The organism is Paenibacillus sp. Soil522 (assembly GCF_001428245.1).
In the GTDB taxonomy this organism is placed as follows: Bacteria; Bacillota; Bacilli; order Paenibacillales; family Paenibacillaceae; genus Pristimantibacillus.
The window spans coordinates 1-52,267 of the sequence record NZ_LMRV01000050.1; the positions used below are offsets into that span (position 1 = coordinate 1).

Here is a 52,267-nt window from a genome sequence, read left to right on the forward strand (position 1 = left end):
CCCAACCCAACCCAACCCAACCCAACCCAACCCAACCCAACCCAACCCAACCCAACCCAACCCAACCCAACCCAACAACCCAACCCAACCCAACCCAACCCAACCCAACCCAACCCAACCCAACCCAACCCAACCCAACCCAATCCAACCCAACCCGTACAACTCTCACTGTTAAGTATCCGTTCGCTGGCATTTGTCTACCGTCCAGCAAGTAATGCAACACTTTTCCTTCATCTCCGTTTCTCGCGCAAGAGGAGCGGTATCGTCCTGTTAAGGCTTATAATAATGGCGAAGATATGAGGTAGGCGCTTCGCCAAGCACTTTTTTAAACACTCTGCTAAAATAATACGGATTTTTATAGCCGAGCCGCTCGCTGATTTCCGATATGTTCAAGGAAGTGTTTCTCATGATGTCGATCGCTTTGTTCATTCGCAGTTTCGTATGGGCTTCGATGATGCTTTGTCCGGTCTGCTTCTTGAACGAGGCCGATAAGTAGCTGTAATTGAGGCTAAGCTCCCCGCTTAGCTTTGCCGAATCGAACTCGCCGTTCGAATGCTGGGCCAAATAGCTCATCACTCTGCCCGCAATCGTATGCGCTTTACCGCCATTTGATTCCGGGCTTTCCTGCGTTAAGGAAGCCTCATGCAAATCCAAAAACAATTGAAAGACGAGAATGCTGGACCTGGTCATGCCATGCATCTTAAGCTGGCGGTAATCGCCCAGCAGCGTTAGCAGCCGCTGCGCCAATCCTTGATGCAAGGGTGAGGTTCCGTATTTGGCCAGCGTAAAGCGGTACTCATAATGATGGGGGTAGAAATATCCGAGCTCGGGCATCGGGAGATGCTCGCTATAGGAAACCCGTTCGTCAAGGGCGGTAATGAAATGAATCCAGTACCAGGAGGTTCCAGGCTCGGTCTTCGGCAGCCCCCAGTGGTGAAGCCCCTTTTTCAAAAACAAATGCTCCTGTTCGCGGACGATATATTCCGTTCCTTCCTCAATGACCTGCATGCTTCCCTTCGTCACGAACAGAAACACATCATAATCCAATAAACGATCGGGATGCGTATAGACATTTGCGATCTGATTCCAGCCCATATCCCTTACGAGCGGCAGCCGGTCGGCAGTGAGACTGATGTTCGTATCGATGCGGAGAACCTCCCCTGCTTTATTATTCATTTCGTTCATTGTATTACCTAAAAAAAGTATATGCAATTATAGGTTTCGTGCATTTATCCCTATTTTTATTGCGTTTAAAATGAGTATAAGGAACAAAAATAGGGAGGGCGTTTAAGATGTTTAAGGTGTTGTCCGAATACCCGGCTGGTCATATCCAATTAGCGGAAGGGCCGTTGAAAGCGCGATTTGAGCTAAACAAACAATATGTGATGAGCCTTACGAATCAAAATCTGCTCCGCAGCTTTTATTTGGAAGCGGGGCTATGGAGCTATAGCGGCAACGGCGGAACGACGACGGCGTCCACGACGAGCATGGACGGACCGGAGCATTGGCATTGGGGCTGGGAATCGCCGACCTGCGAGCTGCGCGGTCATATGATGGGACATTGGCTCTCGGCTGCGGCTCGTATTTTTGCGCAAACGAAGGATATGCTGGTCAAAGCAAAGGCGGATCATATTGTTTCGGAGCTGGCAAAATGCCAGGAAGCGAGCGGCGGAGAATGGCTGGCAGCGTTTCCTGAAACGTTTATGCATCGGCTCGTTAGCGGCAAGTGGGTATGGGCGCCTCATTATACCGTTCATAAGCTGCTAATGGGCTTATACGAAATGTATGCCGTTGCGGGAAATGAGCAGGCGCTCGTCATTATGAGAGGGATGGCGTCATGGTTTGACCGCTGGACCAGCAGCTTCCCTCAGGAGCAAATGGATGAGCTGCTCGATATGGAAACCGGCGGCATGCTGGAAGTATGGGCCGATTTATACGGGGCGACAGAGGATGAGAAGCATTTTAAACTCCTGTACCGGTATGATCGCAGACGTTTTTTTGATGCGCTGCTGGCTGGACAAGATGTGCTCACCAACAAGCATGCGAATACGCAAATTCCGGAAATTTTGGGCGCCGCCAGAGCCTATGAAGTGACTGGCGATGAAAGGTTCCGCATGGTGACTGAAGCGTTCTGGAAGTGCGCGGTAACGGATCGCGGCTTCTTGTGTACCGGTGCAGGAGATAATGCCGAGCTATGGATGCCGGCGGAAGAGATGGCTGCCCGGCTTGGCGTCGGCCAGGAGCATTGCTGCAATTATAATATGATGCGCCTGTCTCAGTATTTGCTTCGATGGACGGGAAACGCGGCCTATGCGGATTATTGGGAGCGCAGATTCGTCAATGGCGTTCTCGCTCATCAACACGGAGAAACGGGCATGATCTCGTATTTCTTAGGGCTTGGCGCGGGCAGCCGCAAAACATGGGGCTCGGAAACGCAGCATTTCTGGTGCTGTCACGGTACGCTTGTTCAAGCAAACGCATCCTATGAGACGCAAATTTTTATGGAAGATGAACATGGCGTAACCGTCTCGCAGTGGATCCCTTCGAGCGTGCGGTTTGAGCGGGAGGGCCGTGAGATTGGACTTCGAATCGAGCAGGACGGGCAAAATGGCATATATCCGCTTAACGGTTGGTCGGTTACAGGAATGACGGCGATTACGAAGGTAGATAGTAAGCCGATACCGGTTCATCGGCCGGATCGTTTCATTTACCGGTTGACGGTTGCCTGCAGCAGGGAATCGGAATTCAACTTGAAGCTAAGGCTCCCTTGGTGGCTGAACGGGGCTGCGGAAATTTCGGTAAATGGGGCGGCCGAGGCCGGTCCATTCCACAGCTCCTCCTATTATGAGCTAAAGCGCGTATGGTGTGACGGAGATATCATTACAGTTGAGCTTCCGAAGAAGCTAACGACCGAGCAGCTTCCCGGCGAGCCTGATACGGCTGCCTTTATGGACGGGCCTATCGTGCTTGCGGGCTTGGCAGACGAAGAACGCCGTTTGTACGGCGATCCGGAACTGCCGGAGTCGCTGCTCGTGCCGGATCGAGAGAGGCATCATGGCTGGTGGAATCCCGGCTATTACCGGACTGCAGGCCAAGACCGCGGCATCCGCTTTATTCCGCTTTATGAGATAAAGGACGAAGCCTATACGGTGTATTTTCCGATAAAGAACGCTTTGCAATAAAAGAAATAAGCATTGCAGAGAAAAACGGCTCATTTGTAACCTCAATGAGCCGTTTTAACAGAACTTTAGCATCTTTCGCCGTTTTGGATTTTTATTGAAATAGATGTATCAAAACTCAACTCATAGGGAATAATAAAACTAAAACTGGATCGGGAAGAGTTGATTATCCCATGTTCTTTAAAAAATTCGTTGATGGCGAAATGAACGATTTCATTTTTGTTCAAAATAAAAATGATGAGCTTATTGAAATATCGCCTGAAGATGTCCTAATCATTAGCAGTCAAAATGGTAAAGAAGATGGGCTGGCTGTATTCCAAACCACGACAGGTACTTACTACGCCATTCACACAGAGGAAGCAACTAGAAAGTTGGCGGAATATGTTGGCGTTCCATTTGAATTAGTAAGATAATGCCCGAATTTAAACAATTCTCTTTTTTGAAAAAAGAAAGAACCGTTCTTAATAGAGCCGGTTCTATTTTGTGTTTTATTAAGTTATATTTTGAGTTTTACTGAAACAGCCCTCCATACTCATAAGAGTATGGAGGGCTGTTCTTAGTTAACGTGCTTACAATTAAGCTTCCGTATTTTTGTCGATGATAATGGCGCTGGAAGTTTCTGTATCCCATGTTACATTGGTGTTTAGTGCTTCGCTAAGAAAACGTAATGGGACTAGAACTCTGTTGCTTTTGACCTTACCGGCAACGTCAAGCGTAACCGACTTCCCGTTTATCGTCGCGGTTTTGCTGCCAAGCGTCAGTTTGACTTCAACACCGTCACGTGTAACGGTCACCGTTTTCGAAACATTATCATAGGTGACTACGGCGTTTAGCGACTCGGAGATCGCGCGGAACGGGATAAGCGTGCGGCCGCTCTCCACAACCGGGGATACTTCAAAGCCAAGCGTTTTGCCATTTACATAAACTTTAACTTTTTTGTCGCCAAGCTTCACTTTTAGCTTGCTAAGAATCTTATATTCTTCGATATTGGCAGGATCCTGCGAGACAACCTCGGCTTGCACATCCGCTGCAGCTTCTAGTTCTCCATCCTTCTCCAATGCAGTGACCAGTGTAGCTAAACTAGCGTCAGCATTCACGTCAATGTTATATTTTGTTTTAAGCAGCTCGGCAATCCGAGCGCCTGCTGGTTTATCTTTAACGTTCTCATAGGCGTTTTGAAGACCTTTCGAGCCATCGTTCTTCTCGTCACCAGAAACGGAGCCGCTCACAGTACCGTCTTCTATTTCCGCTTGAATAGTTGTGTCGTTTGTTCCTTGATTTTGAGGAGCGGCAAATGCAGTGGACGCCATAAGACTGAGTGAAATGACACCAGCCCAAATTACGGATTTTTTCATTTTATTACCTCCATGAGTATGTATTGTGTGCAACACATACAAGTATTCGGCCGCGATAATGGTTTTTTGTGGGTATATAAATAAATTTATTGACCACTCATGTCGTATATTGCTTACGAAACTTCGTCGGCGGCATACCGATTTGACGAGTGAAGCAATTGGAGAAATAAGGGACGTTCTCGAAACCGACGTATCCGGCGATTTCAGCAACGGGCCACTCTGTCTTGAGCAGCAGGAGCTTGGCCTGTTCAAGCCGGTATTTGGACAAATAGTCGACCGGTGTCATGCCGTATACCTGCTTCATGCACCTTGTAATGTAGTTGTAATGAAAATTGAGCGCTTCGGCCATCGTTTTGCTCGTCATTTCAGTGCGGTAATTGTTTTTAATAAAGGCCTCGGCCTTCTCCGCAAGTGTGACGGATGGGCTCGTATAGCTGTCGTTTTGACGTAAATCCATCATGCGCAGCAGCTCCTCGAAAGTTTGCTGCTGCGTCCAGAAGGCGCTCGATTGACGCTCCCCGCCCGCTTTGTTCAGCGTCCGCATTAAGCGGTACGCTTGCTCGGGATATGGGAGCGTCCATGCTTTTTGGAGATGAAGCGAATAGGGCGACGTTAGAAAACGATTATAATGCGCGTCGTGGTTGATGCTGGCATGATCAAGACCAGACTGCTGCCATTCCCCTACCGCCAGAAAATGAACCCAATAGAAGACAGTCTTGTCCTCCGACGGCTTCACCGAATAATGATAACGGTCGGGAAGCAGCAGAAGAGACTGCCCTTCCGTCAATTGCCATGTGCGATCCTCTTCGCCAATGAATAAACAGCCGGATTCTACAATGATCAGGTCAAATAAGCCAAGCTGCTTCCGGTTCGGATGCTGATCGCCCCGCTTTTGAACGGTAACGCCGCTTTCTAAGTAATAGGGAAGCGGCGGCGCTGTGAAATAGACATGCTCTGATGCTTCTGTCATTCTTTTCCACTCTCCAGGCCAGTGTGAAATTTTATAAGAAATAGGTTATTTACGTTCGTATTTATGTTTTATTCTAACGCATAAAATAGAAATCAGCAGTATGAAATTTAATAGATGTTGGAGAGGTGCGGGTGCGAATGGGACAAGCAGTTAGCAAGGGTAACGCGAAGCCGGTATCACTTAAGCAAGTGAATATTACGGATCAATTCTGGAATTATTATATTAACCTGGTCAGGGATGTTGTTGTTCCTTATCAATGGGATGCCATAAACGACCGAGTTGAAGGAGCAGAGCGAAGCGGGGCGGTCAGCAACTTTAAAATTGCGGCCGGTTTAGAAAAAGGCGACTTTTACGGTTATGTATTTCAAGATACCGACGTAGCCAAATGGCTGGAGGCGGTATCCTATTTGCTTGAAACGAAGCGTGATGCGGCCCTTGAGCAGGTTGCCGATGAGATGATCGACATTATCGGCAAGGCTCAGCAGCCGGACGGTTATTTGAATACGTTCTATACGATCAAGGAGCCCGGCAAAAAGTGGACGAATTTAACCGAGTGCCATGAGCTTTACTCTGCCGGACATATGATTGAAGCCGGCGTTGCTTACTTTAAAGCGACCGGCAAGCGGAAGCTGCTTGATATCGTATGCCGCATCGCGGACGATATCGCGGTCGTATTCGGCGACGGACCCGGACAAATTGCCGGCTATGACGGTCATCAGGAGGTCGAGCTTGCGCTGGTGAAGCTCTATGAAACGACCGGCAACCGCAAATATTTGGAGCTCAGCAGCTACTTCATCGATAAGCGCGGACAGCAGCCGAGCTTCTTCGAGGCGGAGGCTGACCGCAGGGGCAGAACGACGCATTGGAATAATAACAAAATCCATATCGACCCCGAATATTTTCAAACCCATCTGCCTGTCCGCGAGCAGGAAGCGGCTGTCGGTCACGCGGTACGTGTCGTATACATGCTGGCAGGCATGGCGGACGTTGCGCGTGAGACCGGCGACGAGTCTTTGCTGGAGGCATGCCGCAGGCTGTGGGATAATATTGCCGCGAAGCAGATGTACATTACGGGCGGCATCGGTTCGATGGCTCATGGCGAGGCGTTTTCCTTTGACTATGATTTGCCTAACGATACCGTTTATTCGGAGACATGCGCATCGATCGGTCTGATTTTCTTCGCGCATAGGATGCTGCAGCTTGAGCCTAATAGCCGCTACGCGGACGTCATGGAGCGCGCTTTGTTCAATACGGTCATCGCAGGAATGTCACGCGACGGCAGACATTTCTTTTATGTGAACCCGCTGGAGGTATCGCCGGACGTATGCGAGGGAAAAAATAAAAACTATAACCATGTGAAGCCGGTTCGCCAAGAATGGTTCGGCTGCGCATGCTGTCCGCCGAATATTGCCCGGTTGCTAGCCTCCCTTGGCGAGTATTTGTACTCAACGAAAGGGAATACCATTTATTCGCATCTATATATCGGCGGCGACATGGAGCTCTCATTAGGAGATACAAAAATTAAGCTAAATCAGCAATCCGGCATGCCTTGGGATGGAGCTGCGCGCTTCGAGATCACGCTTGATCAGCCGGCTGCGTTTTCATTGGCGCTGCGCATTCCGGATTGGTCCACGAATGCAACCGTACTCATTAACGGTGAGGCTTACAGCATCACAGATAAAATCGTAGACGGCTATGCACGTATCGAACGGCTTTGGATATCAGGCGACAACGTCGAGCTTACGCTCGAAATGCCGATTATGCGCGTAAGAAGCCATCCGCTCGTTAAGCAAAACGCCGGTAAAGTTGCGCTGCAGCGCGGACCGCTCGTTTATTGCGTAGAGGAAGCCGATAACGGCCCGCAGCTGCAGCAGCTGCTGCTGCCGCAGGACGCCAAACTCGAGGCATCATTTGATGAACAGCTGGTAGGGGGAATTGAAGTTATTAAGGCGCAAGGACTGAAGCTTCAATACGAGCAGTGGGGCACGCAGCTGTACCGCTCGAATGCTGAAGCCGCACTTGAGCCGACGAGTCTTACCTTTATTCCTTATTACGCATGGGCGAACCGCGGCAAAGGCGAAATGGCTGTTTGGGTGAAGGAACGGTTATAAGGAGCATGTAATTCCTGCATGCTCTGAACTAAGAAGATACGAGGCGATCGCCTTCCGGATTATACCGGGAGGCGATCGCCTATTTGTATTGAAAATTATATCGTTTATAGGCTTGACACTATACTTTTTACATTGTGCGGATTTTTTATTGAAATTACAATTTAATTAATTGAGATTTAGCCGGCTTATTTTCATACTAAAATGGCCACTATAACGTTTATGGCAGAAATTGTGTTTAATAATTAAACCTATAAGGGTGGACACAAACGATGATCACAATACAGAATGTAATGGATGAGCGGTATCACGGCTATTGGATGCTGAGGCAGATTTGAATAGGAGGCAAAGATGATGTATTTACATCGTGCAATTCTGATTGATGATGAATCATTTACCCGCAAAGGCCTGATGAAGCTAATCGATTGGGAAGCGTGCGGTTTCCGTATTGTAGGGGAAGCTGATAATGGCGAGGATGCGCTTGAGCTGATCAAGCGTGTTCAGCCCGATCTGGTCATAACGGACATTCGTATGCCCGTCATTGACGGTCTTGAGCTGATTCGATGCGTCACGTCGGAAAATATCGCTAAGCCCTATTTTATTATTATAAGCGGCTATAACGATTTCAACTATGCTCAGCAAGCGATGCGTTATGGCGTTCATGATTTCGTCGTAAAGCCTATCGATGAGATTGAATTTAGCCACACCCTAAATAAATTGAACGATAAGCTTAGGCTAGAACAAGAGGAACAAGCAAGAAATGAGCGGTTGATGGGCGGCGAAATGATTAAATCCCTCATTCTCGGAGAAGCAAGCGAAGCTTCCATTGCAGAATGGGAGAAACGTTTGAATCTAAGGAAAGCCGATCGCTTATACTATTTGTTCGCTGAGCTGAATGATAACCATAGCTGGCAGTCTCCTGAGGATCACATTTCCGATGCCCGTTTCAAGGAGCTTGTGCAGCAGGAGCTTATTCGGATAACCGCAGCCGAACAACCTATCTGTCTGCATGAGCATCGTAATCGTATTGGCATTCTGCTGCCCAGCTTCCTGCTGGCGCCATTCAACGGGGAGCTCGAGCGATTTTTGATCAAGCTTAGGGCAGCGCTGGATGTTCATTTGGGAAAAGGCGTTTTTCTTTATGCGGGGACTCCTGTTTCCTGTCTGTCAGATATTCGAGAATCCTACAAGTCCGCTAAGGAAGCGATATTGTATAAATATATAAATGAGGACGATCGTATCGTTATCTCTGAACAGATCCAGTCCGAGAAGTTAAATTACATCGGATTAGATTCAGCTGAGCTCAATCAATTTATAGTGCAAATGGAAGAGCTGCAGCTGGAAGCGGTGAAAGCGACTGTCGACAAATGGTTTCATGATTTTCGCGAGAAACGGTATGCCCCAGAAGCTGTGAAGATGAATATTCAACAATGCTTGATGGCAATTCTAAAGACCATCCGCAGCATGGAGGGGGACGAGCAATCCTTGCTGTCGTTCCAGCAGATGCTCGGCTGGCAGGATATTAATTTATCGCTCGGTGAATTGAAGAAGCTGTTTACTGCTTTTATCGTAGAGAGCCAGCAGAGCATTGCGGAGCTAAGAAAAGAACAGCAGAAGGGCGGTATACAAAAAATCAAGAGCTATATCGAGATCAACTTTTCGCAAAATATTAGCCTGAAGAGCATCGCTGCGCTATTTTACGTTAATCCCGTCTATTTAGGACAATTATTTAAGAAGACATACGGCGTCTATTTTAATGAGTTTCTGCTTCAGCTTAGGGTGAACGAAGCCAAAAAGCTGCTGCGGCAATCGTGCAGCATGCGCATATATGAGATCGCGGAGAAGGTCGGTTTCAGCAATTCAGATTATTTTGTCACGCAATTCGAGAAGATCGAGCATATGACGCCAACCGAATACCGCAATAAGCTCATGTAAGCCTGCATGCCAAAATCATCCTGTTGTAGAGGAAAAGGGGGATATCCGCGTGAAGCTGCGCCTCAGTCTCAACAATGTCCGCCTGCGGAATAAGATGCTCATTCTTTATATTTTATCGGTGTTTCTCCCGATCGTCTTAACGAACGTTATTTTCTATCATGTGACGACCGGAAATGTGAAAAATCAACGAATGAAGGATATCTCGCGAGCAGTAGAACAGATCAATAATGAATTTCGTTCGGAAGTCGAGGATGCCGTTACGATCTCGTCAGTATTTTATACGGATTATAATTTAAATCAAATTTTAAAAACCGATTACAAAGAGCCTGCTGATTATATTGAAGCTTATGATACCTATTTCCGAAGAATTTTAAACAGCTACACGCCCGTATATACCTCGATTCAAAGCATCAAAATCTATGTTGAGAATCCAACGATGCTGCATTCAGGCGGCGTTGGTTATTTATCGGATGAGGTGAAACAGACGGATTGGTTCAGGCTGCTGAAAAAAAGAAACAACGCTCACCCTATTTTCATCCGGACACAACAAGAGGATTTATATCTGAAAAGCGAAGAAAATGTCATTCGGGATACGTTCAGCATCATTCGCGAGATGAATTACTTTGAATCCAAAAATAATTGGCAAAAGTTTTTGAAAATCGATTTGAAAACGAGCACGATCGATCAGGTTTTCCAAAATCAAAACCTGCAAGGCAACATTTATTTAGTCAATGATAAAGGACAAATTGAATATTCGACGGACCCGGCGGTGGATTGGAGAAGAGAAACGGTTGCTTATGATTCGCTAGAGTTTCCACCCGATGCGATCTCATTTCATGCCGAAAATGCCTATGTGAGTTATTTGGAAAACTGGCGCATTATAGGGACGGTTTCGGAGGAGGAGGTCCTCAAGGACGTACGGCAATCCCGGGAATTCGTCATCGTTTTGGCTTGCCTCAATATCGTCATTCCGACGCTGATTATATTATGGATTACACGATCCCTGCATGAACGTTTAGTTCGAATATTGAGACATATGAAAAAAGTGAAAAACCAGCACTTTGATACGATCAAGCAAGGTGAATCTTTGGATGAAATCGGACAATTAACGAGCGAATTCAATCGGATGACGATCCAGGTGAAAAGTTTGATCGATGATGTGTATATCGCGGATATCCAGACAAAATCGCTGGAGCTCGAACGAAGGAAAGCACAGCTGAATGCGCTGCAAAGCCAGATCAACCCGCATTTCCTATTCAATGCGCTGGAAACGATTCGAATGCGCAGCTTAATTAAGGATGAGACGGAGACGGCAAAGATCATTCACAATATGGCGAAAATATTCAGAACCTCGCTTACTTGGGGCAAGGACCGCGTCATGGTCAGCGAGGAGGTCGAATTTATCGTTTGCTTCCTGGAAATTCAGAAGTACCGGTTCGAGGACCGCATGAATTACCGCATTCATATTGATCCATCCGCTAGGGACTGTATGGTGCCGAAGATGATGTTTCTGCCTTTTGTAGAAAATGCGAGCATCCACGGTATTGAGCCGCTCAGGCACGGCGGCAAAATAGAGGTGCAGGTCGAACGTGAAGCGGATAAGATCATCTTCTCGATCAGCGATAACGGGATCGGAATGGATGATGAGAAAGTGAAGCAATTTTATGGATATTTGGAGAGCGACGAAGAGCTGGGCGAGAGAATTGGCGTTCAAAACGTTATTTACCGCTTGAAGCTCATCTATGGCGACCGTTTTCAGCTATTAATCAAGAGCATGCCCGGACAAGGCACCTTTATTCGGGTAGTCGTTCCGGTTGATCATGAAGCCAATCGTTAAAGCAGCTAACGTATATGCTTTTTTAAGCATGAACTATAGTTTATCGGGTAAACAATGTATGTCATTTTTCTTATAATGAAAGTGCTTACAAATTACGATTGAACTTGAAAGGGGCTAGAAAAAAGTGACAAAGAAAATATTATTTGTTTGTATGGCTGCCTTTATGATCTTCACAACTGCATGCTCGAATAGCAACAATGGCGGAGAAGCAACGCCGTCTAACGGCACCGGCAGTCCAAACGCAACCGCGGAGGGTGAAGCGGATAAGCCGGCTGATAAAGTGACGTTTAGTTATTTTAACGGCGTTGCGGCAGCAAAGGATACGAATTCAAACGAAACGACGATCGGAAAAATGCTCGAGGATCAAACGGGCGTTAACTTTAAAATCGAGCACTTGGTTGGCGATCTGAATACGAAGATCGGAACGATGATCGCATCAAACGCCTATCCGGACGTGATGATCCCGGATGCTGCAATCGACAAGATCCTTGATGCAGGCGCGTTCATAGCGCTCGACGAGCTCATTGAACAATATGGACCGAATATCAAACGCGTGTACGGTCCTTATTTCAACCAAATGAAAGCCGCGGACGGCAAAATTTACTTCCTGCCGTTCTCGAACACGGTAGGCGAATATAAACCGGACCCAAACATCAACCAAGGCGCTTTCTGGATTCAACGCCGCGTGTTGAAGGAAGCGGGCTATCCGAAAATTACCACGCTTGATGCTTATATGGACTTAATCAAAAACTTCGTAGAAAAGCATAAGGATGAGGATTTAACCGGTATCGTCACTTTAACGCATGACTGGAGATTTTTCGCGACCTCCAACCCGCCAAATCATTTGGCAGGCTATCCGAACGACGGCAATGTCATCGTCGACATGACTTCTTTTGAAGCCAAAACGTATGCAGCGGACGACAACACGAAGCGTTGGCTGCAAAAGCTGAATGAAATGAATGCGGAAGGCTTGTTCGATAAAGCATCCTTCGTAGACAATTATGATCAATATTTGGCGAAACTCACGTCCCATAAGGTAGTCGGCTTCTTCGATTACGGCTGGCAATTCGGCAATGCGCAAAGTGCGCTTAAAGATGCCGCCAAGCAGGACCCAGCGCAGGATGACTTCGTTTATTTCCCGCTGCCGGTTACGTTTGACGGACAGAAGGATCAATATCTGGATCCTCCAGGCTTCGTAAAGAACCGCGGGATGGGCATTACCGTCAGCGCAAAGGACCCGGTCCGCATTATTCAATACTTGGATAATCTCCTCACAGACGAGAACCAAATTCTTCAAAAGTGGGGCATTAAGGGTGAAACCTACGAAGTAGACGACAAAGGCCGGATGTATCGCACAGCTGAACAAATCGCGAAGATCGATGAAGCGTTTAATGAAAAGTTCGGCTTCAAATATTATTCATGGAACTGGCCGCTGTACGGTAACGGCTCCACGCTTCCGGACGGCAATTCAGCAGCGCCTGGCTTGCAGCCTGAAGTATTCCAAATGAGCCTGACCGATGCGGATAAAGAAATTCTTGGCAAATATGGCGTAAAAACGTATTCCGAAATGTTCGCAGCGCCAGATAACCGCCCTTGGTACCCTGCATGGGGCATTCCGAAGGAGCAAGGCTCGGCGCAGCAAATATGGGAAACACAAAAAGACGAGCTTACGAAGAAATACTTCCCGAAACTTGTTCTTGCGAAACCTGCTGATTTTGAAAAGGTGTGGACAGAGTATACGGGTGCTTTCGGCAAGCTCGATACGGCTGCCTACGAGAAATGGACAACGGACGAAGTGAAGAAGCTGATCGAAGCAGCCAAATAATAACGGCTTAAGCAGCGGTGAAAGGCCGGACTTATGCAAGTGTAAGCCGGTCTTTCTTCCTGCACAGCCGGGTTCAGTCCGGAAGGAGAGATAAAGGATGGACAGTAAACCAACAATGTCAACGTCAAATGTGCCGTTGCCAAAGAAGCCGGCAGGACTGAAGTATTTTGCCATAAAACTGATCGAGCAGCGCGTGCTTGTTCTTATGTCCGTGCCGTTTCTAGCGTGGCTGTTTATATTTAAATACATGCCTCTGTGGGGGTGGACGATCGCCTTCCAAGACTACAAGCCAGCTAAGCATTTTAGTGATCAGAAGTGGGTCGGGTTTGACCATTTTCAATTTTTGTTTCAGGATGAACGGTTTATACGCGTCTTAAGAAATACGCTTGCGATGAGCGGAATCAATTTGATTCTCGGCTTCGTTACGGCTATTACATTGGCATTGCTTTTGAACGAGGTGCGAAAGGTCGCTTTTAAGCGGATTGTTCAAACGGTAAGCTATTTGCCGCATTTCATTTCGTGGGTCGTTGCGGCCAGCATCATTCAGACAACGTTATCGCCGGACGGCATTATTAATCAATTGCTGCTTTGGCTTGGTTTCGTAGAGAAGGGCGAGGAAATATTATTTCTTGGCATTCCGGAATATTTCTGGGGAATTTTCGGAGCAGGCTCCGTATGGAAGGACGTAGGCTGGAATACGATCGTTTATTTGGCGGCAATGACGATGATTGACCCTGCACAATATGAAGCGGCGGAGATGGACGGAGCAGGGCGCATTAAACGGATGTGGTACGTTACGCTGCCGGGTATCAAGCCGGTTATTATCGTATTGCTTATTATGAATATCGGGTATTTGCTGGAATCGGGTTTCGAGCCGCAGTATTTGCTGGGTAACGGCATGAACGTCGACTTTTCCGAAAACCTTGACATATTTGTTCTGAAATACGGGATTGCGCAAGGCAACTACTCGCTCTCGATTGCGGCGGGCATGTTTAAAACGATTATTAGCTTTATCCTGTTGTTCGCAGCGAACAATCTTGCGAAGCGTATGGGCGAGTCCAGACTGTTTTAGAAGGAGGGTACAGCATGAATCATCCGGTATCAAAAGCGGTGTCAAAAAAGGCCAGCCGCATCCGCACGTCGCGCGGCGATCGACTATTCGATATTTGCAATTATATCTTTCTTACCTTACTCATGGTCGTAACCTTATATCCCTTCTTGAATACGGCTGCCGTATCGCTTAACAACGCGACCGATTCGATTAAGGGCGGCATTTATTTATTGCCAAGGATATGGACACTGGACAACTATGAATATGTGCTGAAGGAATCAACGATATTCCATGCGACGCTGGTCTCTATTTTTCGTACCGTCATCGGCACGATATCGACCGTTTTTTGTTCGGCGATGGTAGCGTACACCATTTCCAGGCAGGAGTATGTTCTCCGGAAATTCGTGACGATTGCGTTCATTTTGACGATGTACTTTAACGGCGGCCTCATTCCCAACTTTCTATTAATCCGTGATTTGGGGCTGCTCGACAATTTCTGGGTATATATCTTCCCGGGCTTGATCGGTGTATTTAACCTCATCATTATTCGCTCCTTTATCGAAGGACTGCCGGAAAGCATTCTAGAGTCGGCAAGAATAGACGGAGCCGGAGACTTTAAGATGTTTTACAGCATCGTCCTGCCGCTCTGCGTTCCCGTGCTTGCAACCGTGGCTCTGTTCTCGGCCGTGTATCAGTGGAACCAATGGTTTGACGTATTTCTGTACAATTCATCGAATATCGATCTCAGCACGCTGCAATATGAGCTTCAGAAAATTCTCCAAAACTCAAACGCTTCTTTGACGACGAAGACGGCCGGCGATGCGTTCGCTAATGCCAGCAACTCGGGAGCAAATACGGTGACGCCGTTCGCGATCCGCGCAACAATGACCATTGTGGCATCCTTGCCGATCATAATGGTGTACCCGTTCCTGCAAAAATATTTTGTAAAAGGAATGACGGTAGGCGGCGTGAAAGGTTAACCGAATAGGGGGAAATGGTATGAGCAGCAGCAAGGCCGATAACGTTCCTAAGCTGTACGAAGCATTTAGAGGTTCATTCGATATTGGGGCAGCGGTTAATCCGCGCACCATTATCCGGGCTGGCGATCTCATCGCCAAGCATTATAACAGCCTGACCGCCGAGAATGAAATGAAATTCGTAAGCCTGCATCCAGCTGAAGACACGTATACGTTCGAAGGGGCAGACCAAATCGCGGCTTTCGCAAGGGAACATGGCAAGAAAATGAGAGGGCATACGCTTGTTTGGCATAATCAGACGACGGATTGGCTGTTTCAAGAAGCGGATGGCAGTCCCGTCAGCCGGGACAAGCTGTTTGAACGTTTGAAATCGCATATTGATACGGTCGTGAAGCGTTACAAAGAGGATATCTATGCATGGGATGTGGTCAATGAAGTCATTGCTGACGAAGGCCCGGACCTGCTGCGTCCATCGAAGTGGCTGGATATCGCCGGACCGGGCTTTATTGCCAAAGCGTTTGAATATGCCCATGAAGCAGATCCTAAAGCCCAGCTTTTTTACAATGATTATAACGAGTCCAATCCGCTCAAGCGCGATAAGATATTTAACCTGGTAAAATCGCTGCTCGAACAGGACGTACCTGTGCATGGGATCGGACTTCAAGCGCATTGGAACCTGTACAGTCCCGGTTTGGACGAAATCCGGGCTGCAATCGAGAAGTATGCTTCGCTTGGTCTAAGACTGCAATTAACAGAGCTTGATGTATCCGTGTTCCGTCACGACGATTTGCGTACGGATTTAGTTCGCCCTACCGGAGTAATGCTGGAGCAGCAGGAGAAGCGGTATGAGGAGCTGTTCAATCTGCTGGCGGAATACCGGAATCACATTGACGCCGTCACCTTCTGGGGAGCGGCGGATGATTACACGTGGCTGAGCGACTTTCCCGTCCGGGGGCGGAAAAACTGGCCGCTGCTGTTTGATGGGAGCCATGAGCCTAAAGGCTCGTTCTGGCGTGTTATCAAGCAGACCTCGCAGACCTCGCAGACCTAGCATAGCTAAGCGAGCTTATAAGGAGGCGCATTATTGAATGAATAGCAATACGTATAAAGCTTGGCTTAATGTTCCGCCGCTTGAGGATATGCAGTTGAAAAAAGAATATTCAGCTATTCTTGGACAGCTAATCTTTGACGGCGAACCGTCCGGCGTTTTGGCAACCGCAATCAAGGAGCTCCAGAACGGCGTCCAGGCTTTAATCGGCATAACTCCGCCCCTCAAGAAAATGTCTGATGCTGGCGGCTGCATTCAAATAATGGTTTACACTGAAGAAGCAGGCTTGGAGGACTGGAAGCTGGGGAGAGAGGGATTTGCGCTTCGGTACAGGCAAGGAGCTGAGCATAGCAATTTATTCCTTACCGGAGGCTCGGAAGCGGGTGTGTTGTATGGCGTTTTCCATTTGCTTCGACTGCTGGGCGCAGGTAAGCCTTTAGCGGAGCTGGATGTGGAAGAATCTCCAAGAAACCTGCTGCGAATGATTAATCAGTGGGATAACGCGGACGGATCGATCGAGCGGGGGTATGCGGGACGTTCCATTTTTTATCATAATGGGAGCATGACCGCCGATCGGCAGAGAATAAAGGATTATGCGCGATTGTTAGCCTCTGTCGGTCTGAACGCCATTTCTATTAACAATGTGAATGTCCATGAGATGGAGACGAGGTTTATCACCGAAGAACAGCTTCCGTCTGTAGCGGTCATTGCGGACATTTTCCGTGATTACGGGATTACTCTGTTCCTGAGCGTTAATTTTGCAGCGCCTTTACAGATCGGAGGCTTGTTGACAGCAGACCCGCTGGATGCCGGAGTGCAGCGATGGTGGAAGGAAACGGCTGAGCGGATCTATACGTTCATTCCTGATTTCGGAGGTTTTGTCGTGAAGGCAGACTCTGAGCATCGGCCGGGCCCATTCGCTTACGGGCGGGATCATGCGGATGGGGCGAACATGCTTGCCGACGCGCTTGCAGTCCATGATGGAATCGTTATCTGGCGCTGCTTCGTGTATGACTGCATGCAGGATTGGCGTGATCGGAAGACCGATCGCGCCCGTGCGGCATTTGATCATTTCAAGCCGTTAGATGGCCGGTTTCGGAGCAATGTGCTTCTACAAATCAAGAATGGACCCATGGACTTCCAGGTCCGGGAGCCCGTATCCCCTTTGTTCGGCGCAATGAAAAAAACGAACCAGATGATGGAGTTTCAAATTACCCAAGAGTATACCGGACAGCAGCAGCATCTGTGCTATCTGGTGCCGCAATGGAAGCAGGTACTGGATTTCGATACTTATGCGGAAGGCTCAGGAACTGAAGTAAAACGAATCGTGGATGGTTCGGCATACGGTATGAAGGTTAGCGGGGTTGCGGCGGTATCCAATATCGGAAATGAGGAAAGCTGGACGGGACATATACTTGCACAGGCAAATCTTTACGGATATGGCCGGCTCATCTGGAATCCGGATCTGACCGCCGAGGAGATTTCCATCGAATGGACAATCGCAACGTTTGGCCGCGATCCTGAGGCGGCAGCTGCGATCAGCCGGATGCTGATGAAATCTTGGTCCATTTACGAAGGATACACCGCACCGCTCGGAGTCGGCTGGATGGTTGCACCTAACCATCATTATGGCCCGGATGTGGACGGCTACGAGTATTCAAGGTGGGGAACTTATCATTTTGCGGATCGCTATGGCATAGGCGTTGACCGGACGCAGGCGACGGGAACGGGATATACGTCGCAGTATGAAGAACCGAATGTTTCGCTGTATGAGAGCACGGAAACCTGTCCGGACGAATTGCTTCTCTTTTTTCACCATGTGCCTTATACCCATAAGCTTCGTTCCGGAAAAACGGTCATTCAACATATATATGACACTCATTTCCGGGGCGCGGAGGAAGCTGAATGGTTACAGCAGGAATGGGCCGGTTTAGCCGGTAAGATCGACGAAGCAAGGTTTGCTCATATCGCTGACCGGTTGTCGGTTCAGGCCGATCACGCCAAGCATTGGCGCGATGTCATTAATACGTATTTTTACCGGAAATCAGGTATCGCTGATGCTTTTGGCCGAAAAATCTATTAACTTTTCTACCTATGCTGTAGATTTCATATGCGATACCGCTGAGCTGCAAGAGGTTCTCTTAAGGAAAGAGAGCCTCTTGCTTTTTTTATGCCCAAGCTATTAATTTTGATTTAAAATGTTCTTTTTATGTTCGTAAATGTGTGATATTATAAAAACGAACAATAACAAACCTGAGCGAAGGCTTGCGAAGCAAGCTTTGCGCTATAAAAAATTTAGGAGGCTTTTATCCAATGGAAGTACGCCACACAACAAACCCTACCGATGTGAAGCAATATGATACGGAACGTCTGCGCAGCGAGTTTTTGATCGAAAGCCTGTTCGAGCAGGATCAAATTAAGATGACATATACGCATTATGACCGCATGGTTGTCGGCGGAGCGGTGCCTGTGAACGAGACTCTTGAGCTGGAGGATGCAGCTACGCTAAAAACCGAATATTTCTTGGAGCGCCGTGAGGTTGGCTTCTTGAACATTGGCGGACCGGCTTCGATTTCCGTTGATGGAGAAATATACGAGCTGAACAAGCTGGACGTGCTTTACGTCGGCAAAGGAAAACGCCAAGTACTGCTGTCCAGCGTGGACAAAGCGAACCCTGCGAAGCTTTATTTCTGTTCCGCGCTTGCGCATGCTGAAATCGCAACACGCAGGATGACGATGGAGGAAGCGAATCCAACTCATCTTGGCTCGCAGGAGACCTCCAACGAACGCGTTCTTTATAAGTATATCCATGCAGACGGCATACAAAGCTGCCAGCTGATGCTGGGCGTAACAAGCTTGAAAACCGGAAGCGTCTGGAACACAATGCCTTCGCATGTGCATGACCGCCGTATGGAAGCATACTTGTACTTCGACATGAATGCCGATGCCCGCGTATTCCATATGATGGGCGAGCCTTCGCAGACGAGACATCTTGTCGTAGCGAATGAGCAAGCGATCATTTCGCCGCCTTGGTCGATCCATTCCGGCGTTGGAACGAGCAACTATACGTTCTGCTGGTCGATGGCCGGTGAGAACTATACATTTACAGACATGGACGCGGTACCTGCAAGCGAGCTAAAATAGAAGCATTCGCTACAGGAGGTGCACCATGCTTGCTGCTGAACGGCATCGTAAAATCATTGAAAAATTAGAGCAGCTTGGCGCGGTCAAGGTTTCCGAGCTAAGCGAGCTGTTTCAAGTTACCGAGAAGACGGTTCGCGAGGACCTCGAAAAGCTGGAAGAGAAGGGGCTGTTGAAGCGGACCCATGGCGGAGCTGTGCCTGCGCAGGAAGGCGAGGATAGCCTGAATCCGCTGCATTTTCCGAACAGCAAGCATCAGAGGGAGAAGACGGCAATCGCCGCGCTAGCCCTTTCATGCATTGAGCCAAACGATATTATAGCGCTGGACGCCGGCAGCACGACGCTGGAGATGGCGAAGCTGATGCCGAATATTCCTGTAACGGTGCTGACGAATGATCTGCTTATTATCCGTGAGCTGACCGTTAAGGATCAGGTAAGGCTCGTTATTCCCGGCGGCTATCGGCATAATAATCTGCTCATTGGCGCGGAATCGCAGGAATGGATTAAACGCTTGAATGTCCATAAGCTGTTTCTTTCCACGACGGGCATTCATTTGGAATACGGGCTTACGATATTTACAGAAGAATTGACAAAGCTGAAGAAGCTGTATATGGAGAATGCTAAGATGGTCTACTGTCTGGCCGATCATAGCAAATTCGACAAGGGCGCCTTAATTACGTTTGCCGGGCTTAGCGAGATCGATTGCATCATTACGGATGCCGGAATTTCTTCAGAAGTGGCGGCGAAATACGAGGCGCTTGATATACGGATGATGAGGGCGGAGCTTCCGGAGAACGGGAAGCGAACGAAAGGGAGGACATGATTCGATGAGTTTGTTTGATTTGACGGGGAAAACAGCTGTCGTTACAGGTGCGGGACGCGGACTTGGAGAAGCGATCGCGCTTGGACTTGCCCAGGCGGGCGCAGATGTGGCGCTTGTCACGAACCGTACGCCAGCCGAGAAAACGGCGGATGCGGTGCGTGCGCTGGGACGAAAGGCCATTACGATCCAAGCGGATATTGCCGACCGCACCAAGCTTGCGGGTATCATTGAGCGTACGGTCGATGAGCTGGGACGCATCGACGTACTCGTCAATAACGCGGGCATTATCCGCCGGACCCCTGCCGCAGAGCATAGCTACGAGGATTGGCAGGATGTACTTGACGTTAACTTAAATTCGGTATTTCTCCTTTCGCAGCTGGCAGGCAAGCATATGATTGAGCAGGGCTCCGGCAAAATTATTAATATCGCTTCTATGCTCTCCTATCAAGGAGGCATTAACGTTCCTGGCTATACATCCAGCAAGCATGCGGTTGCCGGGCTTACCAAAGCGCTTGCGAGCGAGTGGGCTGGCAAGGGCTTGCAAGTAAACGCGATTGCGCCTGGCTATATGAGCACGGATAATACGGAAGCGCTTCGTGAGGATCCGGTTCGCAGCACGCAAATTTTGCAGCGCATTCCGGCAGGACGCTGGGGAACGTCTGAGGATTTGATCGGACCGGCCGTATTTTTGGCTTCCGCAGCCTCCGATTATATGAATGGCCATATATTGGCCGTTGACGGCGGTTGGTTAGTCAGGTAAATGCAAGAAGCCCGCGCCTCCATAGTAGAGTGCGGGCTTTTTCTTTCGAAATAGAGGCGTATATGGTTACAAATATTTTTGCTAACTTGACCGGGATGCAGAGACGATAACAGTAAGACAGCCCAGAACCGTGGTTACCTGTTCTGGACTGTCTTTTTTTGTTATGAAGACCGTTAATCCAAAGAGATGTAGGAGACAGCACGTTGACGCAAAACAGATTCTTCAAGATCGCTTTTGAACGGTGATAAATCGGATGCATGTGCCAGGACATGATTGACGGCTGAGGCGAATAGGTTGAGTATGCGTCCGTCCCGATCCGTCTTGTCATACTGAAAATGGTTTAGAGGCGGGAGAGGGACGCTGCCGATAAAGCTTTGAAGCAGGTCGCTCCATCGTTCCAAGTCAATCGCATCTTCAGTATCGCAGGCGAATAGCTCGCTCCAGCCGAAGCCTTGATTGCTTGTTAAACGCAGACATATGCGATGGCCTGCCGAGTCGACGGCGATAGCTGGAATGACGAATAGTTCGATTCGTGTGACGGATAAATAGGGAGATTGTTCGGTGAAAAAATACTGCTGTTTTGCACAATTTGTCAACATAAAAAAATCTCTCCTTTGTTCGCTTACGAGGTTAGCTGCCGGATTCGGGCTAGAGAGAATGCCCTACCAGGGTTACAAATCCCTGGATTCACCCCTTGCGAAACGTTATCGAACGTACGCGTTGGTTCCCCCGCTTTTTCATTCGAAAAATTCAGCGTTAATAATGTACTCTTTATTATAACCCTCAATCGCTTCGCTGTAAATCTTATGAAAAATTCAGCGATAATGGTTGGCGGTAATCGGCTTGCTATCTATAGTAAACCCGAATGGGGCGCTTGTAAAACAGTGGCTGAAAAACGGCTGAGGAAGAGCTAGGGTTATTTTCATAAATGTGAGTAAAACAAAGAAATAGTGAGATATATTGAGATTGATATGACTGTAAGCGTTGCGAAACGTTCTGCGGGTCTTAATTTAGCTAAATTAGCCAGCGGGTATCCTTTACAGCACTTATAGCAAGGAGTAAGATTCGATACAGGATTCATAAATAAGTTTCGATTTACTGATCGCTGAGTTTCCGCGAAGGCGGAAAGCGGGGGAACTAATAGATACGCTGTGCGCATATCCGATGTGAGAGTCGGACGTACGCAGAGCAGGGGTGAATCCTTGACAGGTACCATGGATACCGGTCAAGGTAGGGCGACTCTCACCGCCCGAATCCGACAGCTAACCTCGTAAGCGTGGATCTGGAGAGGAATGATGAAGCTTGTGATCGATTAACGTCGACCGCAGAGTGTCATAGGCCTCTGCGGTTTTTGCTGCCCGAAAACGGAGCGGCTAGTATGGAAAGCATGTAACACGCTGAGTCCTGCAGCAGCAGGAACGGGGGAACCAACGAAACGAAGCGCGCGTAAGCACGCTTTCGCTTCATGGGGTGAATCGCTTGGCAGCAGCCAAGCGTAGGGCAGCTCTCTAGGTCCGAATCCGGCAGCTAACCTCGTAAGCGCACTCGAGAGAGGCAACAACCATCGCGCTTCCTGCGGCTTTTTCAGCTGCGGGCAATAAGAAGCTGCGGGATTGGTTCCTCTGATCCCAAGGCTTCTTTTTTGTTGTCTTTTTTCATCATATGAAGGAGAAGCAGGTTGGCGGAAGAACGTTCGCAATCCGGTGAAGCCGGTTTTCTTTTTAAGCAATAAATAATGCAGGAGGGAATGCAATGCTGGATGTTTATATGATCGTCGCTTTATTGGCAAGCTTCGGTTTATTTTACGGGTTTTTGACTTGGTGCGGCAGCGTCATCGACCAAACGGGGGGCGAAAGCTAATGATTATCGTGATGGTAATGGCCTTATTTGTTTTCGTTTATCTCATATATGCCTTAATTCATCCGGAAAAGTTTTAGTGGAGGAGGATTACCTGCGATGGATATTTTACAAATGCTTATAGTCATTGCGATTCTGGTGCTGCTAGTCAAGCCGCTGGGCACTTATGTCTATCATGTGTTCTCGAATGAACACAACCGATTAGACAAGGTGTTCGGAGGCCCGGAGAGGCTAATTTATAAGCTTATTGGTCTAAAACGGAGAGAGGGCATGAGCTGGAAAATATACGCGCTCAGCTTTATCACAACGAATATCATTCTGGCAGCTTTCAGCTATTTGATTTTGCGCTTGCAAAACGTGCTTCCGTTTAATCCGAACGGGATGGGGAGCATGGAGCCAACGCTTACCTTTAATACGGTCATCAGCTTTATAACGAATACGAACCTGCAGCATTACAGCGGGGAAAGCGCCTTATCGTATTTCTCGCAAATGGCGGTCATTATGATGATGATGTTCACGTCAGCGGCCACGGGCTTCTCGGTTGCGATTGCATTCGTCCGCGGGATTACGAGCAAAGGGCAAACGATCGGGAACTTCTTCGAGGACTTTGTCAAAGCGCACACGAGAATCTTTCTTCCGGTCTCCTTTATTCTTATGCTTGTGCTCGTTGCTCTTCAGGTACCGCAAACGCTCGATCCGACTTTGACGGTTAAAACACTGGAGGGTGCCATGCAGCAAATTGCGATTGGTCCTGTCGCTTCGCTTGAATCGATTAAGCATTTGGGGACGAATGGCGGCGGATTTTTTGGAGTTAACTCGGCGCACCCCTTTGAGAATCCGAATCCGTTAACGAACGTGATTCAGATTTTATCGATGTGGGCGCTTCCGGCCGCACTGCCTTATACATTTGGATTATTCGCCAAAAACAAAAAACAAGGCTGGGTTGTGTTCACAGCCATGATGTGCCTGTTCCTCGTGTTCCTTAGCGCAGCCTACACATCGGAGAAAATGGGCAATCCGGCATTGAGCGCGCTAGGCATCGATGCTTCGCAAGGCAGCATGGAAGGCAAGGAAGTGAGGTTCGGGATCGCGCAATCCGCATTGTTCACAACGGTGACGGCCGCAGCGACGACCGGAACCGTTAACAATATGCACGATACGCTAACGCCTCTCGGCGGCTTGGTGCCGCTTGGAGAAATGATGCTGAATGTCGTATTCGGCGGCAAGGGAGCCGGACTCATCAATATGCTCATGTATGCGATATTGGCCGTGTTTATATGCGGGCTGATGGTCGGACGAACGCCGGAGTTTCTGGGGCGAAAAATCGAACCGCGTGAAATGAAGCTCATTGCGGTCGCCATACTTGCTCATCCCTTCATAATATTAGTGCCCACGGCTATCGCCTTTATGACGGATTTGGGCCATGGGGCGATAACGAATCCGGGCTATCATGGCATAAGCCAGGTACTGTATGAATTTACATCCTCGGCGGCGAACAATGGCTCCGGCTTTGAGGGATTAGGCGACAATACGCCATTCTGGAATATAAGCACTGGGCTTGTCATGCTGCTGGGCCGCTATATTTCGATGATTGCGATGCTGGCCGTTGCAGGGTCGCTTGTTCGCAAGCAGCCTGTCCCTGAGACGATCGGCACGTTCCGCACGGATAATGGGCTATTTACGGGATTATTAATCGGTACCGTGCTGTTAATCGGTGCCCTAACCTTTTTGCCGGTCATCGTACTTGGGCCGGTCGCAGAATATTTGACACTCCGCTAACGGATGAGGTGAACGATTTTGAGTAGACATAAGAAAAATAAGCTGCTGTCGGCAGATGCGGTAAAGCGCGCTGTGATCGATAGTTTTATTAAATTAAATCCGGCTGTCATGATGAAAAATCCGGTTATGTTCGTCGTTGAGGCGGGCACGGTTATCGTGCTGCTGATGGCTGTTTTTCCAGGATACTTTGATTCGCGGGAGCGGATCGGCTTTAATATTACCGTGTTTTTAATTTTATTGTTTACGCTGCTGTTCGCTAATTTTGCCGAAGCGATCGCGGAGGGAAGGGGCAAGGCTCAAGCGAATTCACTCAAAAAATCAAAGCAGGAAATGAGCGCGAATAAGCTGATAGGGGGCTCCATTACGGTCGTATCGTCAACTGAGCTCCGTAAAGGCGATATCGTTATCGTCTCGCAAGGCGAGATGATACCCGGTGACGGCGAAATCATTGAAGGATTGGCCTCGGTTGACGAATCGGCCATTACGGGGGAATCGGCTCCCGTCGTTAAAGAAGCGGGGGGCGACTTTAGCTCCGTAACGGGCGGAACAAGAGTTGTGAGCGACCAAATAAAGGTGCGAATGACGAGCGAGCCCGGCGAATCGTTCATTGACCGCATGATTACGCTCGTTGAAGGTGCCAAGCGTCAAAAGACGCCTAACGAAATTGCGCTGAATACACTGTTAACAAGCTTAACGATTATTTTCTTGATCGTCGTCGTAACTTTAGCACCTATCGCTAATTATTTGAACATCAAATTAGAAATACCGGTAATAATAGCGCTGCTTGTTTGTCTTATTCCGACGACGATCGGCGGTTTATTATCGGCAATCGGCATCGCGGGCATGGACCGGGTTACACAGTTTAACGTGCTGGCGATGTCCGGAAAGGCCGTTGAGGCGGCAGGCGACATTAATACGATGATTTTGGATAAAACAGGTACGATTACATTCGGCAACCGGATGGCAAGCGAGCTTGTTCCGGTTGAAGGCAGTAACATTCAGACGCTAGCGGGATGGGCGGCCATTAGCTCGCTTAAGGATGAAACGCCTGAAGGCAGATCCGTGCTCGAATGGATGAAGAAGCAAGGCATGAGCTACGACGCGGGGCTTGCCGAAGGCGGCGAATTCGTAGAGTTTAAGGCGGAGACGCGGATGAGCGGCATTGATCTGGCGGATGGCCGCCTTGTACGCAAGGGCTCGGTCGATGCAGTGCGGAAATGGGTAGCGGCGCAGGGCGGAGCAATTCCGTCCGATTTAGAGCAAATTTCGAATAAGATCGCTACACTGGGCGGAACGCCGCTCGCCGTAGCCGTTGATAACCAATTGTTTGGTGTCATCTATTTGAAGGATACCGTGAAGCCTGGCATGAAGGAAAGGTTCGAGCAGCTGCGCGGGATGGGAATCAAAACGATTATGTGCACGGGGGATAATCCGCTCACGGCAGCAACGATAGCGCGCGAAGCGGGCGTCGACGATTTTATTGCCGAGAGCAAGCCCGAGGATAAAATCGCCGTCATACGGCGCGAGCAGGCGGACGGGAAGATGGTTGCGATGACGGGAGACGGTACAAACGATGCGCCTGCGCTTGCGCAAGCGGACGTTGGTCTTGCGATGAACAGCGGGACGATTGCCGCCAAGGAAGCAGCCAACATGGTGGACCTCGACTCCGATCCGTCCAAAATCATTGAAGTCGTTGCCATCGGCAAGCAATTGCTTATGACGAGAGGCGCTCTGACTACCTTTAGTATCGCGAATGATATTGCCAAATATTTTGCCATCATTCCCGCTATGTTTATGCTCGCGATTCCGGAGATGGGCGTGCTCAATATTATGAAGCTGGGCTCTCCGCTCTCGGCTATTTTGTCGGCGCTTATTTTTAACGCCATCATTATACCGCTGCTCATCCCGCTTGCAATTAAAGGTGTGGCATACAAGCCGATGAGCGGTGCGAGGCTGCTTAGCCGCAACGTATTCATTTATGGACTAGGCGGCGTCCTCGTTCCTTTCATAGGGATCAAGCTTATCGATTTCGCCGTGCATTTATGGATTTAATAAGACGAATGATGAAAGAAGGCATGAGAAAATGAACGAGCAAATGAAAAGCAGTTCGCGCTTCCGGCTTTCAGCCCTATTGGTACCTTTACGCATAAGTATATTATTTATGATCCTCTGCGGCATTATTTATCCGCTGGCAAGCACGGGAGCAGCTCAGCTGCTGTTCCCTAAGCAAGCCAGTGGAAGCCTGCTTAAGGACAGCTCGGGAAAAGTGATAGGTTCAGAGCTAATCGGTCAAAGCTTCAGTGATCAAAAGTGGTTTCAAGGACGTGTATCCAGTATTGCATATCATGCTGCCAGCTCCGGCTCGAACAACTATGGGCCATCTAATCCGGCATTAATGGAGAGGACGGCAGCATCAATCGAGGCTTGGAAGACGAGTAATCCCGATGTTCCGGTTAATCAGCTGCCGATTGCATTGATTACGAACTCGGGCTCAGGGCTTGATCCGCACATCACTCCTCAATCGGCCGTTGTACAAATCGCCAGAATAAGCAAGCTTACCGGCGTGTCGGCTTCAGAGCTTGAGCAGCTGGTCAAAGCGCATACGGAAGGTCGTGACTTAGGGTTATTTGGCGACGAACGGGTAAATGTGCTGAAGCTGAACCTCGCTTTGTCCGCGATGCTGGGGGAATAGCCGAATGGCTCCGCTGAAAAGGAAAACGCCAGAGGAGCTGCTGCTCTCCATAGCTAAGCTGCATCAGGGTAGATTAAAAATATTAATCGGCGCGGTGAGCGGCTCCGGCAAAACCTATCATATGCTGCGAGAAGGATTGCAGCTGAAGCGTGATGGCATCGACGTTGTCCTCTGCGCGTTATCTACGCTCCAGAGCGCGGAAACGCTCGAGCAGGTCGAACCATTCGAGCGGGTGCCCAGCATCCATTGGTGGAAAGAGGGAGCCGAGCAGAAGGACCTGGATCCGGATGCTCTAGTGGAGCGAAACGCCGAGGTGGTTCTCATAGACGGGCTCGCCCATCGCAATCGCGAGGGCGCTCGGTTCAAGACGCGGCTTGAGGATGTGCAGTATCTTCTTGGCAAGGGCATAAGCGTCATTACGACGATTAACGTGTACGAGCTGGAGGGAGTGGATGAGGCTGCTTTCAAATGGACCGGCATTCGCCCCGCTTGCACCGTGCCTGCTAATACGCTTGAGCTTGCCGATGAGGTGAGGCTGATCGATGTTTCGCCCGAAACGATGCTAAAGCGGTTTAAAGAAGGGCAGCTCGGCGCACAGCCAGGTCCAGCCAGCGCGCTGCGCGGAAATCTGGCTGTGCTGCGGGAGCTGTCGCTGCGCCTTGTCGCCGAGGGTGTTAACGAATCGCTGGAGAAGCACCGGGAGGAGCTTGGACTTACCGGACCTTCCGGCGCGTCGGAGCGAATTCTTGTTACGGCACAGTATCATTGGAACGGGTCTTTATATGTTCGAAGAGGAGAGCAAATTGCGAGAAGACTTAATGGGGATATCGTAGTCGTCTCCTTCATTCATCCTCAAAAACAGTTGTCCAAGGAGGAGCTTGCCTTCAAAGCTTCCATTAAAAAGCTCACGATGAAGGTGGGAGGCACCTTCGAGGAGCTGCCGCTGCTTCGGCGCCGGAGATTGCCGCCCGCTCTTGTTCGTTATGCAGAGGAGCATCAGGTCACGCGCATTGTGATGGGACACTCCAAGCAGAGCAGATGGCAGCAGCTATGGCAAGGCTCGATTGCCGATAGCGTGCTACGCAAGCTCAAGCAGATCGATTTATTCCTTATGGCGGACCGTGCAGAGCATGAGGGCGAGCGGATTTTGCCGGTCAAGCAAAGAAGCGATTCGCAGAAGGCGTTGTTCCGCAGGTTCAGTCAAGCAGAGCGCGAGCAGCAAATGGAGTCGATTCGCAGAGGACATTTCAACCTTTACATCGGTGCAGCTCCCGGCGTTGGGAAAACATATACGATGCTGTCCGAAGCGAATATAATGCTCCGTAAAGGGATAGATGTCGTCATCGGATTAGTGGAAACGCATGGACGCCAGGATACAGAAAAGCAGATTGGCGAGCTGCCGATTATCGAGCGGCTTGCGATTCAGTATCACGGCGCAGCGCTGGAGGAAATGGATGTTGAAGCGATTATTCGAAGAAATCCGGATGTCGTGCTGGTCGATGAGCTGGCCCATACAAATGTGCCCGGGAGTATTAGAAAGAAGCGCTTTGAGGATGTCATTCATTTGCTTGAGAAGGGCATATCTGTCATTTCAACGATGAATGTGCAGCATATTGAAAGCTTGAACGACGCGATTGAGCAGGTAACCGGCGTTCGGGTAAGAGAAACGGTGCCGGATGCCATTATACGGCTAGCCGATCAGGTGGAGCTGATCGATGTGACGCCGCAAATGCTGCAGCAGCGCATGAGGGAGGGGAAAATTTATGCCAAGGACAAGGTGGAGCAAGCGCTTGGCGCCTTTTTTACGACCGGTAATTTAATTGCTTTGCGTGAGCTCGCCCTGCGCGAGCTTGCCGATGACGTTGATGAGCGGCTTGAGGCCTGGGATCGCAATCAGACGCTGCGCGGGCCTCTCCGCAGAAGAGAAGTCATCTTCGTCGGCGTCGATATTCACGCCGATGCAGAGCGGCTCATACGCCGCGGCTTCCGCATCGCGTACCGGCTGAAGGCTCAGTGGCATGTGCATTATGTGCAGCACGCAGCTTCTTGGACTGACGAATCAATAAACAAACGAGACGCATTAATGAAGCTGACGGAGAGGCTTGGCGGCGTGTTTGAAATGTCAAAAACGGAGAGCAGGAATCATATTGCAGGTACGCTGCTGACTGCTGCGGGCCGGGCAAAGGCAACGCAGCTGATCGTCGGGCAGTCGGGCCGCAAAGCGTGGCATTCCATGCTTCGAGGAAATATCGTACGCGAGCTGCTTCAAGCAGGCCGCCATATGGATGTGCTTATCGTAGCAAACCGGTTGACGGATAAGTGACATCCAGCTTTTGAGCGCAGAGACTAATAAAAGGGAATATCCCGCAAGCAGCTTTACATGCTTGCGGGATATTCCCTTTTGTTCGAGTCGGTCCGGTCCGGTCTGGTCATTCTTCTGTTATTGGCTCTACCTCTACCCAGTCCTGCGACCAGATTTGTATTTCCCTGATGATCGGCTCAAGTGCGCGGCCCTTCTCCGTCAATGAATATTCTATGCGAACAGGTATTTCGGGGTAAACATGCCTGTCGACAATACCTTCATTTTCTAAATCCTTGAATCTCTCAGACAGCAGTCTGCCGCTGATGGGGAGAGCGGACTGTACGGCGCAGAATCGCTGCGGGCCGGTCAAAAGCTGATATATGATTAGGCCGGTCCAACGTCTGCTAATGATGTCCATTCCCTTCTGGAAACGGGGACAAAGGTTAGATTGCTCCATGCGTATCACCTCTTTTTACTTCTATTAAGTATAACCTTAATATCTTATTTATACAAGCGAACCTGGATATTGTTAATTACTTGACTATCTTTAGTTATAAAATTATAATTAGTTACAAATAGTAAGTGATTTGAAGGAGGCACAACAATGAAGCCCTTATTTCTGGCACACGGATCACCGATGCTCGCCATCGAGCAAAATGAATATAGCAGGTTTCTTGAGCAAACAGGAGCGGGTTTGAAGCCGGATGCCATCGTTATCTTCACCGCGCACTGGGAGACCGAGGTCGTTACGATCTCGTCCAAGGATGACGAATACGAGACGATTTACGATTTTTACGGCTTCCCCGATGAACTGTACCAGGTTAAATATCCAGCCAAAGGTTCTACTAAGGCAGCTGCACTTGTCGGCCGGTTGCTGAAGGAGAGCGGCATACCGGCAGCCTATGATACGAACCGCGGACTCGATCACGGCTCATGGACGATGCTGAAGCATATGTTTCCAAAGGCGGACATTCCGGTTGTGCAGGTTTCCGTTAATCCTTACCGCTCTGCAGAGGAGCAGTACCGGATTGGCGAAGCGCTGCGCAGCCTAAGCTCGCTAAATATTTTGCTGATCGGCAGCGGCGTAACCGTCCATAATCTGAGGGCGGTAAAATGGGGACAACAGGAGCCGGAAAGCTGGGCCGTCGAATTTGATGAGTGGCTAATCGAAAAAATGAATAAGCAGGATTTAAATTCTCTATTTCAGTATGAACAGCTTGCTCCGCATGCTAAAATGGCAGTACCCCGCGCAGAGCACTTTGTTCCTTTATATATCGCGCTTGGAAGCGGCCAGGCAGAAGCGGCGCCTGAGGTCATTTATCGAAGCTACCAGTTCGGCACACTGAGCTATTTATCCTTGCAGTTTTAATCTTATAAACGTTAGAGAAGGTGAATAAGCATGATCAAACCAAATATCGCAGCCATTATTAAAGATAAATTAAAACGTACGCAAAGCGGAAGCGACGATATTTATGTCATCGGGCCGGTCAGGCTTCCTGTGGAGCTCGACGGCGAAACGAAGATGTTTCATTGGTATAGCTGGCTTAGCAAGGAGGCAGGCGAGGAGAAGTCTCCCGAGCAGCTGGTTGACGATTTGAATCGCTTCTCCTATGCGGATCTCCAGCAATCCAGCGTTCTCGTATACGGCGATTTCGAAAATAACGACGATGCGCTCATTCGGATGCACAGCATCTGCCATACGGGAGATATATTCGGAAGCGCAAGATGCGATTGCGGCTTCCAGCTGAAGCAATCGATGCGGATTATTACCGAGCACGGCTCGGGAGCATTATTTTATTTGGCGAACCATGAGGGCCGGGGTATCGGCTTGTTCAGTAAAGCGATCGCTTATTTGCTGCAGGAGGACGGCCTTGATACGGTTGACGCGAATACGGAGCTGGGCTTTGCGGATGATGCGCGCGATTACAGCGATGCCATCGCCGTGCTTAAGCTGCTGCGCGTTTTACCGGTGTCGATTATTACGAATAATCCGCGTAAAGTGGACGCGCTGCGCAAATCGGGCATGAATGTTGCCGGCAGAGTGCCGTTATGGGGCAACTCCTCCGTCTACAACGAGAAATACATTCAAACGAAAATGAATCGGTCAGGTCATTTCGGACAAGAGCCGCATATACTAGTTCAATAAAGGCGCGGCAGCCATTTATTCAGCGGAAACCGTTTCTTACGTGAATGCGTAGAAACGGTTTTTTTTGTCAAATCGACACTCTGCTTACGTATCGTCTGAATATTTATCCGATCACAATCCATTAGTAAGGAAAGGATGGATGATCGGTGCAAAACATTGGTTATAATAAACGACGAATCGAGAACCGGACGTAGATGCGAAAAAGCATCTAAATCAGCTATAAAACGACAAAATTATTTTGCGTTCCTCTTCTTTTTCAAGTATGATGAGAAAAAATGAACTCATGTTCACATTAAAGGAGTAACAACGCATGCAATCAAAAACAAGCCATTGTAAAATTGTTGACTGCACGATCCGCGATGGCGGACTCGTAAATAATTGGGATTTCAGTGTCGAATTCGTTCAGCATTTGTACCAAAGCTTGAACGAAGCCGGCGTCGATTATATGGAAATCGGCTACAAAAACTCGCCAAAGCTGCTTAAAGGCGCTGACAGTGCAGGCCCTTGGCGTTTCCTGAACGATGATTTCTTGAAAAAAGTCATTCCGAACAAAGGAAACACGAAGCTTTCCGCGCTTGTTGATATCGGCCGCGTCGATGAGAACGATATTTTGCCGCGCAGCGAGAGCCTTCTTGACCTGATCCGCGTTGCTTGCTACATCCAAGACGTAGACAAAGCGCTAGAGCTCGTTAAAGTATTCCACGATCGCGGCTACGAGACGACGCTGAACATTATGGCTCTTTCGAACGTGATGGAAAATCAGCTTATCGAAGCATTCGAGCTAATCAATGAAAGCGTAGTTGACGTTGTGTATATCGTTGACTCCTACGGCAGCTTGAAGCCAAGTGACGTAAGCTACCTGGTTGATAAGTTCCGTCACCACCTGCCGAACAAACGCCTTGGCGTTCACGCGCACAACAACCTGCAACTTGCTTTCGCTAACACATTGCTTGCGGCAGAAAACGGCGTTGAGCTGCTTGATGCTTCTGTATACGGTATGGGCCGCGCTGCCGGCAACTGCAACACGGAGTTGCTTGTATCTGAGCTTAAAAATTCGAAATACAGCATCCGTCCTGTTCTCGACATGATCGAGAAATTCATGATTCCGCTTCGCGAGAAGGAAGAATGGGGCTACATTATCCCTTACATGATTACGGGCATACTGGACGAGCACCCCCGCTCCGCGATGGCGCTGCGTGATTCCGCAGACAAAGACAAAGGCGTGGAGTTCTACGACCGCCTTACAACACCTGAGATCGCTCACAGCAAATAATAATACGATTAAAAAGCAGCTCCGATAAGTCGTGAAAATGACTTGTCGGAGCTGCTTTTTCTTTTGCTACGGACTATTGCTCAAACAGCTCGCCATCGCCTCGAACGGCGGCCGCTTGATGCGGCTCGTTTGGGTGGAAATACCCTTTCCCGCGAAAGGTTTGGCCGCTGCTTGCGATCGCAATAAGCTCAATCCCAATATCCTCGCTTCTGCCAAACCATGCGAGAAGCTCCCGGTCGCCTACGCCGTTTATATCGACGTACCACAGGCGATCTCCATATTCGGTGATTCGGACGAGCTCGGCGGATGTGAAGGATAGCTGTATCGTCTTCTGCTGATAGGTCATTTCAAAAGCGATGATTTCGAATGTTTCCAAGGGTGAAGTCCTCCTGTATACAAAGCTTAATGCAGCCGATTTTAGGACTCGCCGCATGTCTGTAAACGATTGTAATGGTACTGGCCTATTTATGCAACATTCACAAGCCTATATTCGTCAGATTAGGAAATACAAAGATGAGGGGCTGAAGGGATGAAAGTGGGTCATTCGTTAAAAAGGGCTACGAAACAAAGAAAAGGCCGGAGCTGGCTTGCAGCCGTTTGTCTTGCGATGCTGCTAATGCTAAGCGCGTGCTCTTCTTCAGAGAACGAAGCATCGAACAGCGGAAACCGGGATGCTGCAGACAGAGGAGACACGACTAGCGAAGCGGCAGAAAATAAAGAAATAAGCTCGGGCAGCGATGATCATGCTCCTATAAGTGAGGAGCCCGTAAAAGAGAAAGAAGGAGGCAAACGCAGCTATCAAAATCCGGACAAGGATGTACAAGCGGGACAATTGACGGCTGGCGAATGGGATGATCTTGCGGCTTGGGAGCGGTTTGGCAATTTGCTGAATACTGGGGAGGGCGACATCAGCAAGCGGGCCTGGCAGTTTTGGAATTTTCACAGGCTGGAGGTTGTCGTAACGGCTAACGGGAAAGCGGTGTCGGATGCGGGCGTAGAGCTGCTCGCCGGCAAGCAATCGATTTGGAAGGCGCGCACAAACACGGAGGGAAGAGCCTACGTTTATGCGGGGCTATTTGAAAGGGATACGGCAAATTTAGGCCAGTATACGGTTAAAGTACAGTCGGCGCAGGAAAGTAAAACGACTCAGCACCTGGAAATTCCGCAGCAGGGCAGCATCAAGGTCGATTTGGGCACAGGCGCTAAGCTTTCGGATCAGGTAGACATCATGTTTGTCGTCGATACGACCGGTTCCATGGAGGATGAGCTGAACTATTTGGAGGCAGAGCTGAAGGATGTTGTGAACCGGGTGTCCGATGAGCATGCGAATCAGCTTGGCATACGCATCAGCGCAAACTTTTACCGCGATAAGCATGACGATTACATCGTAAAGCCGTATCCGTTTACGACGGATATCAATAAAGTGACCGATCAGTTCAGTAAGCAAGAGGCGGAGGGTGGAGGCGACTTCCCGGAGGCAGTCGATCAAGCGCTGCGCAATGCTCTTCATGAGCATAAGTGGAGCAAGGAAGCGCGCGCGCGAATGCTGTTCCTCGTCCTGGATGCGCCGCCGCATGATGATAAGCAAATTATTGACGAGATGAAGCAGCTCACGGAGGATGCGGCGGAGCAGGGGATACGGATTATTCCGGTAGCTTCGAGCGGCGTCAGCGTGGAAACGGAATATTTGATGCGCTTTATGGCGATGGCGACAGGCGGCACTTATTTATTTCTGACCGACGATAGCGGCATCGGAAGCGGTCACTTAGAGCCGGCTGTTGGCGAGTACGAGGTTAAGCTGCTGAATGATTTGCTCGTTGAGGTCATCAATCGTTACGTGCAGGAGTAGACCGGCCAATTACGAAAGGGCAATCCCCCGGCAGCCGAAGCTGCTGGAAGGATTGCCCTTTATTTTGGCTATATAGCGAGTCTTGGCCTTTGCCGACCTGACGGCATCAGCCGTCTGCGCTTGTCAATAAAGCTTGCCTTGACGGTACAGCACGGTGGATAGCTTCATAACCGCGTGATTATAGCAATTATGGCGGAGCGGGAACGGATTTTCGAAGAAAGCTGGAAGGATGCTGATTAACGTTTTTTGCATTTTATCATACAGCATCTTATATACCTGCTCCTCGCTGAAAAATTGCGTTTCCCGTCCTTGCAGCCATTCGAAATAGGAGACGATCACGCCGCCTGCATTCGCCAGGATATCGGGTATGATGATCGTTCCCTTAGCGGTCAGCGCTTCGTCCGCTCCACCGGTGACAGGCGCGTTGGCGCCTTCGACAATGATGCGGGCTATTACACGCCCGGCATTGTCTTGGCGGATTTGCTCCTCAAGCGCGGCAAGGATCAGCACATCGACATCCAAATACAAGACATCCTCGCGGCCGAGAATTTGCGCCTTCAGCCCGAGCGCGGATAGAGCCGCTTCATCAGAGGGCAAATCCCCCTGATGCTGAGCGGCATATTCAAGCAAAGACGGAACCGATAGGCCGTCCGGATTGTAGAGCGTCACGTTCCGGTCGCTTACGGCGACCACTTTATTTTGTAAATAAGTGCATTTATAAGCTTCCATCGCAGCGACTGAGCCTACGTTGCCGAAGCCCTGCACCGCGATCGACAGCGGCTTGCCCGCATGCGCAAGCGCCGTTTGTACGAACGGATTCGTGCTGCCTGCAAGCCGGCTGCTTTGCGCTTTAAGGAAATCATGCAGCATATAGCGGAAGGTGAAATAGACGCCCTTGCCGGTTGCTTCCCTGCGGCCCAGCGAACCGCCGTTGATGACGCTTTTGCCCGTGAAGCTACCGAGGTAAGGCTGACCGGGATGAATGCTCTTGTATTCTGCCATCATCCAGTCCATCTCGCGTTCGCCGGTTCCCATATCGGGAGCGGGAATGTCCTTGTCCGGACCGAGCACGTCGCTGAAGTATTGCACGTATTTTTTGCAAATGAGGTAGAGCTCTTTCGTTGAATAGGAGCGCGGGTTAATGACGACACCGCCTTTGCCGCCGCCAAACGGAACCTCGTGCAGGGCGTTTTTGAGTGTCATTAGCGCTGCAAGATTCGTTACTTCGTCCTCGCTTACCGATTCGTGGAAACGGATGCCGCCTTTGTAAGGCCCCAGCGTATCGTTGTGCTGGATACGATAGGCCGGAATACGCACGACGTTGCCGTTATCAACCGTTATACGCAAAAAGGCTTTATGTACTTTGTTAGGTGTGGATAAAATAGCGGCAAGCGAAAGAAAGGCTTGCTCGCGTGACTGGTTTTGCAAATTCGGTAAAAAAGCGGGGTCACCCATTAAAGCATTTAAGGACTGCTGCACGATAGCTCCTGTTTGGCTTGCCATAACTAAACGACCTCCTTTGAGTCTTGAAATGAGATGCTTTCAAAGCGAAACGTTATTGCGTAAATAGCTAACGCGTGAAATGCTTGCAATAGAACCTAACTGTAACTGTAACATATTGGAACGTGTAAGCCAAAATAAGCGGTTATGTTGCTCTATGGGGTTGAAAGAGCTCGTTGGCTGGTGGTTGGAGGGGAGGGGGATAGAGTAAGAAATTTTCTCAATTTCTGCTGTTTGGGTTAGCTGGAGGCAAATAGAGAATATAATTTTCTCTAATTCATCAGAAACGGCTCGTTAAAGGGCTTAGATTTAATTTTGAGAGATATAGAGAAATAAACTTTCTCTATTGTTGCTGTATGGGGTTATTAGGAGAATATAGAGAAAAAATTTTCCTCTATTTCGTCAGAAGCAGTTTGCTGGCATCCATACCAAAAACGTCATCGAGCTAAAAAACTTTTCATTAAAGGGACGAACCGTTTGAACGTGCTAACTGGAATTTCTCCTGTTAATGATGCTCTTTGATGCTCTTTTGACTAATTAACTGGAAAACCTCCCGTAAATTCCATCGCATGCGCACAATGCCCGAGAAAACGCTGGAATTAGCGGGAGATTTTCCATGTAGATGCAGCTCTGGTAAGCAATACGTCCATTTAGCAGGAGGATTTCCTGTTAAGTTTGCTAGAGCATTGTTTGATCCCCTTTGTTCTAAAAGGATGGCTGCTGTGTCGAAAAGTGCGCAACCGGCAGAAACTGGCTCTCTACATCATCCGGCGGTTAACGAGAGCAAAATAAACAAAAACCAGTCTAACACCTTACCCGGTGCTTTGACTGGTTTTCATTTTAAACGCTAGGTCAATTTAAGCAGCAGCGAGCCGTGAGGCGGCAGCTTGAACGACAGCTCGTTCAAGACTCCGAGGTCCTCGCGTGTCCAAAGGCTGCGCGCATGCGGAGCATCAGTTAAGCCCAGCTGCGCAAGCGTGACCGTAACCGTATCCTCCTGCTCTCCGGCATTAAACAAGGCAGCATACAGCGTGCCTTCTTCGTCCCGAGACGTCCATACGATACGCTCCTGCTCACGGTAAAGCTGGCGGGCGCCGCTGCCGCTGCGATGCAGGGCAAGCACCTCATCGTTAGTGAGCAATGACAGCGTCCATTCGTCATTGTCGCGCATTTCGCCGCCAAACATAAGCGGCGAGCGGAAAATCGCCCATAGCGACATCATCGTCAGCTGCTCGTCCCGCGTAAATCTTGTCCAGCGGTCGTTTCCTCCGCCATCGACGGAACGGATGCCCAGGTGACCGAGCGGCAGCATGTCGCAATCCGGCCATGCTCCTTCCGCAACATGCGGCGCCCACTTCTCGCAGCGCTCGAACATCTCGTACAGCAGATGCCACAGATCCCAATAATCATCGGTCATCCGCCACATGTTCGCATGCTCCGTGAGCGCCTCCGCATGCTCCAGAGGAGCCGGTCCGGGCGAGAGGCTGAGCACCATCGGTCTGCCGCATTGCGCGATTGCGTTCTGGATCAATTTGATCTCGTTCAAATGAATGCCGTACAGTCTGGATGCGGCGATATCATCCACTTTGACGAAGTCCACTCCCCATGACGCGTACAGGTCGAACAAGGAGTTGTAATATTGCTGCGCGCCGTCCTTGGACGCATCGACGCCATACATGTCCGTATTCCATGGGCAAATCGAGTTCGGATGTGCGATCGAGCGGGCGGTCGCATTCGAGCCGAGTATTTTGGTATCGGCATGAACGGCTTGACGCGGAATGCCCCGCATAATATGAATACCGAATTTTAGTCCAAGGGAATGCACGTAATCCGCAAGCTGCTTAAATCCATTGCCGCCGGCAGCGGATGGAAAACGGTTAGCTGCAGGCTGCAAGCGGGAGTACTCATCCATTTCAAGCGGCACGAATGGGCGGTATTGCGAAGAATCTGCGCCTGGCTCATACCACTGGATATCCACAACGACGTATTCCCAGCCATATGCCTTCAAATGCTCGGCCATATATTCCGCGTTGCCGCGAACCTCGTCCTCGCGGACGCTGGCGCCGTAGCAATCCCAGCTGTTCCACCCCATCGGCGGAGTCAGGGCGTATTGATGATGCTTAGAAGCTTTAGTCATTATATTTCGTCCTCTCTTATCGTAATATTGCTCTATGCGATAATCTTAAAACGAAACGGTAGTCAGTGACTAGCACAATTTATTGCGGGAATATGTAAAATATTGCTCTCTAATCGAATTGTAAACGATCGATCGAGGGAAGCGCCTTGGCCAAGCGGAAATCGGCAGGCGGAAATCCGACGCGGCTTCGGAATACTTTGCTAAAGTAGCTGCCGCTTGAGTAGCCTACGGCGTACGCAATTTCCTCCACGGGAAGCGAGCTGTAACGGAGCAGCTGAACCGCCTTCTCAATCCGCAGCTTCGTGACATAATCCATAGGAGAAATGTCTGTCGTTTGGGTAAACATTCTCGTAAAATAATACTTGGACAGTCCGGCGGCGCCAGCAACATCATCCAAGCTCTGTAAACGGTGAAACTCGGCTTCCATATAAGCGGCTGCCAGCTTTATTTGCTGCGGCCAATTCGCTTTCTCCTGCTGCTGCGCCGTGCTCGATTGAAGCAGATCCATCATCAAACGGTAAATAAGCGAGGATGCTTGAAAGCTGTTCTGTATTCGATTGCTGTGCGCTTCCGCATACAAGCCCTGCAGTGAGCGGACGACGGCGCTTGACTGCCCGAACGAAGGCGTGACGCCGGCCGTTTGCAGCAGCTCGGTCCACAGCTCCTGCAAATGCTGCTGGCGGAACAATACGAAATAAAAGGTCCAATGGTCGCTCGAACGCGGCAAGCAATAATGATGGTCGCCCGGAATCTCTGCCAAGAATGCAGTGCCGGGAGGTATTTCATAGGTTTGTTCACCGAGCCTGTAATGGCCAAAACCGGAAACGGTGTACTGAAACAAGTACAACGGCCCGTCGATTCGTTTCATACCGTCCCAATAGTAATCCGTATCTGTCACCTCCTGGTAGCCGGTGGCGAACAGCTGGTAGACCGGCAGCTGGGGCTGGTCTTGAAAACGGTAGCCATATACGCCGTAAGGCTGCTGCACAACCATGTGCATAAGCACCTCCTGGAAGTATAATCATGTGGTATTTCATTCATTTGGAAAGGGGCGGAGAAGATGACACAGCAAATTCTCGTCTTTATTTACGGCTCGCTGCTTCCCGGTCACAGCAATCATTATATCGTTTCGTCTTATGTACAATGCTACAAGCCGGGTCAAATTGCCGGAAGAATGGTTGATTGCGGCGCTTATCCGGCAGCCGTTCGGGATTCGGCCGCAAGGCAGTGCAATAGTATTATACGCGGCCAATGGATTACCGTCGATAGACAGGGACTAGCAGCAATGGATGCGCTTGAGGAATTTTACGGCATCGAGGAGCAAAATGATTATCACCGGATATGGGTCTTCGATTCTGTGAATCGAAGCGTTTCAGGCTGGGTTTACGTGTGGGATACGAGCAGAGGCTTCCCCGCCATAGCAGATGCCTATTGGCCGGACTTTTTCGCCCGCAAAATAACGGATGCTCTATAAATAAAAGGCATGGTCCCCCTGCTGTACAAGGGGGCCATGCCTTTATTGAAAAAGCGGCATTTGTTTACACTTGCTGCATTTATGCTCCCCGGCTCATCGCCCTAGTCATTGTCTTCATCGTTCTCTGCGGCATAAGCAATAAGCGCGACTTCCGAGCCGTAAGTTTCAGTCAGTTGCTTCTCCAGCTTGCGGATCGCATCAAGCGCATCGCTTTGACTGCTTAGCTCGGCAATGCGATAATCCTTGTCCATCATCGTCATTCCTTTCCTTATTGGTGCTGTTTTACTAGTATAATGGTCCTTTAGGCATCTTGCTATACGTGAAGTCTCATTAAACTGCGCTTTTCTTTGCATGCCATACTGGAATTGTTCTTTTGACATCGGTCTAGTACACTAAAGCAGAACGACATAAAGGGAAGTGAAATCATTGGTTAATATTCCGCTTCAAATTAACGCTAATCGATCATCATCCTCCATGCGGACGAATGTTATGGCAATCATCATGCTGGTTCTCATCCTCACAGCATTCGCGTCCTTGCTGCTTCCGCCGCACCAGGCTTTCGCACAACCGATTGCCGGCCTTGAAGCGGCCTCATTCGACCCGCATGAGCATGTCGGCCATAATCCTTCGGAAGGCGCCGGCTCCAAAGAGGGCTTCTCGGTGCAGCAGGTTTTATTTTTTACCGTTAGAGCGGTCTATTATTTCGCATTTATGCTGGCGGCCGGGTTAATGCTTTGGTCCATTGCGCTTCCGGAGGATGCGAATAACGACTCGCGCAAGCTTGTAGACAAATGGGGGATTTATGCTTTAAGAGGGCTGCTGCTCGCTGTCCTTCTATTCGTATTCGTCCATGTCAGCCATTTAATGAAAGGCTACGACGGCAGCAGTCCGAACGAGTGGATCCGCTTGCTCACGGAAACGGCAACCGGAAAGTCATGGGCGGCGTTAATTGTGCTGTCACTGCTGGGCTTTGCTGTACTGCGCTTGCAGGATTCGTTCAAACTCATATGGGCGCTGCTGCTCGCCGCGGCGGAGAGCTTTAACGGGCACGTAAATGCGCTTCCCAATAATACGCTGGCAATCGTATTAGACTTCATACATATTGCGAGCTCAGCCCTGTGGGCGGGCGGCTTGCTGCTGCTTTTGTTGTTCTGGCGCGCAGACCGTAAGGAGGCAGTGAGATTCTCGGAGCGCTTTACGAAAATCGCATGGCTGACGATTTTGCTGCTGACGGCTAGCGGGACCTGGATGACCGTTCTCCTTTTGCCAACCTGGCGTTATTTGTTATATACGAGCTGGGGCATCATGCTCCTTACGAAAGCAGGCTTGATCCTGCTCATCGCGTGCGTAGGCTTCCTGCTTCACAGACGGGCTCGGCAGCGCAAGCTGCCAAGCGGCAGGCTGCTGAAGCTGGACGGGCTATTGATGGGCATTGTGCTTCTCATCGTAAGTATATTTACCTATGTCAGCCCCGTTCCCGTTACGGAGCCGCTATCCTTTCATAAAATGGGCGAAAAGCTGCATTTCACGATTAACATTACGCCAAATGGACCCGGACCGAACCATGTTACGCTGAAGGTATGGCTTCCAGAGCAGCTTGGCGCGCCGGCTTCCGTAAGGTTGCTGCTGCGGGACGCCGACCGTCCGCAACGCGCGGCTATCGAGGTTCCGTTTCGAAGCGGCAGCGGCGGGTATTATTCCTCTTTTCCAGGCTTCATTGAGACGGATTATGTGTCTGACAATGTTGAGCTGCGGGCGCGCGGCGGCTGGACGGCAGAGCTGTTCATTACCGATATAACCGGCACAGAAACGAAGCAGCTGATTGCATTTCGTAATGATTAATGCAGAAGCTTCATCTCGACAACCGGGTTCAGCTGACGCGCTACGCCATTGAGCAAGGCTTGGTCGATCGATGAGGAAGGCTGCCGATGCGGCCGCTTCATCCATTCGACTGATGCGTAACGTTTGTTTGCAAGAAGTCGAGCTTTGCGGTTGCAACGCTGCAGCAGATTGCATATAATATAGATTATTGTTTCATATTCGCAGTAAAGCGATGATGGAGAGAAGTAAGCAGTGCTTTCGCACAGGGAGAAGACGCCGTTGATTGAGAGCGTCTTTGTGAAATCAGGCTGCTGAAAGTTCGCTCCGGAGCAGACACCTGAAACGCCATGGCGGCATGCCGTCCGGCGCGGGTAGGGAAAGTCCGGTTCCCGCCGTTATGGGGCTAAGGGATTGCAATCCGCTGCCGTATGGCAAGCGATAACTATACGTTAAGTTATACGCTCAGGCAGGAAAGCGGTCCGAATTAGGGTGGTACCACGGTTCTTTCGTCCCTTCAGGGAGAGAGGGCCTTTTTTTGTGTCTTGATTTAAGGAAGATGATATGGAGGCGAAGAAGAATGAAGGAAAGATTGGAAGGGCTGCGCGGCGAAGCGCTGCAGGAGCTGCAGCAAGTGGATACTCCCCAGCTGTTAAATGATTTGCGTGTCAAGTATCTGGGCAAGAAAGGCGCATTGACTGAAATTTTGCGCGGAATGGGCGGTCTGAGTGCCGAAGAGCGTCCGGTGATCGGTCAGGTTGCCAATGATGTTCGTGCAGCAATCGAAACAGTCATTGACGAGAAGCAGGAGGCATTCCAGCAAGCGGAGACGAATAACCGGCTCCTGGCGGAGACGCTGGACGTCACGCTTCCGGGCAAGCAGCTGCCTACAGGCTCCGTGCATCCTTTGAATAAGGTAGCTCAGGAAATCGAGGATGTATTTATCGGCCTTGGCTATACGATTGCAGAGGGACCAGAGGTGGAAACGGATTATTATAACTTCGAAGCCTTGAATTTGCCTAAAAACCACCCGGCGCGCGATATGCAGGATTCGTTCTACGTAACGGATGATATTCTTATGCGTACACATACGTCGCCTGTGCAGGTTCGCACGATGAAGGCAATGAATGGACAAACGCCTGTTAAAGTTATTTGCCCGGGTAAAGTATACCGCCGCGATGATGACGATGCGACGCATTCGTTCCAGTTCAATCAGATCGAAGGTCTCGTTATCGGCAAAAACATTCGGATGAGCGATTTGAAAGGAACACTGCTGCAATTCGTGCAGCAAATGTTCGGCGCGCAAGCGCAAATCAGGCTCCGCCCGAGCTTCTTCCCGTTCACGGAGCCGAGCGCCGAGGTTGACGTAACCTGCGTGCAATGCGGCGGCAAAGGCTGCCGGATGTGCAAGCATACGGGCTGGCTTGAAATTCTCGGCTGCGGCATGGTGCACCCTCGCGTTCTTGAAATGGGAGGCTATGACCCGGAAGAGGTTAGCGGTTTTGCTTTCGGTATGGGCGTCGAGCGTATCGCGTTATTGAAATACGGCATTGACGATATTCGTCATTTCTATACGAACGATCTGCGGTTCCTAAGCCAATTCGCAAGAATGTAGTCATGAGAGAAGGGAAGAAGAGAGATGAACGTATCCTATAAATGGTTAAATGAATATATCGACCTATCCGGCTTCACCGGAGAAGAGCTTGCGGAGAAAATGACGCGCGGCGGTATTGAGATCGACGTAGTCGAATCCCGCAACAAGGGCGTTACCGGCGTCGTTGCCGGTTATGTGAAGTCGAAGGAGAAGCATCCGGATGCGGATAAGCTGAACGTTTGTAAGGTTGACGTTGGCACGGGTGAAGAGCTGCAAATCGTATGCGGAGCCAAAAATGTCGATGCAGGCCAGCTCGTTCCGGTCGCTGTCATTGGCGCGCAGCTTCCCGGCGATTTTAAAATTAAGCGCGCGAAGCTGCGCGGTGTCGAATCCCAAGGGATGATTTGCTCGGCGAAGGAGCTGGGCCTTAACGATAAGCTGCTTCCGAAGGAGCAGCAGGAGGGTATTCTTGTCCTTCCGGCATCTACGGAGATCGGTTCGCCAATCGGCGAAGTGCTTGCCATTGACGATGAGGTGCTTGAGCTTGATCTGACACCGAACCGTTCCGACTGCCTCAGCATGCTTGGGGTAGCTTACGAAATCGGTGCGCTGACAGGCCGCGAAGTTCGTTTGCCGAACGTAACTGTGGACCATACGACAGTGCGCACGGATAGCCTTGTATCGGTAAGCATCAGCGCTCCAGAGCAATGCTCGCATTATTCGGCCCGCTATATTAAAGGCGTAAAAATCGGCGTTTCCCCATTGTGGCTGCAAAACCGGCTTATTGCTGCCGGCGTTCGTCCGATCAACAACGTCGTAGACGTAACAAACTTTGTTATGCTGGAGTACGGTCAACCGCTGCATGCTTTTGATGCCGATCGTTTACCTGGCGGACGCATCGATGTTCGTCTTGCGAAAGCAGGCGAAACGCTCGTAACGCTGGATGATCAGGAACGCAAGCTGGAGCCGCATATGCTTGTCATTACAGACGGTAAGGATCCGGTTGCGCTTGCTGGTGTAATGGGCGGAGCGAGCACGGAGGTAACGGGCGAGACGGTTAACATTTTGCTTGAATCGGCAAGATTCGACGGCGGCACGGTAAGGAAAACGTCGCGTCAGCTGGGACTGCGCTCGGAATCGAGCATCCGCTTCGAGAAAGAGGTTGACCCGGCAAACGTTATCCCTGCGCTGGATCGCGCGGCTTCTCTAATTGCAGAGCTAGCGGAAGGCTTAATTACCGAAGGAATTGTGGAGGAATCTACGGGGGACGCGAAGCCGGCTAAAGTGGCTGTATCCTTAGATAAAATTAACGGCTATCTCGGTACGGAGCTATCCAGACTTGAAGTTCAGACGATTTTTGGCCGCCTGCACTTTGAGTATGAGCTGTCTGACAGCAATGTGTTTACCGTAAACGTACCGACGCGCCGTGGTGATATTACGCGCGCGGTTGATTTGATCGAGGAAGTGGCCCGTTTGTACGGCTATGATGAAATTCCGACAACGCTTATTCACGGCGATGTCGTGCCCGGCTCCTTGACGAAGCCGCAGGCTATTCGCCGCGAGCTGCGCAAGCGTCTTTCCGATGCGGGACTTCATGAGGTCGTCAGCTATTCCTTCACGGGGCCTGAGCGGACGAAGCTTTTCCCGGCACTTGCCGAGCATACGACTCCGGTTCGCCTAGCGATGCCGATGAGCGAAGACCGCAGCGTATTGCGCACGACGCTGATCGCCCAGCTGCTCGAAACGGCGGCCTATAACCGCAACCGTAAAAATGAGTCAGCGGCACTTTTTGAAATCGGCAGCGTATTCCACACGGATGAAGAACAGCTGACGCGCTTGCCGCACGAGAAGCACCGGATTGCGGCGCTCCTGACAGGCAATCGTTCGGAGGCGCAGTGGAATGCGAAGGCGTCTCAGGTTGATTTTTACGATGCGAAAGGCATCTTGGAGACGATATTTGCAGTGCTGGGCTTAACGGCAAGCGTAACGTACGAAGCAGCTAAGCCTGAGCACTTCCACCCGGGCAGAACAGCAGCCGTTATTCTTCATACGCCAAAAGGCAATGAAGTGATCGGTTACGTAGGACAGCTGCATCCTGCGCTTCAGCTGGAGGCGGATCTTGCTGACACGTATGTGCTTGAAATCGGTCTTGACTTGATCTACGAGCTGGCTGATTCGGGGATCGAATACAAAGTGCTTCCTCGTTATCCGGCTATGCAGCGCGATATCGCGGTAGTCGTTGACCAAGAGGTGGCGGCTGCTAAGCTAACCGGCGCAGCATGGGAAACGGCAGGAGAATTGCTGGAGTCCGTTCGCGTATTCGACGTCTACACCGGTGAGAAGCTCGGCGCAGGCAAGAAGAGCGTTGCGCTGTCGCTTGTATACCGTCATGCAGAGCGTACCTTGACAGATGAAGAGGTAACGGAACTGCATGGGAAGGTCGTTTTACAATTAGAACAATCTTTTGCAGCTGAATTGCGCAAGTAGGCAGGAAACCTTCAAAGCCGCATCGAAATAGTTCCTAGTGAGCTATTGATGCGGCTTTTTTCCTTTTAAATATAAGGCATAATTTAATTTGCAACGACGATTATGCCTATATTTAACGCGAAACGAGTTTTTGAAGCTAAAGGTCGCTGACAGCCGTTACGCTTGCTCTATTTGGACTATAGGAGGATTCGCCTTAATGGATGATGATCAAACAGTTGTTACGGTTGATATATATGGAGTTCAATATAAATTAAAAGGCCATTCCAATGTGGAATACATAAAAAAGGTTGCGGCGGCAATCGACGAAAGCATGAAAAAGCTGGCGAAAGGTTATCCGCGTCTGGATATGCCGAAGCTGGCGGTGCTCTCGGCCGTGCAAATCATGGAGGAAGTTTACCGTCTGCGTCGCGATAATACTAGGCTTCTAGAGGAGGAAGCAAGGCTTAACCTGATGATTCGCGAGCTGGAGCACATAAGCGAGCAGTCAGTCGCGCTGCAGGCCGAGCTGGCTGAGACTAAGCGCATGGCGAGGGAGCAACTGCAAAAGGCAAAGGCAGCCGCTGAAGAGGAGCTAGCTGAAATGCTGGCGCTTGCGGCAGAGCAGGCAGCGGAGCAGCAGGCGGCTGCTGGAGAGGCCATGAAGGCGCAGGAGGAAACGATCCTCCGGCTTACGCAAGAAAATGTGGAACGGATTGCAGCGCTTCGAACGAAGAAGGATGAGCAGATTGCCCGGATCCAGGCGGAGAAGGAAGCTGAGCTGGCTGAGCTGCAGATGAGAAAGGAATCGGAGCTGTTAGAGCTGCTAAATCAGAAGGAAGCGGAACTGGCAGCGCTGAAAAATGAAAAAGAGGCTGAACTGTCCGAGCTGAGAAATCAAAAGGAAGCCGAGCTGGCAGAGCTGCAGCAGGCCAAAGAAAATTTTCAGCTTGAGCTGGAGCTTGAAAAGGAAATACAAATATCCGAGCTTGAAAGGGCGAGTGCCGAGCAGCTGTCAGCGTTGATTTCAGAGAAGGAAGCTGCGCTATCTTCTCTTAACGCGGAGAAAGAGACGCTGCTCACCGAGCTTGAGGGGAACTGGCAGAACAAATGGGATGAGCGCGAGCTGAGCTGGCTGGCACATACCGAGGCTTCGCAGCTTGAGCTAGCCCGTCTGGGCGAGGAGCGCGAGCAAGCATTCCGCGCTGATCTTGAGCGCCGGCGAAACGGCTGGCTTGAGGAGCGGAGCAAGCTGCAAGCTCAGGTTGCCGAGCTTCAGCAAGGCTGGAAGGAAGAGAAGGAAGCGCTGGAGAATCGTATTTCTGAGGCGGATGATCAACTCGTTCAGGCGATGGAGCAGGAGGAGTCCTGCCGTACGTCTAACGAGCAGCTTGAGCGGAATATTCACGAACGGGAAAGTGAATTTCTGCTTGCGCAAAGCGAGCTGAATGATGCGCGCAGCCAATTAGCGGAGCTGCAAGAGCACAATAGCGGGGCGAATGCGATGGTTCAAGAGCTAGAGCAGAAGCTCGCTCACGAACGGAGCCATGTCTCTGCTGCGGATAAACGCGCAACGGACTTGCAGCAGCGTCTAAAAGAGGCGCTGGAGCGCGAGGAGCAGAAGCAGCTCGAGCTCGAGGAGCTGCAAAGGCAGCAGGAGGAGCAGCTGCTCAAGCTGCGGATTGAGCAGGAAGAGCTTGAGCAGATGCATGGGAATAATCTTGAAGAGCACAGGAATTTGCTGCGTGCAGAGCTTGAAAATCAGCGAGATTCGTTGAAAGAAGAGCATGAGCAGCAAATGCAGAAGGTTGAGGAAGAGAAACATGAGCTGGTAAGAACGCTGCGTCAGGAGCAGGAGGAGCAGCTAAGAGTTATCGAAGCGGAAAATGATGAGCTGTTTAAACAGATGACCGCAGAAAGCAATGATCGCTGCGAACAGCTTGTTGCCGAGCATGATGCGCACACCAGGGAGCTTGTCGCGGAGTACGAGGAAAGATATAAGCAGCTGGCTAATCAATATGAAGAGCAGCTGTTCGAACAGGCCGTTCAGCACGAAGAGCAGCGCAAACAGCTTGCTCTTGGATACGAGGAGCAGGCAGGGCAGAAAGCAGCCGAGTATGAAGAGAGGAATAAGCAGCTGGTTAATCTATATGAAGAGCAGCTGCTTGAGCAGGCTGTTCAGTACGAGGAGCAAAACAAACAGCTCGCTCGCGAGTTTGCTGAGCAAGCAAGGCAGAAAGTAGCTGAGCATGAAGAACGGTATAAGCAGCAGGCTAATCAATATGAAGAGCAGCTGCTTGAGCAGGCTGTTCAGTACGAGGAGCAAAATAAACAGCTGGCTAACGATTATGAAGCTGAGTCGAAGGCGTTTGCTGTTAAGCAGGCAGCCATTTCTGAACAGCTGGTTGACCAGTATGAAGAGCAATACATCGAGCTTGCTGCTAAGCAGGAGGAAGAGCGCAAGCAGCTGGAGGATGAACACGAGAAGCGCTTGCAGCAATGGGCCGCTAAGCATGACGAACAGCTTAAGCAGCTGGCAGCGAATCAAGAGGAGCAGCTGCTGCAGCAGCTGCATGATTACGAGACTAAGATTCAGAATCTGCAAGAGCAGCTGGGTAAAATCGAGAAAATAGCCGCTTCCGCTGCGGATGGAGAACAGTTCTACAAGACCGAGCTTGAGAAGCTGGAAGCCAGAGAACAAGAGCTGACCGAGCAGCTTGAAATTACGGCGGCACGTGAGCGTATTGCAGGGCAGCAGCTGGAAGCTGCTGCAGCCCGCGAACGCGAACTCAGCGAACGTCTGCAAGCACAGCAGCAGTATGCGGAGCAGACGGCCGCCGAAGCGAAGCGCCTTGAGCTTGAGAAGCAATCGCGGGAAGCTGATGAAGAGACACTGCGAGAACAGCTGGAGAGAGCGATGCAGGAAGCAGCGGCAGCGTCCGAGCTGAAGGAAGAACTGAGCGAGTATACGGCGCGGCTTGCGAACGAGCGGGACGAAGCCGCGCGCAAAGCGGAGCAGCTGGCATATGAGCGCGATGAGGCAGCGAGCGCATTGGAGTCGCTTTCCTATGAGCGCGATGAAGCGGCACGTTCTGCGGAAAAGCTGGCCGGGGACCATAGCGATTTGCTTGAGCAGCATCACAAGCTGAAAAATGAGTATTCGAAGCTGCAAACCGAATATAACGAGTGGATTGAGCTTATCGAGCAAAGCTAATCCCATAAGCACAGCAAACACCGCAGTGACAAGCTTAGGCTAAAAGCCGGAACTTGTTTCTGCGGTGTTTGTTTATATTAATGCGTTTTCACTGTACATATGGTTGAACATGCTTAACCGTATGAGACGATTGTGCCGGTAGGCCCGCCAACAGGCAAGCTGGCTAGCCGTATCAGATCCGGTGTAACGATTGCGGGATCTTTTCCGGTTGCGTGCATTTCTGTGCGGAGCGTACCAGGATTATACAGGTTAACGAGAATTCCATGCTCATGCTCCTCGTCAGCAAGTGTGCGGGTTAGCGATTCCAAACCGGCTTTGGCTGCGCTGTAAGCTGCGTAACCGCCTGCTCCGTTCCAAGACAGTCCGGAGGTTATATTGATAATTCGTCCGTACTTTGCTTTACGCATAGCGGGTATGACAGCTTTCGAGAGCAGGAACGGCCCGGTTAAATTGACTGCAATTTGATTTTGCCATTCATCCGACGTTAATTCCGCAATAGATCCTGGCTCGAATACGGCTGCGCTATTCAAAATAATATCGATACGGCCAAAGTGCCGGATGACAGCAGAAATGGTGTCCTGAACCTGCTGCTCGTCGGATACGTCCGTTTGCAGCACAAGCGCGTCTTTGCCCGTCTTCGCCTTCACGGCTAATGCGGTTTCCTCAAGCTTTGCAATTCGTCTTCCCAGCAGGACGACATCCGCGCCTGCCGCTGCAAAAGAAAGTGATGCTGCGCGGCCGAGGCCGGTGCCTGCTCCGCTAATAATGGCGACTCGATTTTGTAGTGCACCCATCACCATTCCTCCATTCGCTGTTTGTATTGTGAATATCTTAGCAGAGGGAGAGTGGCAGGGGAAGAGGTTGATGCATCAGACTTTTTTACTGAAAGGGTAAGTAAAGATTATATAAGCGATCAATGAAGATGTCTTGTAAGGGGGATGGATTAATCCAAGAAAACAAAAAAGGCTGTCCTACAGGTTATAAAAAACCTGTGGAGCAGCCCCTGATTTCCGGCGTATAAATTTATTCGACAACAAGCGTCGCTTTCATCTCAATGTGGCCTGTGCCGCATGGTCTGTTGCAAATCATTTCGTAAGTGCCTGGTTCACTAATAGTGACGGGAACGGCTTTGCCGCCAGAAATCGTATAATCGGTATTTTTGATTTGAACGCCATGCATGCCTTCGATAGAATCAAGCTCGATATTAACCGTTTGTCCGGCTTTAATTTTATATTCCTTCTGGTCAAACTTCCAGTTGGATGCTGTGATTACAAGATCAGAGGCTGCTGCGCCGCTGTCCGCAACGACAGTGTCCACTTCCTTGTTAGCTTCCTTCGTATTGTTCGCGCCGCATGCCGCAATGACAAACGTTAGACACATTGCGCTTGCAAATAGTAACCATTTTTTCATTTGGATATTTTCCCCTTTCAATTGTCCAACCTAATTATATCGTTGGGTTATTATCTCAACTTTCGCACCTAATAAATCAGCGTAAGCCCACGCAGCTTCTATATTTGCGGCTCATGAGATACCCTGCTTGAAAAATAGAAAAACACCGCTTTCTTAATAACTCAACTTTCGCACCTAATAAATCAGCGTAAGCCCACGCAGCTTCTATATTTGCGGCTCATGAGATACCCTGCTTGAAAAATAGAAAAACACCGCTTCGTTTGGTAAAGTGAAAGTGCGACCAATCACTACCACACAGAAGAGGTGTCTTCTCTATGATAGAGCAAAAGCTATCCATTGATCAACTGCCAGCAGAAATTAAACCTGCTTTCCAGGAATTGAAAGTCATCAAACACTTGAATGACTCTGGCTTCAAAAAGAAATTCGGCTTCACCTGTGCGACGTTGTTCCGAATCATATTTGTGCTGCTGTTCCAGCAGAAGAATTGGTTTCGTCTGCTCGAAAGCCAACGGGGCACAAATTACCCCGGGAAAGATGCGGTTTATCGCTTTCTCAACCACAGCGGATACGCTTGGCGCCGCTTTTTAACACTACTAAGCCGTGAGACGATTCATCGCATGGAGCACCTGACCTCTGACACACGCGAGACGGCATTCATCTTCGACGATTCGATGTTTGAACGTAACCGGAGCAAGGCTGTCGAGATGCTCGCACGCTTCAAGGATCATGCTACAGGGGCGTACTACAAGGGTTTTCGCATGCTAACCATGGGCTGGACGGATGGACATTCCTTCGTTCCGGTTGACTTCGCGCTTCTCAGCTCGAACAACTCCAGCATCAATGGGATCGCCGACGGAATCGATAAACGCTCGTCAGGTTACAAGCGTCGGAAAGAAGCGCTGCAAAGTGCTCCTGTTAACATCACCGCCATGCTGGATCGCGCTATTGCTGCCGGCATTTCTGCATCCTATGTGCTTATGGATAGCTGGTTTACTCACGCGCCACTGATTCAAGAGATGCGGGATCGAAAACTACATGTCATTGGCATGGTCAAAAATGATAAAAAGCGATACCTGGTAGATGGGCAACGCATTTGCCTGAATTCACTTTATGCAACTGCGACTCGCATCAAGGGGAAGAACCGAAACATCCTTCGGCAGATTCGGACAGAGCTAGCCCCGGGAATCCCGGTCACGGTTGTATTCGTCCGTCATCGCTCCAAGAAGAAGGAATGGCTAGCTATCCTCTCTACCGATCTTACGCTAACTGCTTCGGACATCATTCGGATTTACAGAATGCGTTGGGAAATTGAAGTCTTCTTTAAGTGCGCCAAATCCTTGCTGCGCCTGCAGAAGGAGTTTCAAGGCCGCTCTTACGATCTGCTCATTAGCCATACGACGATCGTATTCGCTCGCTACATCTTACTTGCTTGGCAGCATCGCCAGAGCACGGATCAGCGGACGATTGGAGGACTGTTCTATTTATTGTGCGACGAAGTTGGTACGATGGACTGGGTCGTTGCGCTTCAACAACTGGTCGAACTGATGAACGAAGTTGCCGCGAAGGCAGGAAAGAGAATCTCAAAACTGATTCATCGTCAACTCCAGAATTGGATAGCTGGTTTACCCAGCTATATCAAGGTTTATTTACCAATTTCGAGCTGCGAAAGTTGAGTTAAATAATTCTTAAAATTCGGTGAGTATTTGGTTACAAAGCTGTAACTTTTGGCAAAAAGTCAGCTAAATACAGC

The 52,267-nt window shown here is 49.8% G+C and carries 40 protein-coding genes and 3 riboswitches; of the genes, 28 read left to right on the forward strand and 12 right to left on the reverse strand.

All coding sequences use genetic code 11. From position 1 onward, the window contains the following. Nucleotides 1–270: 270 nt before the first annotated feature. Nucleotides 271–1,185, reverse strand: a complete 915-nt coding sequence (locus tag ASG81_RS16550; RefSeq protein WP_235548905.1) for a helix-turn-helix domain-containing protein — start codon at nucleotides 1,183–1,185, stop codon at nucleotides 271–273. A 107-nt stretch (nucleotides 1,186–1,292) separates the two neighbouring features. Between ASG81_RS16550 and ASG81_RS16555 the strand changes: the two genes are divergently transcribed. Beyond that, nucleotides 1,293–3,182: a beta-L-arabinofuranosidase domain-containing protein gene (locus tag ASG81_RS16555; RefSeq protein ID WP_235548906.1), complete on the forward strand. Its 1,890-nt coding sequence runs from the start codon at nucleotides 1,293–1,295 to the stop codon at nucleotides 3,180–3,182. Between the two features lie 170 nt (nucleotides 3,183–3,352). After that, a complete protein-coding gene (locus tag ASG81_RS16560) occupies nucleotides 3,353–3,592 on the forward strand; it encodes a hypothetical protein (protein ID WP_056636424.1) in 240 nt (79 codons plus the stop codon). 162 nt (nucleotides 3,593–3,754) lie between these two features. Here ASG81_RS16560 and ASG81_RS16565 read toward each other — a convergent pair whose 3' ends face one another. Together ASG81_RS16565 and ASG81_RS16570 are read right to left on the reverse strand one after the other, a co-directional pair. Continuing rightward, complete coding sequence (locus ASG81_RS16565) at nucleotides 3,755–4,534, reverse strand: copper amine oxidase N-terminal domain-containing protein (RefSeq protein ID WP_056636426.1); 780 nt, start codon at nucleotides 4,532–4,534, stop codon at nucleotides 3,755–3,757. Nucleotides 4,535–4,631: 97 nt separating this feature from the next. Continuing rightward, complete coding sequence (locus tag ASG81_RS16570) at nucleotides 4,632–5,504, reverse strand: helix-turn-helix domain-containing protein (protein ID WP_056636428.1); 873 nt, start codon at nucleotides 5,502–5,504, stop codon at nucleotides 4,632–4,634. Nucleotides 5,505–5,641: 137 nt separating this feature from the next. Between ASG81_RS16570 and ASG81_RS16575 the strand changes: the two genes are divergently transcribed. The 11 genes from ASG81_RS16575 (at nucleotide 5,642) to kduD (ending at nucleotide 21,009) form a co-directional block, all read left to right on the forward strand. After that, nucleotides 5,642–7,615 carry a glycoside hydrolase family 127 protein gene (locus ASG81_RS16575; RefSeq protein ID WP_056636430.1) on the forward strand — a complete coding sequence of 658 codons (1,974 nt, stop codon included), beginning with the start codon at nucleotides 5,642–5,644 and terminating at the stop codon, nucleotides 7,613–7,615. 351 nt (nucleotides 7,616–7,966) lie between these two features. Next, nucleotides 7,967–9,547: a response regulator gene (locus ASG81_RS16580; RefSeq protein WP_056636432.1), complete on the forward strand. Its 1,581-nt coding sequence runs from the start codon at nucleotides 7,967–7,969 to the stop codon at nucleotides 9,545–9,547. Nucleotides 9,548–9,641: 94 nt separating this feature from the next. After that, a complete protein-coding gene (locus tag ASG81_RS16585) occupies nucleotides 9,642–11,384 on the forward strand; it encodes a sensor histidine kinase (RefSeq protein WP_056636498.1) in 1,743 nt (580 codons plus the stop codon). A 124-nt stretch (nucleotides 11,385–11,508) separates the two neighbouring features. Continuing rightward, nucleotides 11,509–13,209, forward strand: a complete 1,701-nt coding sequence (locus ASG81_RS16590; RefSeq protein WP_056636434.1) for a hypothetical protein — start codon at nucleotides 11,509–11,511, stop codon at nucleotides 13,207–13,209. 97 nt (nucleotides 13,210–13,306) lie between these two features. Next, nucleotides 13,307–14,281 (forward strand): ABC transporter permease, encoded by a 975-nt coding sequence (locus ASG81_RS16595; RefSeq protein ID WP_056636437.1) that lies wholly within the window; start codon nucleotides 13,307–13,309, stop codon nucleotides 14,279–14,281. A 14-nt stretch (nucleotides 14,282–14,295) separates the two neighbouring features. Then, a complete protein-coding gene (locus ASG81_RS16600) occupies nucleotides 14,296–15,240 on the forward strand; it encodes a carbohydrate ABC transporter permease (RefSeq protein WP_081417389.1) in 945 nt (314 codons plus the stop codon). A gap of 19 nt (nucleotides 15,241–15,259) precedes the next feature. Next, nucleotides 15,260–16,288, forward strand: a complete 1,029-nt coding sequence (locus tag ASG81_RS16605; protein WP_056636439.1) for an endo-1,4-beta-xylanase — start codon at nucleotides 15,260–15,262, stop codon at nucleotides 16,286–16,288. 37 nt (nucleotides 16,289–16,325) lie between these two features. Continuing rightward, on the forward strand, nucleotides 16,326–18,368 hold the full coding sequence (locus tag ASG81_RS16610; RefSeq protein WP_056636441.1) for an alpha-glucuronidase family glycosyl hydrolase: 2,043 nt from the start codon (nucleotides 16,326–16,328) through the stop codon (nucleotides 18,366–18,368). Between the two features lie 230 nt (nucleotides 18,369–18,598). Next, nucleotides 18,599–19,429: a 5-dehydro-4-deoxy-D-glucuronate isomerase gene (gene kduI, locus ASG81_RS16615; protein WP_056636443.1), complete on the forward strand. Its 831-nt coding sequence runs from the start codon at nucleotides 18,599–18,601 to the stop codon at nucleotides 19,427–19,429. A 25-nt stretch (nucleotides 19,430–19,454) separates the two neighbouring features. Beyond that, the gene (locus ASG81_RS16620; protein WP_056636445.1) at nucleotides 19,455–20,249 is read left to right on the forward strand and encodes a DeoR/GlpR family DNA-binding transcription regulator; all 795 of its coding nucleotides are present in this window, start codon (nucleotides 19,455–19,457) and stop codon (nucleotides 20,247–20,249) included. A gap of 4 nt (nucleotides 20,250–20,253) precedes the next feature. After that, nucleotides 20,254–21,009: a 2-dehydro-3-deoxy-D-gluconate 5-dehydrogenase KduD gene (kduD, locus tag ASG81_RS16625; RefSeq protein WP_056636446.1), complete on the forward strand. Its 756-nt coding sequence runs from the start codon at nucleotides 20,254–20,256 to the stop codon at nucleotides 21,007–21,009. Nucleotides 21,010–21,182: 173 nt separating this feature from the next. Here kduD and ASG81_RS16630 read toward each other — a convergent pair whose 3' ends face one another. Continuing rightward, nucleotides 21,183–21,608: a hypothetical protein gene (locus ASG81_RS16630; RefSeq protein ID WP_056636448.1), complete on the reverse strand. Its 426-nt coding sequence runs from the start codon at nucleotides 21,606–21,608 to the stop codon at nucleotides 21,183–21,185. 5 nt (nucleotides 21,609–21,613) lie between these two features. Beyond that, nucleotides 21,614–21,775: riboswitch (cyclic di-AMP (ydaO/yuaA leader) on the reverse strand. 327 nt (nucleotides 21,776–22,102) lie between these two features. Continuing rightward, nucleotides 22,103–22,301: riboswitch (cyclic di-AMP (ydaO/yuaA leader) on the forward strand. Nucleotides 22,302–22,394: 93 nt separating this feature from the next. Further along, nucleotides 22,395–22,566: riboswitch (cyclic di-AMP (ydaO/yuaA leader) on the forward strand. Nucleotides 22,567–22,880: 314 nt separating this feature from the next. On the opposite strand from ASG81_RS16630, the gene kdpF reads away from it, so the two are divergent. The 5 genes from kdpF to ASG81_RS16650 are packed head-to-tail and all read left to right on the forward strand — an operon-like array spanning nucleotide 22,881 to nucleotide 29,660. Next, nucleotides 22,881–22,946, forward strand: coding sequence for a K(+)-transporting ATPase subunit F (gene kdpF, locus ASG81_RS34015; RefSeq protein WP_442952896.1), 66 nt, complete (start codon nucleotides 22,881–22,883; stop codon nucleotides 22,944–22,946). A 19-nt stretch (nucleotides 22,947–22,965) separates the two neighbouring features. Beyond that, nucleotides 22,966–24,645 carry a potassium-transporting ATPase subunit KdpA gene (kdpA, locus tag ASG81_RS16635; protein ID WP_056636450.1) on the forward strand — a complete coding sequence of 560 codons (1,680 nt, stop codon included), beginning with the start codon at nucleotides 22,966–22,968 and terminating at the stop codon, nucleotides 24,643–24,645. Nucleotides 24,646–24,663: 18 nt separating this feature from the next. Further along, entirely contained in the window at nucleotides 24,664–26,697 is a 2,034-nt protein-coding gene (kdpB, locus tag ASG81_RS16640) for a potassium-transporting ATPase subunit KdpB (RefSeq protein ID WP_056636452.1), read from the forward strand. A gap of 31 nt (nucleotides 26,698–26,728) precedes the next feature. Continuing rightward, nucleotides 26,729–27,337, forward strand: coding sequence for a potassium-transporting ATPase subunit KdpC (kdpC, locus tag ASG81_RS16645; protein ID WP_056636455.1), 609 nt, complete (start codon nucleotides 26,729–26,731; stop codon nucleotides 27,335–27,337). Nucleotides 27,338–27,341: 4 nt separating this feature from the next. Then, the gene (locus ASG81_RS16650) at nucleotides 27,342–29,660 is read left to right on the forward strand and encodes a universal stress protein (protein WP_056636457.1); all 2,319 of its coding nucleotides are present in this window, start codon (nucleotides 27,342–27,344) and stop codon (nucleotides 29,658–29,660) included. 106 nt (nucleotides 29,661–29,766) lie between these two features. Here the strand turns inward: ASG81_RS16650 and ASG81_RS16655 are convergent, their stop codons facing one another. Then, on the reverse strand, nucleotides 29,767–30,096 hold the full coding sequence (locus ASG81_RS16655; protein ID WP_056636459.1) for a winged helix-turn-helix transcriptional regulator: 330 nt from the start codon (nucleotides 30,094–30,096) through the stop codon (nucleotides 29,767–29,769). Between the two features lie 147 nt (nucleotides 30,097–30,243). On the opposite strand from ASG81_RS16655, the gene ASG81_RS16660 reads away from it, so the two are divergent. The 3 genes from ASG81_RS16660 to ASG81_RS16670 all read left to right on the forward strand — a co-directional run bounded on the left by ASG81_RS16660 (nucleotide 30,244) and on the right by ASG81_RS16670 (nucleotide 33,058). Next, nucleotides 30,244–31,008, forward strand: a complete 765-nt coding sequence (locus tag ASG81_RS16660; protein WP_056636461.1) for a DODA-type extradiol aromatic ring-opening family dioxygenase — start codon at nucleotides 30,244–30,246, stop codon at nucleotides 31,006–31,008. A gap of 30 nt (nucleotides 31,009–31,038) precedes the next feature. Beyond that, complete coding sequence (locus tag ASG81_RS16665; RefSeq protein WP_056636463.1) at nucleotides 31,039–31,785, forward strand: GTP cyclohydrolase II; 747 nt, start codon at nucleotides 31,039–31,041, stop codon at nucleotides 31,783–31,785. Nucleotides 31,786–32,095: 310 nt separating this feature from the next. Further along, nucleotides 32,096–33,058: an aldolase catalytic domain-containing protein gene (locus tag ASG81_RS16670; RefSeq protein ID WP_056636465.1), complete on the forward strand. Its 963-nt coding sequence runs from the start codon at nucleotides 32,096–32,098 to the stop codon at nucleotides 33,056–33,058. A gap of 73 nt (nucleotides 33,059–33,131) precedes the next feature. Here ASG81_RS16670 and ASG81_RS16675 read toward each other — a convergent pair whose 3' ends face one another. Then, entirely contained in the window at nucleotides 33,132–33,434 is a 303-nt protein-coding gene (locus ASG81_RS16675) for a hypothetical protein (RefSeq protein WP_056636466.1), read from the reverse strand. A 153-nt stretch (nucleotides 33,435–33,587) separates the two neighbouring features. On the opposite strand from ASG81_RS16675, the gene ASG81_RS16680 reads away from it, so the two are divergent. Continuing rightward, a complete protein-coding gene (locus tag ASG81_RS16680; protein ID WP_056636469.1) occupies nucleotides 33,588–34,907 on the forward strand; it encodes a VWA domain-containing protein in 1,320 nt (439 codons plus the stop codon). A gap of 123 nt (nucleotides 34,908–35,030) precedes the next feature. On the opposite strand, the gene ASG81_RS16685 is transcribed toward ASG81_RS16680, so the two are convergent. The 3 genes from ASG81_RS16685 to ASG81_RS16695 form a co-directional block, all read right to left on the reverse strand. Continuing rightward, complete coding sequence (locus ASG81_RS16685; protein WP_056636471.1) at nucleotides 35,031–36,410, reverse strand: Glu/Leu/Phe/Val family dehydrogenase; 1,380 nt, start codon at nucleotides 36,408–36,410, stop codon at nucleotides 35,031–35,033. An 844-nt stretch (nucleotides 36,411–37,254) separates the two neighbouring features. Further along, complete coding sequence (locus ASG81_RS16690; protein ID WP_056636473.1) at nucleotides 37,255–38,544, reverse strand: glycoside hydrolase family 27 protein; 1,290 nt, start codon at nucleotides 38,542–38,544, stop codon at nucleotides 37,255–37,257. A 109-nt stretch (nucleotides 38,545–38,653) separates the two neighbouring features. Continuing rightward, nucleotides 38,654–39,544, reverse strand: coding sequence for an AraC family transcriptional regulator (locus ASG81_RS16695; protein ID WP_081417391.1), 891 nt, complete (start codon nucleotides 39,542–39,544; stop codon nucleotides 38,654–38,656). 60 nt (nucleotides 39,545–39,604) lie between these two features. Between ASG81_RS16695 and ASG81_RS16700 the strand changes: the two genes are divergently transcribed. Continuing rightward, complete coding sequence (locus tag ASG81_RS16700) at nucleotides 39,605–40,018, forward strand: gamma-glutamylcyclotransferase family protein (protein WP_056636476.1); 414 nt, start codon at nucleotides 39,605–39,607, stop codon at nucleotides 40,016–40,018. A 101-nt stretch (nucleotides 40,019–40,119) separates the two neighbouring features. Here ASG81_RS16700 and ASG81_RS30975 read toward each other — a convergent pair whose 3' ends face one another. Beyond that, nucleotides 40,120–40,272, reverse strand: a complete 153-nt coding sequence (locus ASG81_RS30975) for a hypothetical protein (protein WP_155971609.1) — start codon at nucleotides 40,270–40,272, stop codon at nucleotides 40,120–40,122. Nucleotides 40,273–40,444: 172 nt separating this feature from the next. On the opposite strand from ASG81_RS30975, the gene ASG81_RS16705 reads away from it, so the two are divergent. From ASG81_RS16705 to zapA, 4 genes are all read left to right on the forward strand, one after another. Then, nucleotides 40,445–41,860 carry a copper resistance D family protein gene (locus ASG81_RS16705; protein ID WP_056636478.1) on the forward strand — a complete coding sequence of 472 codons (1,416 nt, stop codon included), beginning with the start codon at nucleotides 40,445–40,447 and terminating at the stop codon, nucleotides 41,858–41,860. A 556-nt stretch (nucleotides 41,861–42,416) separates the two neighbouring features. Continuing rightward, on the forward strand, nucleotides 42,417–43,451 hold the full coding sequence (pheS, locus tag ASG81_RS16710) for a phenylalanine--tRNA ligase subunit alpha (protein WP_056636480.1): 1,035 nt from the start codon (nucleotides 42,417–42,419) through the stop codon (nucleotides 43,449–43,451). 24 nt (nucleotides 43,452–43,475) lie between these two features. Beyond that, nucleotides 43,476–45,917 carry a phenylalanine--tRNA ligase subunit beta gene (gene pheT, locus ASG81_RS16715; protein WP_056636482.1) on the forward strand — a complete coding sequence of 814 codons (2,442 nt, stop codon included), beginning with the start codon at nucleotides 43,476–43,478 and terminating at the stop codon, nucleotides 45,915–45,917. 196 nt (nucleotides 45,918–46,113) lie between these two features. Next, nucleotides 46,114–49,107, forward strand: coding sequence for a cell division protein ZapA (zapA, locus tag ASG81_RS16720; protein WP_056636484.1), 2,994 nt, complete (start codon nucleotides 46,114–46,116; stop codon nucleotides 49,105–49,107). A 113-nt stretch (nucleotides 49,108–49,220) separates the two neighbouring features. Here zapA and ASG81_RS16725 read toward each other — a convergent pair whose 3' ends face one another. Together ASG81_RS16725 and ASG81_RS16730 are read right to left on the reverse strand one after the other, a co-directional pair. Next, the gene (locus ASG81_RS16725) at nucleotides 49,221–49,901 is read right to left on the reverse strand and encodes an SDR family NAD(P)-dependent oxidoreductase (RefSeq protein WP_056636486.1); all 681 of its coding nucleotides are present in this window, start codon (nucleotides 49,899–49,901) and stop codon (nucleotides 49,221–49,223) included. A gap of 229 nt (nucleotides 49,902–50,130) precedes the next feature. After that, the gene (locus ASG81_RS16730) at nucleotides 50,131–50,517 is read right to left on the reverse strand and encodes a plastocyanin/azurin family copper-binding protein (RefSeq protein ID WP_056636488.1); all 387 of its coding nucleotides are present in this window, start codon (nucleotides 50,515–50,517) and stop codon (nucleotides 50,131–50,133) included. Between the two features lie 314 nt (nucleotides 50,518–50,831). Here ASG81_RS16730 and ASG81_RS16735 point away from each other — a divergent pair, with 314 nt between their 5' ends. Beyond that, nucleotides 50,832–52,190, forward strand: a complete 1,359-nt coding sequence (locus ASG81_RS16735) for an IS4 family transposase (RefSeq protein ID WP_056636490.1) — start codon at nucleotides 50,832–50,834, stop codon at nucleotides 52,188–52,190. Nucleotides 52,191–52,267 lie beyond the last annotated feature (77 nt).

Coding starts and splice junctions, on each gene's coding strand:
- ASG81_RS16550 (WP_235548905.1), bottom strand. CDS start 1,185: ATGAACGAAATGAATAATAAAGCAGGGGAGGTTCTCCGCATCGATACG.
- ASG81_RS16555 (WP_235548906.1), top strand. CDS start 1,293: ATGTTTAAGGTGTTGTCCGAATACCCGGCTGGTCATATCCAATTAGCG.
- ASG81_RS16560 (WP_056636424.1), top strand. CDS start 3,353: ATGTTCTTTAAAAAATTCGTTGATGGCGAAATGAACGATTTCATTTTT.
- ASG81_RS16565 (WP_056636426.1), bottom strand. CDS start 4,534: ATGAAAAAATCCGTAATTTGGGCTGGTGTCATTTCACTCAGTCTTATG.
- ASG81_RS16570 (WP_056636428.1), bottom strand. CDS start 5,504: ATGACAGAAGCATCAGAGCATGTCTATTTCACAGCGCCGCCGCTTCCC.
- ASG81_RS16575 (WP_056636430.1), top strand. CDS start 5,642: ATGGGACAAGCAGTTAGCAAGGGTAACGCGAAGCCGGTATCACTTAAG.
- ASG81_RS16580 (WP_056636432.1), top strand. CDS start 7,967: ATGTATTTACATCGTGCAATTCTGATTGATGATGAATCATTTACCCGC.
- ASG81_RS16585 (WP_056636498.1), top strand. CDS start 9,642: ATGCTCATTCTTTATATTTTATCGGTGTTTCTCCCGATCGTCTTAACG.
- ASG81_RS16595 (WP_056636437.1), top strand. CDS start 13,307: ATGGACAGTAAACCAACAATGTCAACGTCAAATGTGCCGTTGCCAAAG.
- ASG81_RS16600 (WP_081417389.1), top strand. CDS start 14,296: ATGAATCATCCGGTATCAAAAGCGGTGTCAAAAAAGGCCAGCCGCATC.
- ASG81_RS16605 (WP_056636439.1), top strand. CDS start 15,260: ATGAGCAGCAGCAAGGCCGATAACGTTCCTAAGCTGTACGAAGCATTT.
- ASG81_RS16610 (WP_056636441.1), top strand. CDS start 16,326: ATGAATAGCAATACGTATAAAGCTTGGCTTAATGTTCCGCCGCTTGAG.
- kduI (WP_056636443.1), top strand. CDS start 18,599: ATGGAAGTACGCCACACAACAAACCCTACCGATGTGAAGCAATATGAT.
- ASG81_RS16620 (WP_056636445.1), top strand. CDS start 19,455: ATGCTTGCTGCTGAACGGCATCGTAAAATCATTGAAAAATTAGAGCAG.
- kduD (WP_056636446.1), top strand. CDS start 20,254: ATGAGTTTGTTTGATTTGACGGGGAAAACAGCTGTCGTTACAGGTGCG.
- ASG81_RS16630 (WP_056636448.1), bottom strand. CDS start 21,608: ATGTTGACAAATTGTGCAAAACAGCAGTATTTTTTCACCGAACAATCT.
- kdpA (WP_056636450.1), top strand. CDS start 22,966: ATGGATATTTTACAAATGCTTATAGTCATTGCGATTCTGGTGCTGCTA.
- kdpC (WP_056636455.1), top strand. CDS start 26,729: ATGAACGAGCAAATGAAAAGCAGTTCGCGCTTCCGGCTTTCAGCCCTA.
- ASG81_RS16650 (WP_056636457.1), top strand. CDS start 27,342: ATGGCTCCGCTGAAAAGGAAAACGCCAGAGGAGCTGCTGCTCTCCATA.
- ASG81_RS16655 (WP_056636459.1), bottom strand. CDS start 30,096: ATGGAGCAATCTAACCTTTGTCCCCGTTTCCAGAAGGGAATGGACATC.
- ASG81_RS16660 (WP_056636461.1), top strand. CDS start 30,244: ATGAAGCCCTTATTTCTGGCACACGGATCACCGATGCTCGCCATCGAG.
- ASG81_RS16665 (WP_056636463.1), top strand. CDS start 31,039: ATGATCAAACCAAATATCGCAGCCATTATTAAAGATAAATTAAAACGT.
- ASG81_RS16670 (WP_056636465.1), top strand. CDS start 32,096: ATGCAATCAAAAACAAGCCATTGTAAAATTGTTGACTGCACGATCCGC.
- ASG81_RS16680 (WP_056636469.1), top strand. CDS start 33,588: ATGAAAGTGGGTCATTCGTTAAAAAGGGCTACGAAACAAAGAAAAGGC.
- ASG81_RS16685 (WP_056636471.1), bottom strand. CDS start 36,410: ATGGCAAGCCAAACAGGAGCTATCGTGCAGCAGTCCTTAAATGCTTTA.
- ASG81_RS16690 (WP_056636473.1), bottom strand. CDS start 38,544: ATGACTAAAGCTTCTAAGCATCATCAATACGCCCTGACTCCGCCGATG.
- ASG81_RS16695 (WP_081417391.1), bottom strand. CDS start 39,544: ATGCACATGGTTGTGCAGCAGCCTTACGGCGTATATGGCTACCGTTTT.
- ASG81_RS16700 (WP_056636476.1), top strand. CDS start 39,605: ATGACACAGCAAATTCTCGTCTTTATTTACGGCTCGCTGCTTCCCGGT.
- ASG81_RS30975 (WP_155971609.1), bottom strand. CDS start 40,272: ATGATGGACAAGGATTATCGCATTGCCGAGCTAAGCAGTCAAAGCGAT.
- pheS (WP_056636480.1), top strand. CDS start 42,417: ATGAAGGAAAGATTGGAAGGGCTGCGCGGCGAAGCGCTGCAGGAGCTG.
- pheT (WP_056636482.1), top strand. CDS start 43,476: ATGAACGTATCCTATAAATGGTTAAATGAATATATCGACCTATCCGGC.
- zapA (WP_056636484.1), top strand. CDS start 46,114: ATGGATGATGATCAAACAGTTGTTACGGTTGATATATATGGAGTTCAA.
- ASG81_RS16725 (WP_056636486.1), bottom strand. CDS start 49,901: ATGGGTGCACTACAAAATCGAGTCGCCATTATTAGCGGAGCAGGCACC.
- ASG81_RS16730 (WP_056636488.1), bottom strand. CDS start 50,517: ATGAAAAAATGGTTACTATTTGCAAGCGCAATGTGTCTAACGTTTGTC.
- ASG81_RS16735 (WP_056636490.1), top strand. CDS start 50,832: ATGATAGAGCAAAAGCTATCCATTGATCAACTGCCAGCAGAAATTAAA.